At 65.7% G+C, this 52,424-nt stretch carries 67 protein-coding genes and 4 tRNA genes (1 of these 71 only partly in view); 33 read left to right on the forward strand and 38 right to left on the reverse strand.

All coding sequences use genetic code 11. The features are described 5' to 3' along the window. The 10 genes from J7024_RS11760 to J7024_RS11805 form a co-directional block, all read left to right on the forward strand. Window positions 1–30: the final stretch of a hypothetical protein gene (locus J7024_RS11760; RefSeq protein ID WP_234745056.1), read on the forward strand. The gene continues 474 nt to the left of window position 1, outside the view; 30 of the gene's 504 nt are visible here — the last part of the coding sequence; its start codon lies beyond the left edge, outside the window; it ends in the stop codon at window positions 28–30. Next, window positions 27–323, forward strand: a complete 297-nt coding sequence (locus J7024_RS11765) for a hypothetical protein (RefSeq protein ID WP_167046712.1) — start codon at window positions 27–29, stop codon at window positions 321–323. Before J7024_RS11760 ends, J7024_RS11765 begins: the two co-directional genes overlap by 4 nt. A 33-nt stretch (window positions 324–356) precedes the next feature. Then, window positions 357–923, forward strand: a complete 567-nt coding sequence (locus J7024_RS11770; protein ID WP_234745057.1) for a DUF6538 domain-containing protein — start codon at window positions 357–359, stop codon at window positions 921–923. A gap of 14 nt (window positions 924–937) precedes the next feature. Next, window positions 938–1,510, forward strand: a complete 573-nt coding sequence (locus J7024_RS11775) for a topoisomerase DNA-binding C4 zinc finger domain-containing protein (protein ID WP_234745058.1) — start codon at window positions 938–940, stop codon at window positions 1,508–1,510. Window positions 1,511–1,621: 111 nt separating this feature from the next. Continuing rightward, window positions 1,622–2,104, forward strand: a complete 483-nt coding sequence (locus tag J7024_RS11780) for a hypothetical protein (RefSeq protein WP_234745059.1) — start codon at window positions 1,622–1,624, stop codon at window positions 2,102–2,104. A gap of 248 nt (window positions 2,105–2,352) precedes the next feature. After that, complete coding sequence (locus J7024_RS11785; RefSeq protein ID WP_234745060.1) at window positions 2,353–2,604, forward strand: hypothetical protein; 252 nt, start codon at window positions 2,353–2,355, stop codon at window positions 2,602–2,604. A 1-nt stretch (window position 2,605) separates the two neighbouring features. Then, window positions 2,606–2,989 carry a hypothetical protein gene (locus J7024_RS11790; RefSeq protein ID WP_131753334.1) on the forward strand — a complete coding sequence of 128 codons (384 nt, stop codon included), beginning with the start codon at window positions 2,606–2,608 and terminating at the stop codon, window positions 2,987–2,989. Between the two features lie 30 nt (window positions 2,990–3,019). Next, window positions 3,020–3,265, forward strand: a complete 246-nt coding sequence (locus tag J7024_RS11795; RefSeq protein WP_234745061.1) for a hypothetical protein — start codon at window positions 3,020–3,022, stop codon at window positions 3,263–3,265. Then, the gene (locus J7024_RS11800) at window positions 3,262–3,582 is read left to right on the forward strand and encodes a hypothetical protein (RefSeq protein ID WP_234745062.1); all 321 of its coding nucleotides are present in this window, start codon (window positions 3,262–3,264) and stop codon (window positions 3,580–3,582) included. Before J7024_RS11795 ends, J7024_RS11800 begins: the two co-directional genes overlap by 4 nt. A gap of 127 nt (window positions 3,583–3,709) precedes the next feature. Continuing rightward, a complete protein-coding gene (locus tag J7024_RS11805; protein ID WP_234745063.1) occupies window positions 3,710–4,375 on the forward strand; it encodes a hypothetical protein in 666 nt (221 codons plus the stop codon). A 14-nt stretch (window positions 4,376–4,389) separates the two neighbouring features. On the opposite strand, the gene J7024_RS11810 is transcribed toward J7024_RS11805, so the two are convergent. Beyond that, window positions 4,390–4,758: a helix-turn-helix domain-containing protein gene (locus J7024_RS11810; RefSeq protein WP_234745064.1), complete on the reverse strand. Its 369-nt coding sequence runs from the start codon at window positions 4,756–4,758 to the stop codon at window positions 4,390–4,392. A gap of 93 nt (window positions 4,759–4,851) precedes the next feature. Between J7024_RS11810 and J7024_RS11815 the strand changes: the two genes are divergently transcribed. Together J7024_RS11815 and J7024_RS11820 are read left to right on the forward strand one after the other, a co-directional pair. Continuing rightward, the gene (locus J7024_RS11815; protein ID WP_234745065.1) at window positions 4,852–6,120 is read left to right on the forward strand and encodes a hypothetical protein; all 1,269 of its coding nucleotides are present in this window, start codon (window positions 4,852–4,854) and stop codon (window positions 6,118–6,120) included. A 75-nt stretch (window positions 6,121–6,195) separates the two neighbouring features. Next, window positions 6,196–6,498 (forward strand): hypothetical protein, encoded by a 303-nt coding sequence (locus tag J7024_RS11820; RefSeq protein WP_234745066.1) that lies wholly within the window; start codon window positions 6,196–6,198, stop codon window positions 6,496–6,498. 287 nt (window positions 6,499–6,785) lie between these two features. On the opposite strand, the gene J7024_RS11825 is transcribed toward J7024_RS11820, so the two are convergent. The 9 genes from J7024_RS11825 to J7024_RS11865 form a co-directional block, all read right to left on the reverse strand. Beyond that, window positions 6,786–8,096 carry an ankyrin repeat domain-containing protein gene (locus tag J7024_RS11825; RefSeq protein WP_234745067.1) on the reverse strand — a complete coding sequence of 437 codons (1,311 nt, stop codon included), beginning with the start codon at window positions 8,094–8,096 and terminating at the stop codon, window positions 6,786–6,788. A gap of 13 nt (window positions 8,097–8,109) precedes the next feature. Continuing rightward, window positions 8,110–8,547, reverse strand: coding sequence for a hypothetical protein (locus tag J7024_RS11830; RefSeq protein WP_234745068.1), 438 nt, complete (start codon window positions 8,545–8,547; stop codon window positions 8,110–8,112). A 17-nt stretch (window positions 8,548–8,564) separates the two neighbouring features. Next, on the reverse strand, window positions 8,565–9,188 hold the full coding sequence (locus J7024_RS11835; RefSeq protein ID WP_234745069.1) for a hypothetical protein: 624 nt from the start codon (window positions 9,186–9,188) through the stop codon (window positions 8,565–8,567). Between the two features lie 11 nt (window positions 9,189–9,199). Then, entirely contained in the window at window positions 9,200–9,535 is a 336-nt protein-coding gene (locus J7024_RS11840; RefSeq protein WP_234745070.1) for a hypothetical protein, read from the reverse strand. Between the two features lies 1 nt (window position 9,536). Beyond that, window positions 9,537–9,848, reverse strand: coding sequence for a hypothetical protein (locus J7024_RS11845; RefSeq protein WP_234745071.1), 312 nt, complete (start codon window positions 9,846–9,848; stop codon window positions 9,537–9,539). 8 nt (window positions 9,849–9,856) lie between these two features. Beyond that, window positions 9,857–10,117 carry a hypothetical protein gene (locus J7024_RS11850; RefSeq protein ID WP_234745072.1) on the reverse strand — a complete coding sequence of 87 codons (261 nt, stop codon included), beginning with the start codon at window positions 10,115–10,117 and terminating at the stop codon, window positions 9,857–9,859. Window positions 10,118–10,129: 12 nt separating this feature from the next. After that, a complete protein-coding gene (locus J7024_RS11855; RefSeq protein WP_234745073.1) occupies window positions 10,130–10,489 on the reverse strand; it encodes a hypothetical protein in 360 nt (119 codons plus the stop codon). 263 nt (window positions 10,490–10,752) lie between these two features. Continuing rightward, on the reverse strand, window positions 10,753–13,359 hold the full coding sequence (locus J7024_RS11860; RefSeq protein WP_234745074.1) for a DotA/TraY family protein: 2,607 nt from the start codon (window positions 13,357–13,359) through the stop codon (window positions 10,753–10,755). A 274-nt stretch (window positions 13,360–13,633) separates the two neighbouring features. After that, window positions 13,634–14,053 carry a hypothetical protein gene (locus J7024_RS11865; RefSeq protein WP_234745075.1) on the reverse strand — a complete coding sequence of 140 codons (420 nt, stop codon included), beginning with the start codon at window positions 14,051–14,053 and terminating at the stop codon, window positions 13,634–13,636. 214 nt (window positions 14,054–14,267) lie between these two features. On the opposite strand from J7024_RS11865, the gene J7024_RS37310 reads away from it, so the two are divergent. Beyond that, window positions 14,268–15,281 (forward strand): AAA family ATPase, encoded by a 1,014-nt coding sequence (locus J7024_RS37310; RefSeq protein WP_234745076.1) that lies wholly within the window; start codon window positions 14,268–14,270, stop codon window positions 15,279–15,281. Window positions 15,282–15,323: 42 nt separating this feature from the next. Beyond that, entirely contained in the window at window positions 15,324–15,677 is a 354-nt protein-coding gene (locus J7024_RS11875) for a hypothetical protein (RefSeq protein WP_234745077.1), read from the forward strand. A gap of 102 nt (window positions 15,678–15,779) precedes the next feature. Here the strand turns inward: J7024_RS11875 and J7024_RS11880 are convergent, their stop codons facing one another. From J7024_RS11880 to J7024_RS11925, 10 genes are all read right to left on the reverse strand, one after another. Beyond that, window positions 15,780–16,055: a type II toxin-antitoxin system RelE/ParE family toxin gene (locus J7024_RS11880; RefSeq protein WP_234745078.1), complete on the reverse strand. Its 276-nt coding sequence runs from the start codon at window positions 16,053–16,055 to the stop codon at window positions 15,780–15,782. Then, window positions 16,042–16,239 (reverse strand): type II toxin-antitoxin system RelB family antitoxin, encoded by a 198-nt coding sequence (gene relB / locus J7024_RS11885; RefSeq protein ID WP_234745079.1) that lies wholly within the window; start codon window positions 16,237–16,239, stop codon window positions 16,042–16,044. Before relB ends, J7024_RS11880 begins: the two co-directional genes overlap by 14 nt. 84 nt (window positions 16,240–16,323) lie before the next feature. Further along, the gene (locus J7024_RS11890; protein WP_234745080.1) at window positions 16,324–16,941 is read right to left on the reverse strand and encodes an LPD29 domain-containing protein; all 618 of its coding nucleotides are present in this window, start codon (window positions 16,939–16,941) and stop codon (window positions 16,324–16,326) included. A 43-nt stretch (window positions 16,942–16,984) separates the two neighbouring features. Beyond that, a complete protein-coding gene (locus J7024_RS11895; RefSeq protein WP_234745081.1) occupies window positions 16,985–17,281 on the reverse strand; it encodes a hypothetical protein in 297 nt (98 codons plus the stop codon). Window positions 17,282–17,808: 527 nt separating this feature from the next. Then, complete coding sequence (locus J7024_RS11900; RefSeq protein WP_234745082.1) at window positions 17,809–18,183, reverse strand: hypothetical protein; 375 nt, start codon at window positions 18,181–18,183, stop codon at window positions 17,809–17,811. Window positions 18,184–18,279: 96 nt separating this feature from the next. Further along, entirely contained in the window at window positions 18,280–18,777 is a 498-nt protein-coding gene (locus tag J7024_RS11905) for a hypothetical protein (RefSeq protein WP_234745083.1), read from the reverse strand. A gap of 144 nt (window positions 18,778–18,921) precedes the next feature. Next, window positions 18,922–19,266, reverse strand: a complete 345-nt coding sequence (locus tag J7024_RS11910; RefSeq protein ID WP_167046623.1) for a hypothetical protein — start codon at window positions 19,264–19,266, stop codon at window positions 18,922–18,924. Window positions 19,267–19,360: 94 nt separating this feature from the next. Continuing rightward, window positions 19,361–19,627 carry a hypothetical protein gene (locus J7024_RS11915; protein WP_234745084.1) on the reverse strand — a complete coding sequence of 89 codons (267 nt, stop codon included), beginning with the start codon at window positions 19,625–19,627 and terminating at the stop codon, window positions 19,361–19,363. Between the two features lie 169 nt (window positions 19,628–19,796). Next, on the reverse strand, window positions 19,797–21,572 hold the full coding sequence (locus J7024_RS11920; protein WP_234745085.1) for a DUF5906 domain-containing protein: 1,776 nt from the start codon (window positions 21,570–21,572) through the stop codon (window positions 19,797–19,799). A 118-nt stretch (window positions 21,573–21,690) separates the two neighbouring features. Further along, the gene (locus J7024_RS11925; protein ID WP_112170036.1) at window positions 21,691–21,912 is read right to left on the reverse strand and encodes a hypothetical protein; all 222 of its coding nucleotides are present in this window, start codon (window positions 21,910–21,912) and stop codon (window positions 21,691–21,693) included. A 336-nt stretch (window positions 21,913–22,248) separates the two neighbouring features. Between J7024_RS11925 and J7024_RS37155 the strand changes: the two genes are divergently transcribed. Then, entirely contained in the window at window positions 22,249–22,383 is a 135-nt protein-coding gene (locus J7024_RS37155; RefSeq protein ID WP_268838278.1) for a hypothetical protein, read from the forward strand. Window positions 22,384–22,930: 547 nt separating this feature from the next. On the opposite strand, the gene J7024_RS11930 is transcribed toward J7024_RS37155, so the two are convergent. The 7 genes from J7024_RS11930 to J7024_RS37315 all read right to left on the reverse strand — a co-directional run bounded on the left by J7024_RS11930 (window position 22,931) and on the right by J7024_RS37315 (window position 28,358). Continuing rightward, window positions 22,931–23,167 carry a hypothetical protein gene (locus J7024_RS11930; RefSeq protein ID WP_234745086.1) on the reverse strand — a complete coding sequence of 79 codons (237 nt, stop codon included), beginning with the start codon at window positions 23,165–23,167 and terminating at the stop codon, window positions 22,931–22,933. Between the two features lie 162 nt (window positions 23,168–23,329). Then, complete coding sequence (locus J7024_RS11935; protein WP_234745087.1) at window positions 23,330–23,866, reverse strand: hypothetical protein; 537 nt, start codon at window positions 23,864–23,866, stop codon at window positions 23,330–23,332. 150 nt (window positions 23,867–24,016) lie between these two features. Further along, on the reverse strand, window positions 24,017–24,883 hold the full coding sequence (locus J7024_RS11940; protein ID WP_234745088.1) for an ankyrin repeat domain-containing protein: 867 nt from the start codon (window positions 24,881–24,883) through the stop codon (window positions 24,017–24,019). Between the two features lie 39 nt (window positions 24,884–24,922). Further along, entirely contained in the window at window positions 24,923–25,333 is a 411-nt protein-coding gene (locus J7024_RS11945; RefSeq protein ID WP_234745089.1) for a hypothetical protein, read from the reverse strand. Between the two features lie 27 nt (window positions 25,334–25,360). Next, window positions 25,361–26,218 carry a hypothetical protein gene (locus tag J7024_RS11950; RefSeq protein WP_234745090.1) on the reverse strand — a complete coding sequence of 286 codons (858 nt, stop codon included), beginning with the start codon at window positions 26,216–26,218 and terminating at the stop codon, window positions 25,361–25,363. A 58-nt stretch (window positions 26,219–26,276) separates the two neighbouring features. Then, complete coding sequence (locus J7024_RS11955; protein WP_234745091.1) at window positions 26,277–26,900, reverse strand: ankyrin repeat domain-containing protein; 624 nt, start codon at window positions 26,898–26,900, stop codon at window positions 26,277–26,279. Window positions 26,901–27,176: 276 nt separating this feature from the next. After that, window positions 27,177–28,358 (reverse strand): site-specific integrase, encoded by a 1,182-nt coding sequence (locus tag J7024_RS37315; protein WP_234745092.1) that lies wholly within the window; start codon window positions 28,356–28,358, stop codon window positions 27,177–27,179. 366 nt (window positions 28,359–28,724) lie between these two features. Between J7024_RS37315 and J7024_RS11965 the strand changes: the two genes are divergently transcribed. The 4 genes from J7024_RS11965 to J7024_RS11980 all read left to right on the forward strand — a co-directional run bounded on the left by J7024_RS11965 (window position 28,725) and on the right by J7024_RS11980 (window position 32,168). Further along, window positions 28,725–29,534 carry a helix-turn-helix transcriptional regulator gene (locus tag J7024_RS11965; RefSeq protein ID WP_124827957.1) on the forward strand — a complete coding sequence of 270 codons (810 nt, stop codon included), beginning with the start codon at window positions 28,725–28,727 and terminating at the stop codon, window positions 29,532–29,534. Between the two features lie 174 nt (window positions 29,535–29,708). Continuing rightward, complete coding sequence (locus tag J7024_RS11970) at window positions 29,709–31,442, forward strand: FAD-dependent oxidoreductase (RefSeq protein WP_175751474.1); 1,734 nt, start codon at window positions 29,709–29,711, stop codon at window positions 31,440–31,442. Then, complete coding sequence (locus J7024_RS11975; RefSeq protein ID WP_124827959.1) at window positions 31,439–31,651, forward strand: hypothetical protein; 213 nt, start codon at window positions 31,439–31,441, stop codon at window positions 31,649–31,651. Before J7024_RS11970 ends, J7024_RS11975 begins: the two co-directional genes overlap by 4 nt. A 262-nt stretch (window positions 31,652–31,913) precedes the next feature. After that, on the forward strand, window positions 31,914–32,168 hold the full coding sequence (locus J7024_RS11980; protein WP_069256054.1) for a GlsB/YeaQ/YmgE family stress response membrane protein: 255 nt from the start codon (window positions 31,914–31,916) through the stop codon (window positions 32,166–32,168). Between the two features lie 76 nt (window positions 32,169–32,244). On the opposite strand, the gene J7024_RS11985 is transcribed toward J7024_RS11980, so the two are convergent. From J7024_RS11985 to J7024_RS12000, 4 genes are all read right to left on the reverse strand, one after another. Next, window positions 32,245–32,727, reverse strand: coding sequence for a TlpA family protein disulfide reductase (locus J7024_RS11985; RefSeq protein ID WP_124827960.1), 483 nt, complete (start codon window positions 32,725–32,727; stop codon window positions 32,245–32,247). Continuing rightward, a complete protein-coding gene (locus J7024_RS11990; RefSeq protein WP_124827961.1) occupies window positions 32,724–33,983 on the reverse strand; it encodes a sialidase family protein in 1,260 nt (419 codons plus the stop codon). Before J7024_RS11990 ends, J7024_RS11985 begins: the two co-directional genes overlap by 4 nt. Next, on the reverse strand, window positions 33,971–36,325 hold the full coding sequence (locus J7024_RS11995) for a TonB-dependent receptor (protein ID WP_124827962.1): 2,355 nt from the start codon (window positions 36,323–36,325) through the stop codon (window positions 33,971–33,973). Before J7024_RS11995 ends, J7024_RS11990 begins: the two co-directional genes overlap by 13 nt. Before the next feature lie 127 nt (window positions 36,326–36,452). Next, window positions 36,453–36,842, reverse strand: a complete 390-nt coding sequence (locus J7024_RS12000; protein ID WP_124827963.1) for a DUF2946 domain-containing protein — start codon at window positions 36,840–36,842, stop codon at window positions 36,453–36,455. A gap of 198 nt (window positions 36,843–37,040) precedes the next feature. Here J7024_RS12000 and J7024_RS12005 point away from each other — a divergent pair, with 198 nt between their 5' ends. Next, window positions 37,041–37,187 carry a hypothetical protein gene (locus J7024_RS12005; RefSeq protein WP_009690993.1) on the forward strand — a complete coding sequence of 49 codons (147 nt, stop codon included), beginning with the start codon at window positions 37,041–37,043 and terminating at the stop codon, window positions 37,185–37,187. 220 nt (window positions 37,188–37,407) lie between these two features. Then, window positions 37,408–38,001, forward strand: a complete 594-nt coding sequence (locus tag J7024_RS12010) for a chorismate mutase (protein ID WP_124827964.1) — start codon at window positions 37,408–37,410, stop codon at window positions 37,999–38,001. Between the two features lie 34 nt (window positions 38,002–38,035). On the opposite strand, the gene J7024_RS12015 is transcribed toward J7024_RS12010, so the two are convergent. Together J7024_RS12015 and J7024_RS12020 are read right to left on the reverse strand one after the other, a co-directional pair. Further along, a complete protein-coding gene (locus J7024_RS12015; RefSeq protein ID WP_124827965.1) occupies window positions 38,036–39,163 on the reverse strand; it encodes an exonuclease domain-containing protein in 1,128 nt (375 codons plus the stop codon). A 160-nt stretch (window positions 39,164–39,323) separates the two neighbouring features. Next, complete coding sequence (locus J7024_RS12020) at window positions 39,324–39,527, reverse strand: cold-shock protein (protein ID WP_059499959.1); 204 nt, start codon at window positions 39,525–39,527, stop codon at window positions 39,324–39,326. Window positions 39,528–39,921: 394 nt separating this feature from the next. On the opposite strand from J7024_RS12020, the gene J7024_RS12025 reads away from it, so the two are divergent. Continuing rightward, window positions 39,922–40,188 carry a hypothetical protein gene (locus J7024_RS12025; RefSeq protein ID WP_124827966.1) on the forward strand — a complete coding sequence of 89 codons (267 nt, stop codon included), beginning with the start codon at window positions 39,922–39,924 and terminating at the stop codon, window positions 40,186–40,188. 501 nt (window positions 40,189–40,689) lie between these two features. Next, window positions 40,690–41,832: a porin gene (locus J7024_RS12030; RefSeq protein WP_124827967.1), complete on the forward strand. Its 1,143-nt coding sequence runs from the start codon at window positions 40,690–40,692 to the stop codon at window positions 41,830–41,832. A gap of 110 nt (window positions 41,833–41,942) precedes the next feature. Here the strand turns inward: J7024_RS12030 and greB are convergent, their stop codons facing one another. After that, entirely contained in the window at window positions 41,943–42,506 is a 564-nt protein-coding gene (greB, locus tag J7024_RS12035; RefSeq protein WP_124827968.1) for a transcription elongation factor GreB, read from the reverse strand. 130 nt (window positions 42,507–42,636) lie between these two features. Here greB and J7024_RS12040 point away from each other — a divergent pair. From J7024_RS12040 to J7024_RS12050, 3 genes are all read left to right on the forward strand, one after another. Continuing rightward, window positions 42,637–42,713 (forward strand) — tRNA-Arg (locus tag J7024_RS12040). A gap of 68 nt (window positions 42,714–42,781) precedes the next feature. After that, window positions 42,782–42,858 (forward strand) — tRNA-Arg (locus J7024_RS12045). Window positions 42,859–42,919: 61 nt separating this feature from the next. Then, window positions 42,920–42,996: transfer RNA gene (locus J7024_RS12050), tRNA-Arg, on the forward strand. Between the two features lie 185 nt (window positions 42,997–43,181). On the opposite strand, the gene J7024_RS12055 is transcribed toward J7024_RS12050, so the two are convergent. The 4 genes from J7024_RS12055 to J7024_RS12070 all read right to left on the reverse strand — a co-directional run bounded on the left by J7024_RS12055 (window position 43,182) and on the right by J7024_RS12070 (window position 47,569). Then, window positions 43,182–45,548, reverse strand: a complete 2,367-nt coding sequence (locus tag J7024_RS12055; protein WP_124827969.1) for a RelA/SpoT family protein — start codon at window positions 45,546–45,548, stop codon at window positions 43,182–43,184. Between the two features lie 63 nt (window positions 45,549–45,611). Beyond that, on the reverse strand, window positions 45,612–45,815 hold the full coding sequence (gene rpoZ, locus J7024_RS12060; RefSeq protein ID WP_044848533.1) for a DNA-directed RNA polymerase subunit omega: 204 nt from the start codon (window positions 45,813–45,815) through the stop codon (window positions 45,612–45,614). A gap of 58 nt (window positions 45,816–45,873) precedes the next feature. After that, the gene (gene gmk, locus J7024_RS12065) at window positions 45,874–46,557 is read right to left on the reverse strand and encodes a guanylate kinase (RefSeq protein WP_124827970.1); all 684 of its coding nucleotides are present in this window, start codon (window positions 46,555–46,557) and stop codon (window positions 45,874–45,876) included. 88 nt (window positions 46,558–46,645) lie between these two features. Further along, window positions 46,646–47,569 carry a YicC/YloC family endoribonuclease gene (locus J7024_RS12070; protein WP_234745093.1) on the reverse strand — a complete coding sequence of 308 codons (924 nt, stop codon included), beginning with the start codon at window positions 47,567–47,569 and terminating at the stop codon, window positions 46,646–46,648. A gap of 173 nt (window positions 47,570–47,742) precedes the next feature. Here J7024_RS12070 and rph point away from each other — a divergent pair, with 173 nt between their 5' ends. The 7 genes from rph to J7024_RS12105 all read left to right on the forward strand — a co-directional run bounded on the left by rph (window position 47,743) and on the right by J7024_RS12105 (window position 52,176). Then, window positions 47,743–48,483 (forward strand): ribonuclease PH, encoded by a 741-nt coding sequence (rph, locus tag J7024_RS12075; protein WP_124827971.1) that lies wholly within the window; start codon window positions 47,743–47,745, stop codon window positions 48,481–48,483. After that, complete coding sequence (gene rdgB, locus J7024_RS12080) at window positions 48,476–49,105, forward strand: RdgB/HAM1 family non-canonical purine NTP pyrophosphatase (RefSeq protein WP_124827972.1); 630 nt, start codon at window positions 48,476–48,478, stop codon at window positions 49,103–49,105. The genes rph and rdgB overlap by 8 nt, the downstream gene beginning before the upstream one ends. Window positions 49,106–49,139: 34 nt before the next feature. Further along, entirely contained in the window at window positions 49,140–50,354 is a 1,215-nt protein-coding gene (gene hemW, locus J7024_RS12085; RefSeq protein ID WP_124827973.1) for a radical SAM family heme chaperone HemW, read from the forward strand. 43 nt (window positions 50,355–50,397) lie between these two features. Further along, window positions 50,398–50,485, forward strand: a tRNA-Ser gene (locus J7024_RS12090). A gap of 141 nt (window positions 50,486–50,626) precedes the next feature. Next, window positions 50,627–51,028, forward strand: coding sequence for a hypothetical protein (locus tag J7024_RS12095; RefSeq protein WP_124827974.1), 402 nt, complete (start codon window positions 50,627–50,629; stop codon window positions 51,026–51,028). Between the two features lie 158 nt (window positions 51,029–51,186). Then, on the forward strand, window positions 51,187–51,480 hold the full coding sequence (locus tag J7024_RS12100) for a hypothetical protein (RefSeq protein WP_175796312.1): 294 nt from the start codon (window positions 51,187–51,189) through the stop codon (window positions 51,478–51,480). A gap of 207 nt (window positions 51,481–51,687) precedes the next feature. Next, window positions 51,688–52,176, forward strand: coding sequence for an energy transducer TonB family protein (locus J7024_RS12105; protein ID WP_124827976.1), 489 nt, complete (start codon window positions 51,688–51,690; stop codon window positions 52,174–52,176). Window positions 52,177–52,424: the final 248 nt, after the last annotated feature.

Below are 52,424 nucleotides of genomic sequence, written 5' to 3' on the forward strand. Positions count from 1 at the left end.
CTGAACGAACCCGACGAGGTGTCGTCATGATCAGCCCCGGTACCGTGCGTTCCCGCGAGTCGCGCAAGCGGCGCGAGCCGACCCGTCAAGCCGTGGGAACGGCGATCGTTCGCAAGGTGTACGACGACGTGAAGCGGTGCCGTGTCGATCACGCGGTCTGGGTCGAGAAAAGCAACGGCTTGACCGGCCCAGAGCAAGCGACGGCCTCGGCCCGCATCGCGGATCACCTTGGCGCTGCTCTGCTCGCCTGGTTGTCCTTACCGGACCGTGAGCGCGTGCTGTACCTGAAGCGCTACATGCGGCTCGCCCGCGCCCCTGCTTGACCAACCTGTTGTCCAACCTTCTGGAGAACCTTCATGATCACCGTCCACACCAAACAACCCACGTACCTCACCAGCACGCCGTCCGGCATGTTCGCCTTCTGCATCGGCCTGCCGCGCGACCTCCGCGTGCCTGGAGCGCCCACGACCGTTCGCCGGTCGCTGCAAACCCGCGATGTTGCGCGAGCCCAAACTTTGGCTCAAGCGATCGCGGCCGACTGTTTTGGGCTGTTCAACCTGGCTCGTCGAAGTGGCGGGCCGAAGGATTTCGACCTGCCGGAGTTCATCCGTGATTTCGTCGATAGCGCTTTGCGGCTGTCTCCGGCCAAGGCTCCCGCTGTCACGCCGACCGTCGATCAGGCGCTCGACACGTTCCTGGCGCGCGTGGGCGCGTTGTGGAAAACGCCGTTGTTCCTCGACGCCGAACCCGAGCCGGAGCATCCGCACGTCCACGCCGTGCTGCTCAACCCGGTTCCGCCGGCTGCGTACCGCCGTCGGTTCGAGGCTTTCGAGCGCGGACCGGTTCAGCGGAGCCGCGTGCGGCGCTGGGGCTTGCTGCAGGAACCGGCCGCGCCGGTGGCCCGTGCCCGCAAACGCCTTTGATCCTGGAGATCGTCATGAAAGAAGCCCGAACCGTGTTCAAGGGAGTCCGTTTCTCCGCGAGCGAGGCGGCGATCGTTCAGCGAGCGGCGGACACCGCCGGCCAAACCCTGGCGGCGTACGTCCACGATGCGGCCTTGCGCGAGAGCAACGCTCACGCCGAGACCGAGCGCCTGATGGAGCAGCAGCGCGCCTTGTACGAGGAGGTTGTCGCGTCGATGGAGCGGCGGGTCGTCGGCGCATCTGCGAAAGTCTTGGACGATGCGCTGGCCGATGTGACGAAGCGAATGGCCGACGCGCAGGCGCGGGCCACGGCGGACATGCTCAACGACCTCGGCGCCCGCATCTCCTCGATACAAAACCACGTCTTCATCATCGCCGACCAGCAGCAAGGCTTGGTCGATGCGTTGACGGCTCCGGCGACGCCGGCTGCATCGACCGAGCCGACCGGGCCGATCTGCCCGGTGTGCGGTCACGGGCATATGGTCGAGAAAATCTCCACCAAGCCCGGGACCGCGGGCAAGCCGTTTTACGCTTGCTCGGCCTTCCCGGCCTGCAAGCACTCGTCCTGGTCGCCGGACGGCTTCTGATGCCCCGGCTGTAGCGGTGGCTTGCCCCCGTTCCGACCCAGTGCCCGCCTCACGGCGGGTCGGGCCGGTACAAGGGGGCCGTGTCGGCGCCCACACCTCGGAGAACGCACCATGTCCATCCCGCTCAACTTCAAGAAGCCCGCCGCCCAACCGGCGACCATCGCGCCGGTCGCTGAACCGTCGGCCCCGCAGGATCGCATCGAGTCCGTCGTGGCGTTGAGCGCCGTGCAGGCGTTCAACGCCGAAATCATCCCGGTGCTCGATCGCCTCATCGCGTCGATCGACCGGGCGCTCGAGTCCGCGCGTGAGCGCGAGGAGGCGTACGCGTCCAGCGTCGCCGGCTCGGTCAAGGCCGCGCCGAGCGATGACGACCAACTCGTTCAGGACATGCTCCGCGCGGGTCGAGCGGCTGGGACGCGGAGCATCGTGGAAACGGCCGCGCGGCTTCACCGTGACCTTGCGGCGAACAAACACGTGCGACTCGACGCCGATGGCTGGCGCACGTTGGTAGACCTGGCGGTGACGCTGAACCAGGCGGTCATGCTGAACCAGGCGCTCGCGCGGATGGGCGCCAGCGGGTCGGCCGGTGCGTGAGCGCCGGTGCCTTTTCGCGAAGCGCACGGAAAGACCTTGGGCCGCTCATGCGGCCCATGTCGTTGTTACTGGCACGCCTCGCGAAACCATCCGGGCCGGTGGCCCGATCCGCTTACGCCCATTGTCGCCTGGGAGCCCCAACTATTTTTGCGGTACGCCTCTGTACCGGCTTGCTTTAGTTCGTACTCGAGGTAGCCTGGGTCCATAGCGTTTGTGCCAACGCATCAACTTCCCGGAGTTCCGTTCCCATGCCCACACGTCCGCTTTCACCGTCCACGCTGCGCTGGCACGCCTGGCTGAACCGCCACGCGGCGGACCGCGTGCGTCTCGGGTCGATGTCGATGCTGCGAAGCGTCGTTGCGAACGCCGATCGCGAGCGCGAGCACATCGGGGTTTCGCGTACGGCCTACATCGCTGCGGGCTTGCTCGCCATGGAAAGCCTCACGCCCCGCGAACGCGAGGCGTTCGTTCGCCGTTACCTCGAACTGGTCGGAGCATGACATGGCCCTGCGTGTCCGGTTCAGCGTTCGACCGTGGGAGCGCCGCAAAGAGCGCGCCAAGCGGATGCGAGCTGAAGCCCGCGCCGCGCTACGCCGGAACGCGATCGCGTTTCGATGCAGCGTTTCCGCCTCGGCCGCCTCGCTGGTCGTGACCATCGGCGGCGTCGCAACGCTCGCCGTCACGGACCAAGCCTCCACCGCGCTGTTGACGTTTGCGGCCGTCGAGTCTTCCCTCGCGGTCGTGTCGATCGTGGCGGCGGTGTACCTGAATCAGCAGTCGCACGAGCGTGCTGCAGACCTCCGATCGGCCGAGGCGTATCTGGCCCGGATGCGCGCGACGCTCAAAGAGATGGAACGCAAGAGCCTGTACGAAACCGCCGATTAGTCCTTAACCCCTTCTCCGGGAGATTGCATCATGCACGACCTCAACCCTGTTCCGCCGTCGTCCTTGTCCGTCGCCGTGGGCTTCATCCTGCTGGGCGTTTTCGCCGGGGCCGCGTGCTTCGCCGGCCCGGCCGCGTGGACGCGCAACCCGGACGCCGTGGGCGCCGTCATCACCGGCCTGTTCGCGCTCGCGATGGCCTGGATGGTGTATTTGTGCTGGCCGTTTCTGCGCAAGCCCAAGCCCACGCAAACCCGAACCGAAGGGAGCACGTCATGATCCGCAACCTCATGAACCTGGCTCGCGCTCGCGGCGTGGACCTTCGCGGTGTCGCCGTCGCGGTGGTGCTCTCCGCGGCCGTCGCTCTGCTGGCCGTCGATGTCGTGCTGCTGGCCTGGCACGACCTGCTGCCCGGCCTGTTTGTGCTGGCTGGCCTTCCGCTCGTGCTGTGCGCTGCGTCGCTGCTGTCGTCCGACGTGTGGCAAACGAGCGAGGAACGGCTGGACCGGCACCTCGGCCTGTCGTTCCGTGGCGATCACCGTGCCGTGTGCGCGAAAGCGTACGCCGATCTGTGGTCGGACGAGGCCGACGTATGAGCACGCGCAAGCAAAAGCAAATGAGCGGTACGGAACGCAAGGCGCGGCAGGACCGCCGGATCAGCCGGGCGGAGCGTCATGCGCGGCAAGAGCGGCTGCGAAACGCGCAAGCGAGCGAGGTACGGTCATGAACGGCACAAAAGCCCACAACATGGTCCAGGAACTTCGCTTCGCCGCCGCGCTGAAAGCCGTGGAGGCGTCGGTGCGCCTCGGGTTCATCGACGGCTCGGACGACGGCTCGGCCGATGCGACCATGCTGGTCACGGTGTCCGGCGTCGATCACGAGGTACGGTACCAGCGGTCCAGCGATGGAACGCTGTCGATCGGGCTGGCCGACGACTGCGGCCTGCTGCCCTTGTACCGCGCGCTCGCCGCGATGTGCGACGAGCCGGCCCCGGACGATGCGGACCTACGTGCCTGGTACTACGGCGCACAACCGCGCCCGGCGCTGGTGATGTCCCCGGCGTACAACTTCGCCAACCTGTTGCGCAAGTTGATCGACTACACCGTGACGGCCGAACTGGCCGTGTGGGTCGAAGACCTCGAGGCGGCGTCGCACCACGTCGTCCTGTTGCACGTACCGGCCGGCCGCTTCGCCGAGTTCGACACGCTGGCCGCGGACCACGGCCTCGGCCGTGAGGGTGCGTTGCGCCGGTTGATCGACGCGGCGCTGCGCAACCCGTCGTTGCTCGACGAGCACGAGGAGCCGGGGCCGGTGGCGTTCGACGGTCTGGACGTGGGCGAGCCGGCGCCGCCGGTTGAGCCTCCGCCGAACGATCGGGACGGGTCATGAACGCGCCGGCCGGCTCAATGCTTGCGCTTGCGCAGCAGCGACGCCAGGTGTCGCGCGTTCTCGAGCACCAGGTTACGGTCGGCCGGCCGCAAGTCTTCCAGCGACCGGATCAGCGCCCGCGCTTCGTCGCTTGGGTTCTCCGAGACTTGCAGCAGCAGTTGGTCGATGGGCACGTCGAGCAGGTCGCAAAACTGGGCCAGCCGGGCCAGCGAAATCGTCGTTTTGTCGCCCTCCATCCGCGAGAGCGTTTCGACCGCGACGCCCAGTCGCTCGGCGAACTCGGCCTGCGTGAATCCCAGCGCGCGACGACGAGCGGCCAGGCGCTTGCCGATCCCCTTGACGGGAGACCTCTTCCGCGGTTCCTCGGTACCTTTTACCGCCATTTCTAAACCCACATAAGTCGTCAAACATGACATGAAGTGTCAAGGTCGCCTGTACCGTTTAGAATGAGCCAAAATGCCGTATTTGGATAAAACTTGACGTTTTATGACGGCCCGTTGACGGGCCACACTCTCGGGGGATTCATGCGCAACACCGTTCTGAAAACGCTGGCCGCCGCCGCGGCCGTTTCGATGACCTTCGGCCTGGCCGCCTGCGGCGGTGGCGGCGGTGGCGGTGGTGGTGGCTCGTCCGGCGGCGGCTCGTCGAGCACCGGAACGGGCACCGGTACGACGCCGACGGTGAGCAACGGCGCAACGTTGCTGGCGCAATACACCGTTCCGGCCGACATCGCCGCCGCGGTGGTCACGAACTATTCCGGCCCGGCGTTCAGCGTGGGCAACAGCCCGATGCAATCGAACTGCGCGAACGCCTCGGTCACGTCCACGACCGTCGTGGACGCGCCGGACGTGATCGTTTTCTCGGCCAACGGGGCCAGTCTTAAGGCGCAACAGGTCGCGGCCGACCTGTTCGAGCAGGCGGTGCCGCAAATCCGTGCGGCGCTGGGCCTGCCCGCGTCGGGCGTGGCGTTCGACGGAACGAACAAGGTGCAACTGTGCGTGGACACCGCCCTCGGCCAGAGCGCGGGCGAAACCGGCGGGAGCGTCACGGGCCAGACGGCCCAAGGTCCGGCCGGCGTGATCATGCAACTGATGTCACCCGATAGCGCCAACTTTTCGTCCAGGTACCCCAACGCCACGTCGTACACCGACGGAACCACCGGGCTGCGTTATTTCGACCTCTTCCGCCACGAAGGCACGCACGCGGCGCTGTACAGCCTGGCATCGCCGTTCGGCGGCATGGACACCTGGTTCCAGGAAGGCATGGCAACGACCGTCTCGCAACTGCCGATGGGTAGCAAGGCCAGCATTTTGGCCGCGGCGCAGGCGTCCGACCTGCTCACCGCGAACGGCTCGGGCAACGACATGAGCACGTCGTACCCGGTCTACGAAGCGACGATCGGCTACCTCACATCGTCGGCCCCGGGCGGCCTCGGCTACGGGCTCACGAACATTCCGGCGTTCGTCGGGGCCTACAAAACGAAGGCGATGGCCGCGTGCGCGCAGCCGATCCCGAACGGCCTCATCCCGCCGGCCGGCGCGACGTACGGGATGCCCTCGGGCGAGTACAACGTGTGCGCGCCGTCGGTGCCGGGCTTGATCGACACGCGCCTCGTCGCGGCGTTCGATCAGGCGTTCAACGCGACGTTCACGAGCAACGGCGCACCGCTGCTGCTGCACACGGCGGACGGGTCCGATAGCCTCGAGGCGACCTTGCCGCAACGGCTGTCGGCCTTCCTGCCCTGAACCGCATCACCTGATTTTTCAACGGCTCCTTCGGGGGCCGTTACTGCTTTCACGACACCACCACGAGAGGACACCATGTCGTTCAATCCCACGCACCGCCACTCGCAAGGCTTCGGCCGCTGCCGTCTCGAACTCGACCCGACGAGCCGCCGTTTGCTGGTCAAGACCGGCTGGTTCAGTGCCCCGCGGATCATCCCGTTCGATCAGGTGCGGACGGTCGAGGTGAGCACGTCGAACGGGATGGTCAAGCCGCACCTGTTGATCAACACGACGGACCTCGACCGGCCGCAGCATCGGGTCTACTTCCACACGGGACGCGGCGCGCAGGAGTGGTACAACCGGCTCGGCGCCGCAATGGACATGCAAGCCTACCGGTGAAGGTTTGTCCACGACCCTTGCCTGTGGGAAACGGGGCCAGCGGCGAACGCCGCACGCCAGAGCCCCGTTTTCCACAGGTCGCGCGCAGCGCGAGGCGGTGGTCAAGCCGTTGAATCGCCACGACGCAGAAAAAGGCCCTTTTTCAGGGCCTTTTTTCATGGTGCCCGTGGCGATGGGCGCCAGCATCGGATGGGCCTCCGGCCCCGGGTTTTTACGCGCCTCCGTGCAAGACAAAACGAGGCGCTTGCGCGCCCCGTCGATCCGCCTGCGGCCTCCGTCGCAAGCGATCAGGCCCGGCCCACGCCTCGCGCGGTGTCGAGCATGGCCCGCGTCGCGTCGGCGACCTCGGCGAGGCCCACGGACTCGCGCCCGTCGCGCAGCAAACGCATGGCGTCGTCGTCGGCTTGCAACCGGGCGTTGCGGCCTTTCATGAACGCTTCGTAAAGCACGGGCCGCTTCAGAATGAACGGCCAGGCGTTCGGGCCTTCGTCGTCATCGTCTTCGTCGTACCACCTGTTCTCACGGTGCGGGTCCGCGCCCCAGCGGGCCAGCAGTTCGATCCGCTCGGGCCATTCGTGGTCGTCGCCGTCGCCACCGCCTTCGTCGGCGTACTGCTCGACTTGCCGCATCAGCGTCGCGATGATCGTCCGGCCGTGGTACTGCGCGTTCGGGTCCGCGCCGAGCGCGAGAAGCCACGACACGTACTCGAGCCGCCCGCGCAACACCGCGATGCCCAAGGGCTTACCGCTACCGTCGTGCCCGTTCGGGTCCGCGCCTTCGTCGAGCAACTTGTGGAACTTTCCGGTCCAATGCTTGTTGATGGCCTGGGAGAGTTCGCGTTCAAGGCGCCGGCCTTCGGCGTCGGTGTGCCGCTTCAAAAGCGGGGCCGGCCGCGGCTTCTTGACGGGCTTCATGCCGGCCCAGCGCTGCACCCACGCCTGCACCGCGGGCACGTTGGGCACGGTGTCCGACTCCACGTCGTCGGTCGGGTCGTCCGGCCCGTCCAGCGCGTCGAAGAGGTCGCCGAACTCGGGGCCAATCTCGCGCCGCTGCTCGTAAGCCGCGATCGCTTCGCGATCGTCGGCGTCGATGTACAGCGGGGCCGGGCCGACGCTCCACGTCATTTCTTCGCGAAGTGCGTCGAGCCTCTCTTCTTCGATCCGCGCGAAGTGACGCCGCGTGTACGCTCGCTCCTCGCCTTCCCGTTTCTGCTGCACGTCACTGCGCCACACCATCGCGTCCTGCAGCACGCTCTCCATGCGCTCGCGATGCCGGTCCCATCGGATGTTGATCAGCCCGGCGAGCATGAACATAACAACGCTCGTCATCATCGCGGCCGGCACGATGAGCCAGAGCGAGCGTACTGATGTTACGACGTAGCAAACACCGACGAAAAAGCCGACCTCGGCCAGCGCGCCGATCAGCAGCCACGTCGCCGCGCGGCGGCCGTGGCACATCGCCCGGTCGGTGAAACGGTCGAGCGCGATGTCCGAGTCGATCGCGTGGTCCTCGTCGTCGTCCAGGTCGTCGTCCAGGTCGTCCTCGTCCTCGTCCTCGTCGTCGTGCTGGTCGTACAGTTCGTCGTTCAGCGTGCTCATCGCGGCCTCCGGTTCAGTTGAGCACCGAGCCGACGCACGCGGCGCTGGCCTGCCCGGTGTACGTCGCGCCGTCGATCTGCGCGAGCAGTTCGCGACCGCAGTTGGCGTGCACGCGCCAGACGCGGATCACGGCGCCGGACACCGAGCAACGCGCGGAGTCGGTCATCTGGCCCGCGGTGCAATACCCCATGCTCGCGAAATCGGACGTATCGTTGAATGAGCCACCGCAAGAGTCGGTGATCTTGACCCACACGCCCCATCCCCCGATCGCCTGGCCCGCGATGCCACCGTCGTACGTCTGGCGGTGCATGAAACGTGCGGTGCAGCCGTTGGCGGTCGCGTCCTGGTACGTGTAGTACGAACTAACGCTCGCTTGCGCGTGCGCGGGAGCGGTGGCGAGCGCGGTGCAGGCGAGCAGCGCCGCGGCGATGGTCTTGAAAAGCGTGTGCACGATGGTCTCCATGATGGTCAAGCCTTGAGGTTGAGGTGCGCGAAGAGGCGTTTTTGCGCCGCGCGGTTGCCCGCGCTCGCGGAACGGATGAGGTTGCGACGGGCGCGCTGCATCAGGCGGTCCACCTCGCCCGGCGCTTGCGCACGGTCGGCGGCTTCTTCGGCGGCCAGGCCGGCGAGGAAAAACGCTTGCACCGGGTGCCCGTCGAGCGCCAGCGTTTCAAACCGGTTGAGCGCCGCGATCGGGTCGTTTTGCAACGCGTCGATCGCCGCCCACAACCGGGGCTCGTAAGGCGTTGCGCGGGCTCGGTTCCATTGCTCGGCGTTCTCGTGGTCCGGCTCAACGTCCGGGTCGTTGTCCGACCAGAAGGCGGCGGTGCGGTACGCGAGCGCGAGGCGGGCCAGCGTGCGTGCGCCGCGTTCGTCGGAACGCGCGCTCGCGTCCGCGGAGAGTTCGTAGAGCACGGTGTCGAGCAGCAGCGCCGAACCGCCGTGCCCAAGGCTCGCGGCTTTGGCGAGCAGCGGAACCGCGATGGCATGGTCGCGCGGCGGTGCGCCGTCGGTCCCGAACCACGCCCCGAAACCGGCGGCGAACGGCTCAAACCAGGGCTGGCTTTCGTGGGTTTCGTGCGAGTTTTGCATGGCGGACTCCATCAAAGGTGCTGGGCCAGTTGCTCGACCGTACCGGCCGCGACGCCCAGCGTCGGGTTGTTCAGCAGCATCGCCGCCACGCGGGCGCGGATCGCCACGTCGAGCAAGCGTTGCTTGGCGTCGGTGCGCTGCACGGTTTCCAGCGACGCGCGGGCCGTACTGATTTGATCGAGGAGCCAGGCGCGCACGTCGGGTTGCTGGGCCGTGCGGGCCTCCAGCGTTTGCACGCTGTCGAGCGCGCGGCGGGCGGTCATCGTCTCGTCGAGCGTGAGCGTGCTGGCGTGGGCCAGGTTGCACGCGAGCACGGCGGCGACGGCGAAAAGGAAGCGGGCTTGCATGTCATACCTCCGTGGGCGCGAGGCCGTCGAGCGTGGCCTGCCAGGCGGGCGACGGGCTCGACGGTTCATCGTCGGCGGTGAGGCTCAACGTGCGGGCCGGGTCGCGGTACGCCCGTTGTTGGGCCTCAAGGTGCGCTTTCGCGTCGGCTTGCGCCGCGTCCCAAGCGGCGAGCATGTCGCGCAGGCCGGGCGTGAGGGTTCGGGCTTTGCGTTGCGCGATGATGTGCGCGCGGACCTGCTTGTTCCGCTCCGACACCCACGGCCGCGTCGGGCGCTTGCTTCCCGTTTTGACTTTGCGATGGCTGGTCTGCATGACGGGACTCACGGGGTGTTGCGGTTGCGGGCGGCCGTGCGCTCGATCGCGGCGGCGGCGAGGTTGAACTGCGAGCGTTTGGCGAGGTAGAACCGTGCCGCCACGCCGATGCTCACCGCGGCGACGATCAGGTGGCCCGGCGCCTGGTCGGCCGGACCGCGCAGCGCGTCGGCGACTTGCCACGCACCGATCGACGCCATGACGATGAAGAGGCCGAGTCGGACGTGCTTGATCAGGTCGGCGATGCTGGGAAGCGATGGGATACGCATGGCGGACCTCGCTTACTTGGTGCTGCTCGGGGGGAGCAGTTGCACGTCGGCGTTGCCGAGCACGGAGCGCGTGAAGCCGAACGGGTTCGGAAGCCAGTCGCTTGGGCGGCGCAGCAGTTCGAGCGGTCGGCCCTCGGTCGCACGTTGACGCATGAGATTCGCGCGGAACGAACCGCTGAACCACACCGCGCCGGTGAACGCTGCGACGCCCAGGCGGCCCAGCAAACCGGACCAGTGCCCGTCGAGGGTTTCGAGAACGCCAAGCGTGAGGTTGGCGATGAACGCGATGGCGCCGATGTGCGCGACGGCGGTCTGCATCAGGTAAGCGCGGTTCGCCGTGCGCTCGGTGAGGTGGTGGTCGAGGTCGTGCATCGCTGGTCTCCGGTAGTTGTTGAGCGTTGGCACCAACACCAGGCTAACTCGAGCACCGGCTTTAGCAAGGGCTTGGCGGCCCGAAAACGGCCGTTTTCCCCAGAAAAACCGTGTTTTTTTGAGGGTGGGCGGTAGCGGATCGCCAGCGCGGAACGCGCCCGGTTTTGAAGGTTTTGGCATGGGCGCTTTCGATGGTTGTACGCGCACCCATGCAAAAAGAATGGGGCGCTTGCGCGCCCCTTGGTCGATCCGCCTTCGGCCCGTTACCGCGGGGTCGTGTTGCTGCTGGCGCCCTTCTCGGCGGTCGGTGCACCGCCGGCCTCCGGCTTTTCAGCCTCGGCTTCGCGCGCCCCCGGATCGACCAGGCGATCACGCGCTTCGCTCATGCGTTGCCGCGCCGCGTCGAGCGATTGAGCCAGGCCCTTGCCTTGCGCCGTATCGCCCGTTTCGGGCTTCGCGCCGGTCGTACCATCCGTCCGGCTCGCGCCCGTGCCGGTCGAGCCCGTCGTGTCGGTCGTGTCGGTCGTTCCGCCCGTCTGGCCGGTACCGTTCGACTTACCGCCACCGGCCGCGGCTTTCGCGTCCTTCAGCGTCGTAGGCTCCGCGGGCAGGTCGCCGCGACCGCCACCCGCCGGCGTGCGCTTGCCAGGTTCCGTGACGGAAGCCCCGCCGCCCCGCTCACGGCCCTCGCCAACTTCGCGCTCGCGCGCCTTCTTCGCGCCAGCGCGTTTGTCGCGCAAGGCGCCCGCGCCCTTCGCCGCACCCGTGGCGGCCGATCCGAGCGCCGCGCCTGCCGCCGCGGCCCCGGCCGAACTGGCTGCGCCAGTACCGCGGTTCATGTCCTCGACGTGGCCGCCCAGCACGGCCCCATGCCCACCGCCCAGCCAGTCGAGAACGTTGTCCGGCACCGACGTGATCAACTTCAGGCAGTGCCGCACGCAATAGACCAGAAACGCCATGAACAGGATCGCGCCCGCGACCATGCGCATCAGTTCGAACAAGCCGCCGCCACCGCCGCTCGTCGCGCCCCAGGCCACGCTGAACATCGTGTTGGCGAACAACCCGATCGGCCCCATCAGGACGTAAGCCGCACACACACCGATGGTCATCAAGGCCGGGCGAAGGGACAGGCTCAAGATCATCATCAAGCCTTGCTTTTGCGAGCCGATGCCGTCGGAGCCGTGGTTCGGCGAGAGGAACGAGACCATCCACAAGGGCGCCGCGACCAGCGACTCGAACAGCATGACGAGCCAGCCGAAGGCCGCGAGGGCGACGGCGAAGAACGGCATCATAGGCAGCACGAAGCAGAGCACGAACGCGGGCGCGAGAAAGAGCGACGCGATGAGCGTGAACAGGCCCCCGACCAGCGAGGCCAAGGCGACCACAATCTGGCCGGCGGCCGGGACGGCGGCCAGCCCCATCAGCGTCGCAGCAGCGGTGCCAGCGTCTTGCACGGCGGTGAACAGCCCTTGCCCTACGTCGTACGCGCGCATCATCGGGTCTTCGTTTGGGTCCGTGGTGAGCGTGAATCCGTGTCCCGCGAACACGTTGACGATCTTCGAGAACTTATCGTCACCACCGCCACCGCCGGACTTGGCTGCGGCCTGCGTGTCCGCCGCGTCGAGAAGTGCCTTCGCGTGCTTCACGTCCGAGTCGGTCTGGTTGTCGAAAATGCCCAGCCAGCCCACCTTGCCGGCGGTCATCCCGTCCACCGCCGTCGGCACGTTCGAGACCGACGCGTTCACGTCCGACTTAGCGCGAGCCAGCGCCGTCCACTCGGCGCCCGAGACCACAAACCCGTCGGCGGACAAGTTAACGGCCAGGTTACCGCTGCCCATCGCCGCGGTGAACGCCGCGTTGGCCTTCGCGGACACCGTGGCCTCGTAGGCTTTTACAGCGGCGTCGATCGCCGCGTTGACCGTGGCCGGCGGGAGCGCGCCGTTGCCCGCGGTGCCCACCATCTGCTTAGCGAGGTTGTCTGCAGCGACCTGCATGGTTTTCAGCGCATCGACGTGCGCCGACTCGATCGCGCCCGTGGCAGGCGCCGCGTTGAGCCAAGCCGTAGCGGTCTGCAGCCCGGCCGCGTCGGTGCTGGCGTTCACCGCGTTGGCCGTGGTGCCCTTGAGCGTGGCGGTCACGGTGCCGCACGCGGCGTACGTCGAACCGTCGCCGGTCCGGCCGAAGTTGTAGCCGACCGTTCCCGCACCGTTGGCGTCGAGGTTGCTGAACCAGGTCGCGCCCACCGCCGACGAAATGTCCTGGCCGTTGTTCAATGCGGCGATCGTGGCTTGATCGTCCGCGGGTGCGCTGGCGTACGTGCCGCGCACGCTCTCGTAGCACACGTTGCTCAACACCAGCGACTCAAACAGCGATCGCGCCTTCACGTCGAGCACCGGGCTCGTGTAGGTCGCGGTCTGCTGCGTCCAGTTCGACAGGTACGTACTCCAGACCGTATCGGCGAGGCCGATGCCGTTTGTCGCGAGCCAAAGCACAATCAACTGGATTAGGCAAAACCCGCCCTTCACCGGCAAGATGCCCGCGAAGCCGATCGCTGTGCGGATCGGTACCCACATCGAACTCCACGCTTTTCCCAGCATTTCGCCGTCGTGGGCCGTGGCTGCAGTCCCGGTGATCGTCACGTACGCTGCGAGCAGGCCGCCGAGAAACATCAACGCGCCGTTCAACACGGCGAAAAGTGGGCTGAATGGGCTGGCCGACGCGTCCGAACCGGCGCCGAGCAGTGGCATGACGTGGACCATCACCCAATCCGTGCTAGGCGGGGTGAAAAGGTCCGCTGCGTGCGCGTTGCCGCTGAACAGCAACGCAAACAGGGCGAGCGGCCCGGCGAGGGTCTTGAAAAGTCGGCGCATGGAATGGCCTCGGGCGAGTTGTTAAAGAGCGGGTGGTGCCGGTTGAGCAGTTGGCACCAACACCAGGCTAACTCGAGCCACGCGCGGGTCAAGCGCAGAACGGGGTGTACGGAAAAAATAGTTTGGGTTCCCAGGCATGTACGGGGTACGAGGCCCGTGCAGGCCCGGGCGCTCGCGCGCCGGCCGGTCGCTGCCGCCGGTGAGCCTTCGGCGATGGACGCAAAAAAGGCGGCCGGAGCCGCCTTGGTGGGACGTTAGGACGTGGTGCCGTCGATCAGGTTTTCATCGGGTCAAACGCAACGCACAACCGGATTGCGTTGAGCGGACCCAAGGCCATCCAACCGATCACGGCGAGCGCTGCGCCGTAGAGGGCCGATCCGTGGTTCGTGATTTCGTGCCAGCAGAACAGGCCCGCGAGGACGTACAACATCAGCAGGAACAGCAGGCCGCCGATCGCGCCGTGGCGCACGCGCCCGTCTGGGCTGGCGACGGCGTACACCGTGGTGGAGCCCAAGATGCGCTGCACGCCCAGCGCAACGGGCTCGCCGACGTTCAAGTAGTTGCTCAACCGCGGCGACACGCGCAGGTTGTGGATTTCTTGATCGCCGATCTCTGCGACCGTGCGAATCGTCCAGCCGTATTGATCCACGCGACCCTCGCCGAGCATTTTCAAACGACCTTCGATGCGTGCCATCGTTCTCTCCGTTCAGTGTGCGGTGCCGTTGGCACCAACGCGGTACCTGTAGTACACCAGGTTCTGCGAAAAACTCAAGTAGTTGCTACGTGCTGCGCTTGGGTGGTGCCGTGGGGCGCGGGGAACGGCGCGACTTGCTTTGCTGCTGCGGGTTGCTGGAGCCTGGTCATCGCTTGCCCTCGTTCCTCGTTCGTTGTGCGCTTCGGAGCCTGCCGTGACGCATGACAACGCCATGCCGGCCGGCCCGGCCAGGGTTCGACGAAAGCCGCAGCGCGCGCAGCGTGACCGGGTGCACGGCGAAAGCAACGCGCGCCCTTGCCGCGGCTCGGACGGTCTGGCTTATGCGTCGGAAAACGGCGGCTTTGAGCGCACAACGGGCGGGACGATGCGACCAGGCATCTGCGCGGGAACCGGCAGCAGGGCCGCGCCGTGGTGCGGCCGTGGTGGTGCGTTTGTGTGTTTGTTTGCAGGACGTTCCGGTGCCGACCGGCACCGGCGCGCGGCTTTAGGTACGGTACTCGAACCGTACCCGTTGACACGTGTTCGGATGTACGAGAAGTTTGTTTGTATCAAACAAACACACCAACAAACGTATCTCCACCCACCACGATCTAGAGGAGTACAGACTATGATGTTTTCATGTTCCGTTTGGAGCCCCAAGGGCGGCGTCGGAAAATCGACGCTTTCGATCAACCTGGCGGCACGCCTGGCCCTCGAAACCTCGCGCCCTCGTGTGCTGCTGGTCGATCTGGACGCGCAGCAAAGCGGGCGTACGTGGGCCGCGCAAGCGAAGCAATGCGGCCATACGGTGCCGTTCGACGTGGCCGCCACCGATGCAAACGCGGACCGCTTCGACATCGTGATTTACGATCACGCGCCCGGCATGTTGGACGCCTCGGCGCTGAAAGGTCAAATCACGCTCATGCCGGTCCTTCCCTCGTTCTTCGATGCCGTGTCCGCCGTGAAGGGTGAGGCGGAACTGCGCGCCAAAGGCCGCAAGGTCATGCTTCTGCCCAATCGCGTGGAAACGAGCCACGCGAGCGATGTGGCGTTCCTCGCCGGCTTCGTGGGCAAGCCCTACGTCAAGCGTCGCAAGGCGGCCTACCAGGCCACCGTGGCACGGGGCCTGTCGATCTACGCCGACGGCAGCGGCATCCGTGGCTTGAAAGAAGCCCGGGCCGAACTCGATCGGGCGGTTGACTCACTGCTCGACCTGGCTGCGGCCTAACCCCCTTCCCCTTTGACGATGGAGACGATGATGGAAACTGGCATGAACTCGCTGGCCCGACTGGCGGCCAAAAAGCCCGAACAGAACCTCATGGCCGCCGCGGCCGGCGTCGCAGACGTGGCGTTTTCACCCGCCGCGGAACCGACGGAACGGCCGTACTTCAACCTGCGCACCGTCGAGCGCGCCAGCGGCGACAAGGTGGTGATGTGCAAGGCCACGATCGGCGGGCGCGATGCCGCGGCGACGCAAGTGCGAATCCCGCACGCGCTGCGCGACAAACTGGACAAGTACACCAGCGGGCCGGCGACGGTCGTGCTGGTGGCCCTGGCCGATGCTATGCTCGATCAGTTGCTGGCCGAGGGCAAAGCGCTGCACGTCGGGAACGCCGACAAGTGAGCGGAGCCGGTCGCACAACGCAAAAAAGCCCCTGTTTCAGGGGCTTTTCTGTTGGTGTGTTTGTTTGTTACATACAAACAAACACACAAATCACGCATCAAATCACGGGTATTGCTGCCGGGCGTGCACCACGTTCACGACTTCGATGAACGTGGGCTGAACCCGGTAGATGATGATGTAGTTCGGGTGCACCACGATTTCACGGGTTCCGGCGACGCGGCCCAAGCGGTACAGGTAAGGGTGCGCGGGCAGGTTCGAGGTCGCCTGCTCGATGTCGCTCGCAAGGTCATCGGCCGCGAACGGGTTCAGTTCGGCGATGTCTGTGAGGATTTTGAGTAACTTGAACCGTGCCCGGGGCCGCCACTCAACGGGCAGCATTCTTGCGACCGGCTTTTCGCTCGGCCAGCAGGGCGCGCACGTCGCCCATCACCTTGTCGTGCGGGACATTTGGGGCCGGATCGTCGAGCGACGCCTGGACTTCGGCGCGAAGCCAGCGGTCGTACGCTTCGGCTTCTTCAGCCGTGGTGAACTCGGACTCGATCGGGGAAAGAATGGCGTTCATGGGGCTAGTTTACTCCTGCGTTGGCCGCGCCTGCAAAGTTTTGCGCGGTGGTGGTAAAGGGGCGCGATGCGCCCCGATGGACGATCAATCGCGCGGCGCGACGCTGTGGCCGCTGCCGCACATGACGCTGTACCCGTCGTCGTGCGTCACGAAGTACCGGCCGGCGGTGGCGCTCTTGCGGACGGCCAGCACGAACGAATGCTTGTACAGCGCTTCGTTCACCTCGTCCTGGATGTTCCGGTTGTTCCAGCCGTGCAGGCCGGTGAGGCGAGACCGCCAGAGCGCGCCGGTGCGGTACTGCTCGACGGTCGGGCATTCGAGGCCGTCGGCGTCGAAGTTGCCGCGGAACCGGCGGTACACCGCCTCGCACGCCCGGGTGATGGCCTGGTCGGAATACTCGCGGCTGGTGTGCACGCTGTCGGCGCCCATGCTCACGCGCTGGAACCCGTCCGGCGTCGTGGTCATGTGGTGCACGCTGCCTTTGTAATCAATGCTGCCGTCGAAGTACGAACCCTCGAAAACGCTCACCACCGCGTCCACCTGCTTCGTGTTGGGGCCGTCGATCCACCGCACGCTGATGCTCGCGCCCATGCTGTACGTTGACGATCGAACGCCGAACTTCACGCCGGGGAACGCTTCTTTGAGCGCTGCGCGCACGAGTTTTGCCGTTTCAGCGCATGAGAGGTAGGTCGTGGTGGTCATGGTGTGTTCGTCCTGATGTGTGTTCGTTTGTTTGTTTGTTCGCTCACTGCGGGTAGATGTTTTCGACGTAATCGACGACGCGCAGGCCACCGGCCACGGCTCGCGCATGGCGCATCGCCGCCGCGTGGGTCGTGAAGTCCTCGAGGGCCTCGCTCGTGCCGTCCGCATCGCGCCGATAGACGGTGAAAAACTGCGGGTTGAGGTCATCGACGACGCATTCGCCGTCCGCTTCTCGCACGCCGTGGACGTGGACGTTTTGGACGTTCACAACTTGCTTTTCGGAGAGCCAGCCGTTGGTTTGGCCGTTGCCGTGCGCGAGGTGCTGGTGGGTCGTGCTCATGGTCCGTCGCTCCTTTTCCGTTGGGTCTTGCTTCCCGGTTTCGCCATGCGCGCATGAGAGGCCGGGCCGACCGCGCAAGCCAGGGACCGAGTGAAGCCGCAGCCCGTAGGGACCGGGTGATCGAGGGGTGAAACGAACCCTTGCTTGCATCAGCGATCGGCCTGGCTTATGCGTCGGCGGTTTGGCGGGACCGGGCAGCATTCAACGGAAACGACGGCGAGCACGAAACGCCGCGGGAGCACCGCGCGGCCGTTCAGGGTGTTGCGTTTCACCGTACGCGTGTTACGGTGGTCCATCGGCGGCTGTGGTGTCCGTCGATGCGCTGTACTCCCGGTCGCAAAGGGTCGGTCGATGTTGACCGGCCCTTTGTCGTTCGCTCTCCCAGGGAATCGGCCCGCCTCTAGGCCGAAGGCTGCGCGGGCGGAGTGGCCGCTTTTTGCCGGTGGGTTTCGCGTGAGCGCACGCGCAAAAACGGGCGGCTATCGCCGCCCTTGGTCACTCCGCTGGCGCCGGTGACGCCTGCGGCGTTAGAGCCGTTGCGCCGGGTTCTCCGGCGCGATGCGTTTCAGCACCGCGTTCAGCGGGTACAGGATGGCGAACAGCACGCACAAGGCGCCCGACGCCGCGAGGAGACCCACGAACTCGTCCGCCGTGACCACGAGCCACCAGGCCGATGCGTGGCTCGCGATGATCAAGATGTTCAAGAGCGAACCCGTCGCCTGCGGCGGGACACGCACGCCAAGCACGTGCTGCCACCAGTGCAGCACGGTGTCGGCGTCGAGCACGACGTGGAGCCGGGCCAGCACGTAAGCGCCGATGAGCGCAAACGCCGCAAACATGGCGACCGTGCGGGCCGAAGGCAAGGCTTTTTGAACGAGCGGGTGTTGCAAGAAGGCTTTCATGGTATTTCTCCGGTGAAGGGAACCGACGCGGCTCCCGGTACCGGCGCGACCCGCACGTGAGGCGGGCGCTGGGTCAACGTTGATCCCGTTCGGCGGCTACAGCCGTGCGCGTCGGCGTGCGGGTGCGGGCTCGACCTCGGCCGCGGTCATGGCGTCGTCGGCGACCGCGCGGAGCACGTGCTTTTCGTGACGAACGCGCGCGGCGATGGCTGCGTCGTCGGCGACCACCGTGATGTAGCCCGGACGGCCGGGCACCGCCAGGTTGCGGCCCAGCGCGACGCGCAACGTCGCCATGAACTCGGGCATGGACACGGCCTCGTCCTCGTGGGTGCACGGCGTGGTGCGGCGAAACTCGGCGAACAAGCCCTTGCCGCTCGTCATCGCGCCGGGCACGTAGCGCGGGCTGGCGTTGTCGATCCAGCGGGCGACCCGGGCCTTGCGCGCGGTGCGCTCGATGCGGTTGCGCCGCGCGTCGGACTCGACGGGTTGCGCGGGCCGGCGCTTGTCGTCGGGCAAGCGTGCGGGCTCGTCGAGTCGGAAAATGTCCTCGTGCTTGTCCGGCACGATCAGCGACGGCGGGGCCGGCGGGAGCACGACGGGCTCGTGCGGGTGGTGGGTTCCGATGTTGCGAGGTTGGAAAGCCATGATGGTGTTCTCCGCGGTGAGCGCCGGGGCGGCGCTGGTACCTCGATACCCGCCTTGCGGCGGGCACGAGGGCGGAGTTGACGCTTGGGACGATCAGAACGGCGCGTCGTGCGTGAACCCGTGGTACGTCTTTCCGAAACTATGGCCGTAGACCGCGAGCGTCGTGGTCTTCGCCTCAAAGGCGGCGCCGGTGAGGCTCGGTTCGTCGTTGGCGAGCCATTGGCCCGCGTGAACGCGCAGCGTGGCGAGGTCGGGCAGGACTTGGTATTGACGCACCACTTGGTCCAGGAAACGGATGTGCTGGCTGGGCCGGTTGTGGACGCGGAAAACGGACCGGTGCGCCACGGCGGCGACGCTGGGCGTCGTGGTGGCGTAGTCGTCCGTGTCGGAAAAGCCGATCGTCTGGTCGAGAGCGGTGTCGAAGGCGTCGAAGGTCATGGTGGTGTTCTCCGGTGGGCAGCGTCGGGATGGCGCTGGTACCCAAAAACCCGCACGTGAGGCGGGCGCTGGGAGAACGGTGGAGCGTGAGGCGTTAGGTGCGGCCGGGGCGGTACTCGTGATCGCCGCAGGCTTGGCGCACCGCCTCGACCTGCGCGTGCCAGGATTCCATCACCTTGATGTGCTGGCGAATGCGCTTGATCTCGTCCAAGGCTTTGCGTTTCTGCCAACGCAAAGCGACCGCAAGAGCCATCCGTTCATGAAGGTTGCGGGCGGCGAGTTCGGCGTCGCTCCTGGTGAAGGTTCCGAGTTCCTTCCAATCGGTGATGGTGTCGAGGTAGTCGTCGGTGAGGGCGGGCATGGTGGACTCCGTAAACGAAAAGAGCCCGTGGGGTCACGGGCTCGAACGAGGAAAGCGCGGTGTGCTGCGTTGCGCTGGTGTACCCATTCAAGCAGGTACCGGGGATATGTCAAGCACCTGTTAAACATTTTTTTGAGGCGTGGTGAGCACTGCAGAGCATTGCCCATCGTTACCCCTTGGCCTTTGCGATCACGTCGGCGAGCACGTCGCTGAACGTGTCGTACTCGCGCTGCTGCTCGGTCGTGGGCTGCACGAACTGCACCGGTGCGGACGGTTGACGCGGTGGCGGTGCGATCGGGGAACCCCGTTCCGGCTTCACGCCATCGACCACGACGGGCGCGCACAACGTGCGCAGGCCGTTCACGCGCAAGCGCTCGTCGGGACCGATCGGCACGCCGTGCTTGGCCTCGAACAACTTGCGGACTCGCGCCCAGAACGCTTGCTCCTTGGCCGGGTGCTTGTTGCCTGCGGCCGAACTGGCGCGCACGTATTCCTGATAGACGGCGTTCTTGCTCGTCAAGACGCCCTTCTCCGCCGCCACCATCTCCGCCTCGCAGAACCATTCGTACACCGGGTCGTTGGTCTTCTTGATGTTGTGCATCAGGGCCTTGACGGCCTCGGGCGCCTCGGCCGGCGTGAGCAGGCGACCGCGACGTACGACGCGCTGGGCACCGGCGAGCAACCAGGAAAACACGTGGAACCGCTCGGCCGGGTTGTTCAGGATCAGGCTCTCGAAATCGAGCACCACGTCCTTGTTGTCGAACCGGCCCGTGAACGGGATCGGGTAGCCCCGGCGCTCGAAGCCGTCGGTGTGGTCGGTACCTTGCAGCGGCCGGTTCAGGCTCACGACGATGGAGCAGGACGGCACGAAGCGCTTGGGCTTCCCGTACTTCAGGTCCACCAGTTGCGGGTCGCGCGACGCCCACTCTTTCAGCAAGTCCGGGTCGCACTCCGTGGCCTCGTTGATGGTCACGAGCGTGGCCCCAATCAGCGCGGCCGGCTTGAAGTTGTGCTTGAAGTCGGCGAACCGGAACGGCACGGCCTTGTGGTGGAACGACGCCAGCACCGCTTGGGCCGTGGATTTACCGTTCCCGCCGTCGCCGTACAGGTAGTAGATGCGCTGGAAGTTGCGGTTGGTGACGAGCGTGGCGCCCATCCCGTCCTGAAAGTACGCTTGCGTCTCGCGGTCGGGAATGGCCTTGTCGAGGAAACTTTGCCAGAGGCAATCGTCCGGCAAGGGCGGCGGCTCGAACGTACCGCCCGATTGCACCAGCGCCTTCGGCATCTTGATCTGCACCGCCGACCGGGTCTTGAACTCGGGGCTGGGCTTGTGCACTGTGATGTTGCCCGCGGCGTCCATCTGCAGCACGCTGTTGTCGGTCTGGATCATGACCGGGCCGGCCTTTTTCTCGGTGGCCGGCGCCTCGTCGGCGTCCGGGTCTTTGTCCAGGTAGTTCACGAAGTCGCCGGTGGCCTCGGTGAGCGAGTGGCCGTTCTGCGGCAACGCCATCGTGGCGCGCAGCGCGTTCACCATCTTCTCCGCCTTCTCGTTGCTGTAATGCTTCGGGTCGTTGTGGCGCAACCAGTCCTTGGCCCGCTCGACCATCACCGCGTCGGGCATCACGGCCCAGTACACCTTGTTGTAGCGGTAGAACACCTCGTCGTCCGTCCCGCCGACGCACAACCAGCGGTCCGGCATCTGGTCGTCCGTGAATCGCATCTCCGGCGTGGCGTCGTCGCCCTCGCGCGGCTCGGCCTTGGCGCGGCCCTTGCCTTTGGAGCGACCCTTGCCTTTGCTGCTGCCATCGTTGGCCGAGTCCGGGTTCGCCGCTGCGATCGCCGCGTCCTTGGCAACCTTGAAGGGCACCACGGTGGTGTCGCTGATGCGTGCGACCACGCTCTCGGGAAGTGCGGGGCGAGGACGGTTTTTCGGAACGGACGACATGATCGACTCCTATATTGACGGGGCCGTTCAGTCTCGTTACGCTGGGACTGAACGTGGTGCTTTAGCGGGTGCGGCGTTCTTCTCTTCAAACCGCGCTTGCCGGCGCGGTTTTCCTTTTTCAGGCGGCGATGCTTTCCTCGCCCACGTCCTCGAACATCCCGATGCGAAAACGCTTCGGGTTTGCCACGTAGGAGCGCATGAACGACCGCAAAACGTCTGGAGCATCCAGGCCGTTTGCGGCGACGGCCGCATTGAAGTTGTCGCGCAGCGCGCTGTTCATGCGGAGCCCCAGCATGATGTCCTTGGGAACTTTAGGGGCCTTGGTTTGCGGCGTGCTCATGGGTTGGTCCTCCGGCGGGTAAACGAAAAACGCCCCGGCTTTTGAGGCCGAGGCGTCGGTCAAGGCTTGCCGCAGCAAGCCACTGGGTCGAACGTTGGGCGCGATGAACTGCGCCGACTGCGTACCCCATTAAAGCAGGTACCGCCGGCTTGTCAAATGCCTGCTAAACACGACGGCGTGCCCGACGCAGAAGCCGCCGCAGCGGCCAAACCACGTCGCCAGCAACGGGCGCAAGCGGATCGGCCGGCGCGGAACGCGCCCAGGTTTGGGGTTCGCGGAGCGTCGAGGCACGTGTCCAGACCTGCGATCGGCCAGACCGTAGGTCTGGACAAAGGTATGGACAGGCCGAAAGCCTTGCTGGGCAAGGCTTTGAAGGGATTTCCGCAAAACTCTGGCTCAAGGTATGGACAAGGTATGGACAGGCTGAAAGCCTTACTGGGTAAGGATTTGCCGGATTTTGTCCATACCTGAAGGATGAATCGGGTGTGAAAGTCGTACGGTGCATGTTGTTCGGTGCTGGTACGGTGCTGCGCATGTTGTTCGTACAGAAGTTTTTGCCTTTTGGGCGCTCTAGGTATGGACAGCCCGCAAACCCTTACCCAGTAAGGCTTTGCGGTGTCCACCCCTGAAAATCGCCTCTTCAGGTATGGACAGCATTCGCCGTTTCCCGGAAAGCCTTGCCCAGCAAGGCTTTCCGCCCGCTCGCTTCCGTACTGCCTTGGGCCGTTTCTTCAGGTATGGACAGGCTGGAAGCCTTGCCCAGCATAGGTTTCCGGGGCGTTGTCCATACCTTGAGCCGGGTTCGGCCGGATCGAGCCGTTTTGAGCGTTTTTCGAGGTCTCCGCCGTGCGTTTTTCAGCGCATCGGGCACGTGCGACCGGCCCGCTCCGCGAACCCAAAAAACTGGGCGCGTTCCGCGCCGGCCGATCCGCTTGCGCCCGTTGCTGGCGACGTGGCGATGCCGGGCCGCAAAAAAAGCCGGGCATGGCCCGGCTACGCTGCGGCGCCCTGCTCCCGGTCAAGCCCGCTTGGCCTTGGTCGCGGGCAACGCGGCTAGGTGCTCGGCGTCTCGGCGGAAGTTGCGAACTGCTCGCCAGTCGCCGGGCGAAAATGGCACGGTCATCTTGCGGCCGTTCGGTGCTATGACCTTCGCGTGTTTGCTCTTGCCTGGCGTCTGATACGTCCAGCCGCGCTCCCGCACAAGATGGGCGATGGCCGCGTTGAAGTCTTTGTCGCTGCTGAAATGCTTGCTCACGTGCTTCTCCGGTTGTCGATGGTGGAACGCTCGTCCGGCTGGACGAACGGCCCCGACGAACCGGGCATTTGCCGGGCTTGCCTCCCGGCGTGTCGCGTGTGTGGTGTTGCGGGTACTTCTGCTGCGGGTCGAGTCGAGCGTCAAGTTTCGAGCGCTGAACGCTTAGTCGGCGGCCAGCGTCACGTAAAGCGCAAATCCCGCATCGAACGGCAGAAGGTTCAACACCATCGCCTCGGGATGTTGCTGCTGCACCCGTTGAGCCGTCGATGCCACGTCGCATCCGGCCGCGGGCTTCGTCGTGTAGAACGTGCTTTTACCGCCGTTGCGGAGGTCGCCGGGCACGCACCAGACGACCTTCTTGAGCATGGCCTTGCGCACACGGGCCTCGTGGTCCGAGCGCATTACGATCGACTCGATCGCCAGGCCGTCCTCGTAGTACGTGCCACCGTCCGGTACCACGGCGACGTACCACGCCTGCAGCGCCGCCTTTTCGGCAGCGTTGATCCAGTCCACGCGCATTTCCCCGCCGTCGCCGTAATCGGCGAACGTGGCGATCGTCGCGCCGTTGCGGTACAGCGTGCCGCTGTACGCCCAGCCCTCGCGGCCTGCCGTGCGGCGGCCGGTTTTCGCCGTGTAGTGGTCGCTGCTGCTGAACGTCGCTGCGGCTTGGCTGGTCTTGCTGGTTTTGCTCTTGCTCATCGTGCTTCTCCGGTTGGTTGGACTGCGTTTGCTGCGGTTAAGGAAGTGCCCCGACCAACTCGGGCCATGCCGGGCTTGCCTCCCGGCGGGTCGCGGAGAATGCGCCGTAGCGCGGTGTTGCTGGTGCGTCTGCTGCTGGTGCGTCAAGGTTCAGAACCGCGAACGCGAACGCATCGCGACGGGCGCCGCGCCATCGTTCAACGCGTCGTGCAGCGCACGGGCTTGCTGCTTGACATGCTTGGCGACCAGTTCCTCGAGCGCTTTGTTCGCGTCGGCGTGGCGGCCCGGCTCCACCGTCGTCGGATCGGCCCCGGCGCGCACGAGCGCGCGCATGGCGAGCGTGTGGTTGCTGGAGACCGCTTCGGCCAGTGCCGCTTGGGTCGGCTCGGCCCCAGCGTCGAGCAACGACCGCAAAATCTGCACGTCGGCGCGCATTCCGCCGTGGTCGCGGTAATCGCGCTCCCACCGCGTGTCGTTGTCGTCGGTGACAGCGAGGAACAACGGCGTTCCGCCGTCGGCGGTCACGTCCGCACCGGCTTCGATCAGGGCCTTGACCGCCTTCGGGGCCAAGCGACGTGCCGCGGTGTGCAGCGGCGTCTCGTTGCAATCCGTGCGCGCGTTGAGGTTGGCCCCGGCTTCGCAGAGCGCACGCACGGCGTCCGCGTTGTTCTTCCACGCCGCGCAGTGCAACGGCGTGTCGCCCCCGGCGTCGGGCTTGTCGATCAGCGCGCCGTGCTTGATCAGCGTGCAAACCAGCGCCGCGTTGCCGAACATCGCAGCGCTGTGCAGCAGCGTGCGCCTCGACTCGTCGTCCTCGGCGTTGACGGGGTAGCCGGCCTCGATCAGCGCCTCGACGGCCTCCGGGAAGCACGTGTGGATCGCGAGGTGCGGGAGCGACCACGTGCTCGTCCCGTCGCACAACGGGTCGGCCCCGTGGCGCAGCGCGGTGTGCAGCAGTTCGAGGTCGCCGCGACGGACGGCCGTTTGCAGGTCTTCGTTGTACTCGTTGGTGGTCATGCTCAATCTCCGGGTTGTGATGGCGATGGGGAACGTGGTTCAGTCGATCGCCATACCGGCCGCTTCGACGATCGACCAAAACATCTCGTTTCGCTCGCGCAGTTCTGCCCATCCGTCGTCGCCCCAACTGGCGAACATGTCGGCGTGCTTCAACTGCTCGACCGTGACGTGGAACTCGTCGGCGACGTTGCGCCGCTCGGCTTCGCACGCCACGTCGTACTCCGGCTGGTCCTCGGGCTCCGGCGTGTCGAACGCGTCGAGCCGGTCGGCGTTCTCGTCGCGCCAGTCGTCGCACCACTGGTCCATCGTCGCGGCGTACGTGTCGTGGGCTTCGATCAGCGTGTCGAGGTAGCCGAGCGGCAGGCCCGCGAGGACGGTGAGCGCGCGGTCCAATGCGGCCTGCTCGTCCGGGTCGCGGAGGTAATACGGGTTGATGTGGAAGTAGGACATGCGTTTTCTCCTGTGGGTAGAGGTGGATCAGTTCAGGGCGGCGGAACGTTTGGCGTTGCGCTCGCGCACCGCGTCGAGCCCGGCTTGTCCGGTCCACGCCACGATGATGCGGACGTGCAGCATCAGGGCCATGGTCACACCGTGAGCCTCGGCGACCTCCGGCTCCTTTGCGTCGCACCACGCTTGCTCCGCTTCGATCGTCCGGTCCAGCGTGCCCGTGTCGAGGGCGGCCAGCACGTCGAGGCTGTTGGCCGCCCTCTTGGCCGCGAACGCCCGTTGCCGCTCGATCGCTTCGCCCTCGCGACCGGCTGCGAGCACGAGGCGCGCGGTGTCGATGTCCTTGGCGTTGAGGTTGACGCGAAACTTCGCGCTCGCCGTCTTCTCGGCCCGCTGCTGGTCGTCGAGGCCGGCGAGCGCCCGGGCCGCGTCCAGCGCTTCGGTGAGCCAGTGGAGCGGGTACGTGGCGAGCCTTTCGACGGCCTGGTCGGTTTCATCGACGAGGCCGAGTTCGATGCGGCGTTGCTCGACGAGCGACCAGCCCCGGTAGTTGTCCATGAGCACCGCGGCATGGCGCAGAAGGTCCGTGCTCACACCGAAAGCCTCGGCGACCTCGTCCATCAAGCGGTCGCAAGCCGGCAGCCATTCGTCCGACTCTTGCGCGAGGTCCATGCCCTCATCGTGGGCTTCGTCCCATTCTTCTCCCTCGTCCTCGATGTCAAAGCGAGCGTCCGCGTAATCGGTGGCCCAGTCCTGCAGCCATTGGTCCGTAGCTTCGTCGTACGCTTTCTCGGCGTGGTACAGGCGCTGGCGCGTGTCATCGTCCAACACGGCGATGATGTCGAGGGCTTCTTGCTGGCCGGGGTAGGTTTTGGTGGTGTCGTTCATGTGTAGTACTCCTAATCGGTGTGATGGGTGATGGTTTGTTTGATACAAATCGTTTGTATCAGTGCATGGCCGTGCTGGCCGGCGCGACCTTGACCTTGCGATCGTCCGACATCAGGTCGTAGATGCGGCCCATGATGGCCGGCTCGTTCATGGCCCGGTCGCTGGCAAGGCGGGCACGGCCGTAATCGAGTACGTCGCCGGTGTAGCGGTTCACGATGGCAAGGATCACGGTGCCGTCCGGGCGACGCTCGACCGCGGCCTGCATCGACTCGGCGTCGATGCCTTGGCGGTCCGACTCGCGTTCGAGCAGGCGGATCACCTCGCGGTGCTCGTTGCCGCGTGCGAAATCCAGCGGGGTAAGTTTTGCGTCTTGCTCGCGATCGAACGTCACGGCGTTCAGGGGTGCGTCGGCTTCGAGCAGCAGACGGCAAAGATGGGCTTGCCCGCGTTGGGCAGCGATGTGAAGGGCGGAAAGGCCGGTGTACGGGCCGGAGTTGAAGGCTACGTGAACCAGCGGAACCGGCGAAGAAGCGCGCAAGAGGCTTTTGACGGTGGCGATCTCACGGTCAAAGATGGCGTTCAGCAACCGGCTGTGCGTGGTAAAGACGGCGGATCGCTCCTCGCTGGTGAGGCTGGCGAGGGTTTCGTTGATCGACTGGGTGTTGTTGTTGAAGTCTTGCATGGCACGCTCCTGTGATCACCGCGGGATTTGCGGTGAGGCGAATGTACCCGCGCCAGGTGGGCGGCGTACAGGGAGCGGTTGTGACGTGTTGTGATGTGTTGGATGCGCCCGGAAAGCCTTACCAGGCGGGCCTCTGCGGCCGATCAACATCGCCCGCGGTGACGGCGCGTGAGCGGGATCGAGCCGAAGGCTCCGGGTTGTTTGGCGCGAGGAAACGGGCCGGCTCAACGCCCGGCGATCGGGCGTGAGCGGGGCGGCGCCTGCAGGCTGGCCGGCCTACGCCTTGGCGGTCTTGCGCGCCGCGCGCTTCTTCGCGGGCGGCTTGTCGAACCCGAACATCGCCGCGAGGCCCGCCGGCTTCGGGTTCACGTAGCGTTTGAGCATCTTCGGGTCTTTGTGGCCGGAAATGGCCGAAAGCAGGATCGTGTCCTGCACCTGTTCGGCCAGGCGCGTGAGCGCGGTGTGCCGCAGGTCGTGAAGCCGCAGGCCCTGAATGCCCGGGTTGTCTTTCTCGACCCGATCGCGCCCACGTATCCACGCTTTGCTGATGGCGTCGGCCCGGATCGCCTGGGGCTTCGCGCGGGTGTTCAGCGGGCTTTTGAGCACGAACCCGTACCGCTCGTCGATCGGGATGGCTTCCAGCAGCGCGATGGACTCCAAGGTCAACGGTATTGTGCGGCTCGTGCCGTTCTTGCTGTCGGGAAACGTGATGTTGGGCCACCGCTTGCGCTTGCGGTCGAGCGTGAGGTCCACGTTGTCCCATTCGAGCGCGGCGATTTCGCTGCGCCGGGCGCCGGTTTCGATCAGCAGCCGCACGCCCAAGCGGGTCGGCGCGGAGCCGGCGACCGCGAGGATCGAGTCCACGTCGCCGTCGTCGGCGGTACGTTCCCGGGCGTCGCGCACCGGCAGGCGGTGGCCCTTCGCCCCGTTCACGAGCCATCGCTTGCTCTTGTCCGTGTCGTGAACCCAGTCCAACACCGCCGACCAAATCGACATGAACGAGTTGAGCGTGGAGTTTTCGTAGCCGCGCGTGGCGCGCGCTTCGTTGCGCCACGCCTCAAAATGGTCCGGGTTCAGGTTTTTCAGCGGCATGTCGAGCAAGCGGGCGCTGTTCGCCAGGCCGCCGCCCACCGTGTCGAGCAACTGGTCGATCCGGTTGCCCTCGGCGGTCTCGCCCTTCTTCGTGGGCGTGACCTCCTTCTTGTACCGCTCCATGTACGGCCGCAGCGTGCCCTTGTAGTCCTCGCCGTGGCTGGCCGGCCGACCGGCCACCAGGTTCGCGCTGCTCTTCTGCACGAACGCGACGGCGCGGGAAAACGCCTCGTCTTTGCTCGCTACGTCGTCCGCCACGTACGGGAACGACTCGTTGATCTTGTGCCCGTCGTGCATGAGTTTGACCTGGAACGACGCCCCGCGGTCGTACACGTTCTTGAACTTGTATGTCTTCGGCTTCGCCACCGCTACCCCCTTCGCTGGAACATGACAGTGGCATATATTTTCCCAGTTTTTTCCCAAATGACCAACGCATTTTTGTTTTTCCCGGCTGTAAAACCCGCCAGTAAAGGCTCTCGCGTTTCGGGCCATTGCCTTCGTAATGCGAAGGTCGTAGGTTCGACTCCTATCTCCGGCACCAAGATATAAAGGCCTGACAAGTGATGCTTGTCAGGCCTTTTCTCTTTCCGATCACGTTTCCGGCTGCGATTTCCGTCACCCGAAATCACGCGCCCGACCTCTCCCCGCCGACACCGCTTGCGGGCATCTCCCGACTCACGCGCCGCGCACCGCCGATTACAATCGCCGGATCACCCGCCCTTCCCGTACATCATGCGCATCTGGCGCCTCGAGCGACCGAACCTCAGCGGGCAACTGGATGTATCCCGCGCGACCGGTCTCGTCGCCGCGATCGGCGGCAGCGAGCCGAATGCGTTCGCCGGCGAAGTTCTGAAGCTGTTCGACGATGCGCTGTCCATCACGCAGTGCACGATCTTCGCGTACGAGTTCGGCAATCGGCCGCGCACGATGTCGGTCGCCGATCATCGCGGCGGCCGCTACCTGCGCGATGTCGCCGACACCTATGCACGACATTTCTACGCGCTCGACGGCAATCAGAAGATCGTATCGGCAGCACACCGCGGCACGCATCGCCGCGACGTACTGCTGCATCAGCAGGCCGGCGACGAAATCGGCCACGACGCATATCGCGCGGCCTGCTATCGCGGCCCCGACGTCTCCGATCGTCTCGCGCTGCTGATGCAGCCGAACGACTCCACCTGGCTGTCGATCAACCTGTATCGCGCGCATCGAAGCGGCGCATTCCAGCCGCGCGAGATCGCGGCCATCGAAACGCTCGCGCCGCTGATCGCGCAGGCCGCCCAGCATCACTACACGCTCGCCGGTTCAGCGCAGATCGGCATCCCGCAACTGATGCTCGCGCGATTGCGCGCCGCATGCCCGGCGCTGTCCAAGCGCGAACTCGACGTGCTGCGCGGCGTACTCGAAGGCCAGACCGCGCACGAGATCGGCGAGACGATCGGCGTGAAGGCATCGAGCGTCGTCACCTACCAGAAGCGAGCGTACCGGCGCCTCGGCATTTCGAGCCAGCGCCAGTTGTTTGCGCTGTGCCTGCAACCCTGAACGCGGGCCGCCGGTCCTGACCGTATCGGGGTAAATCCCGGCCTGCCGACTGCCGTTCGCTGTACCCGGAATGGGGACAGCCGAGCTGGGCGCGACTTCCATACTGCATCGACCTGCCGCACGCATCGCGTGATTGCGTGCGCGTTCGATATCACTGCAACCCGGAAGCCAACGATGGGCACCGAATTCAAGCCATACCCGTTCGTCGCCGAACGCTACCCTGCGCATCTGCCAGCCTGCAGCGACGGCGTCGATACACAACGACACCGCGTCGCGATCGTCGGCGGCGGCCCGGTCGGGCTCGCCGTCGCGCTCGGCCTCGCGAACCACGGCATTCGCAGCGTACTGCTCGAAGCCGACGATTCGGTCTGCCACGGCAGCCGCGCGATCTGCATTTCGCGACGCAGCCTCGAGATCATCGAGCGGCTCGGTGCGCTCGACGACTTCCTGCGCGTCGGGCTGCCGTGGACCGGCGGGCGCAGCTTCTACCGCCGCGACGAAGTGCTGCATTTCACGATGCCGCAGGACGAGAACCAGAAGCTGCCGCCGATGGTGAATCTCGCTCAATATCACATCGAGCAGTTCCTGCTCGATGCCGCGCTGCGCCACCCCGAGTTCATCGAGATCCGCTGGCAGACGAAGGTCGCGGGCGTGACGCAGTATCCGGACGGCGTGCGTCTGGACGTCGATACGCCGCTCGGCAGCTACGCGCTCGACGCCGACTGGATCGTCGCGAGCGACGGCGGACGCAGCACGATGCGCGATGCGCTTGGCCTGTCGTTTCGCGGCACGAGCTACGAAGGCCGCTACGTGATCGTCGACATCGCGCTCGACAGCGACCGGCCGACCGAACGGCTCGCGTACTTCGACCCGGCGTCGAACCCCGGCTCGACGGTGCTCGTCCACAAGCAGCCCGACAACGTATGGCGAATCGACTACCAGTTACGCGACGACGAGGATCCCGAAGCCGCGGTGAAACCCGAGAACGTGATCCCGCGCGTGCAGAACCTGCTCGATATGATGGGCGAGCGCGGCGACTGGTCGCCGATCTGGATCACGATCTACAAGGCGAACGCACTGACGCTCGAGCGCTACCGGCACGATCGCGTGCTGTTCTGCGGCGACGCCGCGCATCTGGTGCCGATCTTCGGCGTGCGCGGCGCGAATTCGGGCATCGACGACGCCGACAACGTCGCGTGGAAACTGGCCTTCGTGATCCGCGGCCTCGCGTCGGACGCGCTGCTCGACAGCTATTCGGACGAACGCGTGTTCGCGACGCACGAGAACCTGCGCTACGGCACGAAAAGCACCGAGTTCATGGCGCCGCCGTCGTTCGCGTTCGACCTGATGCGCAAGGCCGTGCTGACGCTCGCGGTCCGGCATCCCGCGTTGCGTTCGCTGATCAATCCGCGCCAGACGTCGGCAATCGCGTATGCCGCGTCGCCGCTCAATGCGCGCGAGCGCGATGCGTTTTCGGCCGGGCCGGCACCGGGCACGGCACTCGCGGAATGCCCGCTGATGCTGCGGGCATCGCAAAACGACGAAGTAACCCCCGGCCACCTGACCGATCTCGTCGGTCCGCGTTTCACCGCGCTCTGCTTTACGTCCGACGGCGCGCCCAGCACATCTCTCGTCGACCTCGAACGGCGCCTGCGGGACGCCGGACTACCGTTTGCGCTCGTCACGCTCGCGCGGCGCGCGGCACCACAACACCGCGCGTGCCTCGGCTACGACGCCGACGGCCGACTGTTCGACCTGTACGGCGCACGCGCGGGCACCGTCTATCTCGTCCGGCCGGACGGCCACGTACTCGGCCGCTGGCACGATGCACGCGCCGACGACCTGAGCGATGCACTCGTACGCGCGCTCCACCCCCACGCATCGCCCGACCATCAGGAAAACGCATGATGACCGATACGGAACGCGATACCCTCTATACCGATCTGTGCCGCGCGATGACGCGCATCGGCGAAACCGACGCGTCGCTCTTTCTTGCCCGCTTTGCACTGCTCGCGATCGAAACGATCGGCGACGCCGCGACCGTCGCCCGACTGATCGACGAGGCCGGCGACGGCCTGCCCGATGCCGGCGAACCGGCGCCGACGCCCGGACGATGACGCGCGGCGCAATCGCACCGCTTCCGCCGCTCGTTCATTACAAATTCATTTCACCGCGCACCGTCTGCGCACGTACCGCACCGTAGGCAGACGAATCCCCTGGAAAAACCGGTTAAGCGTGCATAACATTACTTAACGATTCCGACCCGTCTATCGCGTTACATTGCGTGGGCGGCGCGGCAGTCGCAATGCCGCCCTCGAGTAGCTTGCGGCGAAACAGCCGACGTCCGGTCATTTCGACTCAACAAAGGAGAGGATCACCATGACTCATGGCTTGATTATGTGGCTCATCATCGGCGCAATCGCCGGCTGGCTGGCTGGCGTGCTCGTCAAAGGCGGCGGGTTCGGCCTGATCGTCGACATCATCGTCGGTATCGTCGGCGCGGTGATCGGCGGCTGGCTGGCCGGGCTGCTCGGCATCAGCATCGGCAGCGGCTTCATCGGCTCGGTGATCGTCGCGGTCATCGGCGCCGTGATCCTGCTGTTCGTGATCCGGCTATTCAGGCGAGCGGCCTGACGATCTTCTCACGCGCCTTCGGGCGCGTTCCTGCATCGACGCGGCGCACGGCATCCCCCGCGCGCCGCGGTCCGTTTCAGCGGCGCTTGCCGCGCTGCAGCCAGCCGTCGAGCACTTCAGTCGTCAGCAAGCCGCTGCGCGCATCACGTGCGTCATCGCGTCCGATCCACACGGTACGCGGCATCTCCCCTCGCCATCCCGCATCGAGCGCCGCGCGCAAGCGCTCGGGCATCGGTTCCGCATTCGCATACTGCGCGACCTGCGGCGGCAGGTTCATTTGTGCCAGCGCCTGCGCGATCGCGACGCCGTTGTCGTCGTACGCGTCCATCGCCACCATCGCGAGTTGCACGTCCGGATGCCGGCGCTGCCATGCGACGAGGTGCACGGCGTTCTCGCGGCAGTAACCGCAATCGAGCGACCAGATTTCGACCGCGAGCGGCCGTTCGTGCGCGCTCGCATAAAGCTTCGCCACGTCGGCCGCATGCAGCGGCTGCAGTTCGCCGGCCCATGCCGGCACGCTGGCAAATACCGCGCAGAGCAATGCAATCAGCCGTTTCATTGCGCGTCCTCCACGGGAATCAGCCGATAGCCGTCGTTGCGGGTACGCCACGACAGGTAGATGCGCCCGGCATCATCGAGCAGTTGCGGATTGTCGCTCGCACCCGCCGTCGCGGCGATCACGCGCGGCGCCGACCAGTGCTCGCCGCGATCGTCCGAGCGGCGCAGCTTGATCTGCATCGTTTCGCCGTCGAATGCCTTCCACGCAAGCCAGACGACATCGCCGTGCGCGACGAGCGCCGCGTGCGACGCCTGCTCGGCCGGCACCGCGGGATTCTCGCCGAACGTCCACGGGGTGCCGAGCGGCCGGTCGTCGGCGCCGATGCGCGAATAGAATACGTCGGCGCGACCGTCGACGACGCCGAACCACGCAAGATGGCGCGTACCGTCCGGCGTGATCGCGAGTGCCGGCCCGTGCTCGGGGCACGCCTCGACATGCCAGTTCGAGAACGTCGCACGGACGGGCACGACGGGCGCCGATGCCGACACCGGCAACACCGCCAGCGCATGATCGCGAATCTGCCCCGGGAATACGTTGCGCCACGCGGCTTCGATATGTCCGGCCGGATCGATCGCCATCGCGATGCGGCAGCATTCGCAGGTATGGTCGGTCACCTTGCGCTCGGGCTCGAACGACGCACCGCCGTCGCGCGACACCGCGTAATACACGGCCGCGCCTTCGTAGGCCTGCCCCGCCGCCTTCGCCGCGACGAGATCGCGCTTGTCGATCCACGCGATCGCGATGTTGCCGGCCGGGTCGACCGTCATCATGTCGAAACGGTGCGTGATCGCCTGCCGGTCGTGATGGACGGTGACGGGCACGCTCCAGGTCGCGCCGCCGTCGAGCGAACGCGAGAAGCGCACCATGCCGGTGTATGGCGCATCGAGCGGCATCGACCACGATATGTATACCGCGCGACCATCCGGGCTCGTTGCGACCTTCGGCCGATTCTCCGCGCTCGTATAGATCGGCTCCGGCATCGCGTTGACGATCACCGGCGCGGACAACGTCCGGCCCGCATCGTCGGAATGCGCGACGACGACGTGCGCGCCTTCGACCCATGCGACCCACAGCCGATGCCGCGCGTCGAACGCGGCACCGGTCGCGAGCGGCTGCTTCTGTTGCGCCGGGGCTGCCTGCATGCTCATGTGCAAGGCATGCGGATCGGCTGTCTTCGGCGCATCGTGCGCGCCGGCGGGCGACAGCGCCGCGAACCACAGCGCCCAGCCCGCCGCGAAAGATTTCACAGCGCCCATTTCAATTCTCCATAGAAAGTGCGGCCCGGATACGGGTGGAACACGTAGTAGCGGCGGTCCGTCAGGTTGTCGATGCCGACCGACGCGGTCCAGTGGCGGTCGAACCGGTAGCGCGCCTTCAGGTCCACGATCGTGAAGACGCTCGTGCCGCCGTAGACGTCCGGATTCACGTCGCTGTTGTCGAGGGTGTTGAACTGGCGGCCCGAATAGCGGACGCCGACGCTCGCGAGCCAGTGCTCGTCGAAGCGGTACGACGCGAGCAGGTTCGCGCGCATGCGCGGGATGCGCGGAAAGCGCGAGCCGACATACGCCGGGTTCGCGGCGTCGGCAAGGATCTGCGCATTGGTCGCCGATACGTTCGCGTCGATATCGAGCCCGCGCAGCCCGACGTTCCGGCCGCTGAAGGCGAGTTCGACGCCGCGCGCGCGCACCCGGTCGACGTTCGAGATATTGGTGACGCTCGATGCGCCCGACACTGTCGTCTGGCTGTAGATCGAGTCGCGCAGATCGCTCTGGAACACGCTCGCGCGCACGACGCCCACGCCCACGTCGCGCTCGGCCGTGAAGTCCCAGTCGATCGCCTTCTCGGGCCGCAGGTTCGGATTGTTGTTGACGATCGCGTTGTTGGAGATCGTGCCCTGGAACAGTTCCCCGACCGTCGGGAAGCGCGTGCCGGTCGCGAACGACAGCCGAAAACGCCACACGTCCGTCGCATCCCATTGCACCGCGACCTTCGGCGACAGCGCGTTCGCGCCGCGATCCGCATAGCCGAGGGTGCCGCCCGCGTTGCCGAGCGCGCCGCCGTATGCATCCCAGCGCTCGTAGCGCAGGCCGAGCATCGCGAGCCAGCCGGGCGCGAATCGCCACGCATCCTGCGCGAACAGCGCCTGCGTGCGCGTGTCGCCCTGATACACGTTCGCGACCGACGTGGTCGGCCCGGCCAGCCAGTCGGCCGTGTTGTACGTGACGTTGCGCAGGAAATAGTTGTCGTAGTGATAGCCGAACGTGAAGGTATGGCCCTTCACTTCCGGCGCCTCGGCCTTCAGGTCGAGCGTGCGCCAGCCCGTGCCGTCGCCCTGGAACAGCGTACCCGCGCCGCCCTGCACGGTCGACGCCGCGCGCAGCACGTCGCGCGACACGTCGTATGCCGACACCATGCCCGACAGCCGCCACCCCGAGTCGAGCCGGCCGTTCAGACCGAGCGCGTACAGCCAGTTCTCCTGGTCGCCTTGCTGCGGCGCGAACGCGCTCGGCGCGACGGTCATGTTCTGACCGCCGATCGACACGTTGCCGCCGTAGACGGGATTGCCGGCCGCATCGCGCAGGAAGGTTTCACCGTGCTGCCGGTAATGGTTCTCCCAATGCCCGAGCGTCAGCGTCGCGTCGACGTGATCGGTGAACGCATAGCCCATCCGGACCGTCTCGTTGAGCTGCTCGGTCCGCTCGATGGTCTGCGCGCCGACGATCGTGCGCGGCTTGCCGTTCGGTCCGATGTCGGTCGCGGCGCCCGTCACGGGCACCGCGGCGCCGAGCTTCGGGTTGTATGCGGAATTGGGGCTCGCATACTGCATCGGCTGGCTGTCGTTCTCCAGCCTGTCGAGCGACAGCGAAAACCAGAATTTGCCGATACGGTTCGCGACCCGGGCAGTCTGGTGGTTGCCGCCGAAGCTGTCCGCGACCCCGTAGCCGTCGTGGTAGCGCTGCGTGAAGAACTGCGTCGACAGCGACGCCTCGAGTTTTTCGGGGCGACGCGTCGTCAGCAGCACGGTCGAGCCGATCGCGTTGCCGGGATACAGCGCGGAAAAGGGGCCGTAAAGCACGTCGACGCGCGCGATATCGTCGGGGGAAATCAGCGACCAGCGCGGCGGATACGCGTAGCTCGAGCCGAGCAGGTTCGACAGCAGCAGGCCATCGGCGTAGACGAGCCCGCGCGCGCTCTGCAATTCGTTGAAGTCGCGGCCAGCGAACACGCTGTTGCGGTCGCCGATGTAGCGCTTGCGGACCATCAGGTTCGGTACGTACTTCAGCGCGTCCTCAGTGGTGACGTTGGTATGCGCGTCGATCTGCTCGCGCGTGATCGACTCGACGACGGCCGGCGTATTCGGATCGACGGGTTGCCGCTGGGCGGTCACGCTGACCGCGGTCAGCGTGTCTCCCGTCGGTGCGGGTGCAGCCGTGGCGACGGTGTCGGCACTGCGGGCCTGCTTGCCGGCGCCACCCGGCGCCGGATCGGACGACGCGCCGTCGATCGAGGCCGCTTGTGCAGCCGGCCAGACAAAAGCGGCCGCGCATGCAAATACGAGCCGACCGCGCGACGGCCGCGCGGCGAAGGTATACGACATGGATGAATCCCTGAAAACGTGACCAGGCGACGCCGGACGCGAGTCGACGCCCCGCGCACGGACGGCGCGGCGCGCGGATCGGGCCGCGGGCCGCACGCACGCCACTAGAGCGCGCGGACGATATCAATCAGATCGGGACGTTTTCAGGCGGGCCGCGCGGCTGCGCGAGACAGATGCCCTTGCGCGGGAAGTCGGGGACGGCCGGCGCGGCCGCCCGATAGGCGAACGCGCGCACGAAGCCCGGCAGTGCGGGCAGGCTCGTACCGAGCGCGACGTTCGCCGCGAAGCCGGGGCAGTACACGCAGTGCGGCACGCCGGCATGATCGAACGGCGACGTGCCGTGATCGCTGCCGGACTGGGCCAGCACGACCTGGCGGGCGCCGGTCGCACTGCACAGGTCGAGCGTGAGCTCGCCGGAACCGCTCGACGCGAGACGCGCGTAGCCGACGACGGGCGACAGTACGTTCAGTACCAGCGCCAGCCATACGAGGCCGATCCATCGCGTCGTTCGTTTCATCGCGGTCCAGGAAAAAAGTGCGCGCAAGTATAACAAGCGACCGATTGTTGCCGATTCTGCCGAGTGCAATAGTCGGCATTGCACGGCGTGCAGCAGCGCATGTGCCGTTAATACAACAGAGACAAAATCTAACGATTCGCCACTGGCATAAATCCAAGGCCGAGGTTGATAATCATTGAACCTGCTGGAGAAATGACCATGGACGAAAGACCAACTCGCATGCCCCCGCCCGAGCAAGTGATGAGCCCGGATCCGGAACCCGTCGGCGTGGAATTCCTCGCCGAATTGCCCGAGCACGTCCGGGCATTCTTCGACGAGCAGCACAAGCTGTACTCGCCGAAGTGAACCTACGTTCCGTTCTGTAACCGCCACGTGTCGATCGATATCGTGCGGTTCATCGCTGCGTTTTCGGCGCAGATCACATCGCACCCGGGTTGCAACGACCTGACGGTGCCGGATCAGCTCGCCCGCTGATTCTTCTGTCGCGACGCTCCGCCGCGCGACTGTCTTCGTCTATCCTTCTCGTTTTACCCCTCGGGCCTTCCCGGCTCTCCCGACCGTACCGATGAAGCAAGCCATTCGTGCCAGCCTCGCTGTCGCCGCGCTCGGCGTCGCCCTCTTCTCGTCCCCGCACGTCGCCCATGCGGACGGCGACGACACCGCACTCACCAACCTCGTCGCACTCGCATCGCAGCGGCTCGCGCTTGCCGAGCCGGTCGCGCGATGGAAATGGGCAAATCATAAGGCAATCGAGGACCGGCCGCGCGAAGCGGCATTGCTGTCATCGGTGGAAAAGCGTGCAGGACAGAGCGGCGTGGATCCGGCGTTCGCACGGACGTTCTTCGAGGACCAGATCGCCGCGAGCAAGGAGGTGCAGGACGCGCTGTTCGCAACGTGGCGCGCGACACGACCGCCCGAAGGCACGCCGCCCGACCTCGCGACCAGCACGCGGCCGGCGCTCGACCAGCTGACGCAGAAGATGCTGGCGGGCCTCGCGCAGGTCGCGCCGCTGCGCGACGCACCCGATTGCCAGGCACGGCTCGCGCGCAGCATCGCGAACTGGAAAACGCTCACCCGCTACGACTCGACCAAGACGCAGGCGCTCGGCACCGCGCTGTCGCACGTGTGCGCCGGCGGCGGCGCCAGCGCGATCGGCTGACGACGCTCGACCACGGCACCGCAGTGCGCAGCGCTCAGTCGGCAGGCGTGAGCGTCGCGAGCGGAATCAGTTGCAGGCCGCGCGCGAGTTGGGTCTGCAGCAGACGATGAGTATGGGGCTCGAACGGGCCGTCCGCGCCCTCGGCCACCAGTTGCACGGCCGCATCGAGCGATTCGGCCACGCCAAGGTAGCGCCAGCCGTCTATCACATGAAAGAAACGACGCTCGCCGCTCGCTTCGAATGCAACCGGGCCGTCGAACGGCCAGGGCGCATTGCCCGCCCGGCCGGCGTCCGTCGCCGGCCGACGGTTGAACGACGGCCGCAGCCGTGCGATCCACTGCGCTTCGGCGAGCATCGCACCCAGCTCGTTGCCGGTCTCGCGCCACTCGACGCGGCGCACCTGCTGCGCCAGCCGCATTTCCTTCGACGACCGCCGCTCGCCCGTGAGCAGCGCACGCAGGCGCTGGCGCACGCGCACGCTGCGGCCGACGTAAAGCGCCGCGTCGCCCTCTCCGAACAACGCATACGCGCCGCATCCGGCCGGCGCGGTATCGAGCCACGCTTCGGTCAGGTCGCCGCCGAGGCGGAAGTGGCGTGTCGTGCGCGCGATCTGGTCGCGCAGACGCTCGAGCGGCACGATCTCGTGCAACTGCCGCCAGAACTGCCACAGGAGATCGGCGTCGGCGAGTGCCCGGTGCCGTGCGGCGGGAACGAGGCCGTGCCGTTCGATCAGCGCATCGAGCCCGTGCCGCGACTCGCGCGGAAACAGCGCGCGCGACAACCGCACCGTGCACAGCACGTCGGGATTGAACGCAATGCCCACGCGCTCGAATTCCGCGCGCAGGAAGCCGCGATCGAAGCTTGCGTTGTGCGCGACGAACAGCTTGCCGTCGAGCCGCTCGAACAGTGCGGGTGCGAGTGAGGCGAACGACGGGGCGTCGCGCACCATCTCGTCCGAAATACCCGTCAACTGCTGGATGAACGGCGGAATCGACTGCCCGGGATTGACGAGGGTTGTCCACGTCGATACGCCGAGCGGCCCGATTTCGACCACGCCGATTTCGGTAATGCGGTGCTCGGCGGACGAGCCACCGGTGGTTTCAAGATCGACGAAGACGAGCGGCTGTTCGCTGGCGGGATCGGACGGACGGAAATCGGACATGAAAAGACAGGAAAACGATGCTTCCATGAGTATGCACCGGCATGCGGGTTCGCGACCAGCACGAACCGGGCACCGGGCGGCCAGCCGGCCGGATTCCTCTCTGCAAAAGCAAAAAGCCCCCGCGATGCGGGGGCCGGATGTGTCGACAATGCGTGGCGCGTCAGACCGCCTGGATATTCGCTGCCTGCTTGCCTTTCGGCCCGACTTTCACATCGAAGGAAACACGCTGGTTTTCCTTCAGCGTTTTGAAACCTTCCATCCGGATTTCGGAGAAGTGCGCAAACAAATCTTCGCCGCCATTGTCGGACGTAATAAAACCGAAACCTTTAGCATCGTTAAACCATTTTACGATACCGGTATCCATACCTTCGTTCCCCACTCGTTTAGATCAAAAAAAGCTACCGTTTATAGCCGCTTCCCGCAATCCCGCATCATCGCGCCGATACCCCCACCAGCGCTCCGCACGGGGACGGAGTGCTGACTTTATAAATTGGACAATCCGGATGCGTCAAGAAAATTTTTGGCGACGGCTTTATCAAAAAAACATCAATTCGACCGGAATCGGTACACCGTCGTCTTTTATTAATTGATTCGCATCGAAAACCTGTCAATGTTACCGGGATCAGATCGTAGATAATCAGGGGCGTGAAAAACCTACCGGGGACAAATCGATTCGGTAAAATCCTCGGGTTTTTTCCGGGTTGCGGAAAACGTGGGACGTTGCGATGCTGATGCAATGCTGACAGAAGGAGACGGTCATGTGGCTGGACGCAATCAAGCGCTTCGCGAGCCGGCTTGGGCGCGTACGTCGCAAGTCCCGCGCGCTGGCCGAGTCCGCACGTGAAGCGCCGTGCGACACCGAGTTCGATCCGACCTGGCATGGCGACCACTGGCAGAACCTGCTCGCGTCGCCGCTGGATGCGCGCCACTACGTGATGGAAGACTGGACGTACACGCCGCTGCAGGCCGACTCCGACGATACGGAGCCGACCGCCAAGCGCAAGCGGCGCTCATACGCGCAGTAGGAACCGGAACGGCGGGGCAAAAAAAAAGCGCGACTGGGAAGTCGCGCCGACAAAGGTTTGGAGATCTTTTCCGTCAACGAAAAAGTCTGCTTCGGAAAGCAGAGATCGCAGTATAGCGAGAGAACATCCTTTCATTATCCATGGCTCGCACAAACCTCTATTGCCGATGTGTCAATAATCGGACCAGCGCTATTTGCGCCCGGTCGTGATCGCTTGTCGCGATCGCGCAACGTGCGCGACGCACGCCTGATTGCCATTTCCTCTTGCCGCATCACCGCAAAGCCTTGACCGGCAAGGCTTTCGGCGCTCCCACCGATTCTTGCGCGATTCAAAATACAGTATTGCCCGAAGCGATTTTCGTCTGCGTTCCGCGCGATCCGTACACTGCAAATGAATATCCGACAAGGGCAGCCGACCCCTGCGCATCCGGCTTCGCCAGGCTGCGCCGGCGCCAATGCCCGCAGCAGGCTCGATCGACATCATCCTGTTTGGAGACAGATCATGAAGAAGACCCTGATCGTCACCGCATTGGCGGGCGTGTGCGCCACCGCCGCGCATGCGCAAAGCAGCGTCACGCTGTACGGCCTGATCGACGCGGGCATCACCTATACGAACAACCAGGGTGGTCACAGTGCGTGGCAGGAGACGAGCGGCTCGATCAACGGCAGCCGATGGGGCCTGCGCGGCACCGAGGATCTCGGCGGCGGCCTGAAGGCGATCTTCACGCTGGAAAACGGCTTCGGCATCAACAACGGCACCCTCAAGCAGAACGGCCGCGAGTTCGGCCGCCAGGCGTTCGTCGGCCTTGCGCATGACAGCTACGGCTCGCTCACGCTCGGGCGCCAATACGACAGCGTCGTCGACTTCCTAGGCCCGCTGTCGCTGACCGGCACCCAGTACGGCGGCACGCAGTTCGCGCATCCGTTCGACAACGACAACCTGAACAACTCGTTCCGGATCAACAACGCAGTCAAGTACCAGAGCGCGAACTACGGCGGCCTGAAGTTCGGCGCGCTGTACGGCTTCTCGAACTCGAGCGACTTCTCGAACAACCGGGCGTACAGCGTTGGCGCATCGTACAGCTTCATGGGCTTCAACGTCGCGGCCGCGTACATGCAGTTGAACAACGACATCAACTCGCTGGCGCTCGCGACCAGCGATCCCGGCGCGGTGGCCGGCGACTGGACGTTCGCCGCGAGCCGTCAGCGCACGTGGGGCGCCGGCTTCAATTACGCGTTCGGGCCCGCGACGGCCGGATTCGTGTTCACGCAGACGCGGCTGTCCGATTCGTCCGGCATCAGCGCCGGACAATCCGGGGTGTCGAACGGCATCCCGCTCGTCGGCGGCACGCGCTTCAACAACTACGAAATCAACGGCCGCTACGCGCTGACGCCGGCGTTCTCGCTGGCAAGCTCGTACACGTACACCGACAGCCGCCTCGACGGCCAGACACCGAGCTGGCACCAGTTCAACCTGCAAGCCGACTACGCGCTGTCGAAGCGCACCGACCTGTACCTGCAGGGCGAATACCAGCGGGTGAATGCGGACGGCCTCGCGATCGGCGCGAACATCAACGGGCTCGGCACCGCATCGTCGACCAACAAGCAGATCGCCGTCACGGCCGGCATGCGCCACCGCTTCTGAACGATCGCCGCAACCGTTCGGCCTGGACCGCCATGGCGAAGCGCCCTGCCCGGGGCGCTTTTCGTTTCTATGACGCGATGCGCCCCGGCACCGTTATGCCGACCGTACGCTCAGGCGTCGCTTCGCGCGGGATAGCGAACGTCGAGCACGTCGATCGGCTGCGGCCCCGCCGGCGTCATCAGCGTGACGGTGTCGCCGATCTTCGCCTTGATGAGCGCGCGCGCAACCGGCGAAATCCAGCTGACGCAACCGCGATCGAGATCGACCTCGTCGATCCCGACGATCGTGATCGTGTGATCTTCACCATCGGGCGTCGCGTAATCGACGGTCGCGCCGAAGAACACCTGGTCGACGCTCTCCTGCCGGCTCGCGTCGACGACTTCGGCGAGATCGAGCCGCTTCGTCAGGAAGCGGATGCGGCGGTCAATCTCGCGAAGCCGCCGCTTGCCATAGATGTAGTCGCCGTTCTCCGACCGGTCGCCATTCGACGCAGCCCATGACACGAGCCGCACGACCTCGGGACGCTCGACGTCGATGAGGTTCAGCAGTTCGTCCCTGAGCCGCTTGTGACCAGCCGGCGTGATGTAGTTCTTCGCGCCCGCGGGAATCGCGGGCTGACTCGGGTCCAGATCGTCGTCGTCGCCGTCCGACTCTTTGACAAACGCCTTGTTCATGATGCAGATTCAATACATGGATGACTGATGCTTCAAGGGTACACGAAGGCAGCCCCGCAGGATCAGGTGACATATTTTGCGAATAAGGCTTCCTTTTTTATACAACCCTGCTATACTTCCGCTTCTGCGTGCGGCTGTAGCTCAGTTGGATAGAGTACTTGGCTACGAACCAAGGGGTCGTGGGTTCGAATCCTGCCAGCCGCGCCACTTTTTTCGAGGGCCTTCCGAACCGAAGGCCCTTTCAGTTCAAAGCAGTAGAAGTTTTGTTGTTGCGTGCGGCTGTAGCTCAGTTGGATAGAGTACTTGGCTACGAACCAAGGGGTCGTGGGTTCGAATCCTGCCAGCCGCGCCACTTTTTTGGGGACCTTCCCATCGCAGAAGGTTCCGACAGTTGAAGTAGTACCGCTTTGCGTGCGGCTGTAGCTCAGTTGGATAGAGTACTTGGCTACGAACCAAGGGGTCGTGGGTTCGAATCCTGCCAGCCGCGCCACCTCAGAAGGGCCTTCCTCCGGGAAGGCCCTTTTTTCTTTTCTCCCCCCTTTTCCTGCCCGCTCACTGCCGCCTCCCGCTCGACGCAACGGACTGCCGCGGCACGAATCCACTTCATCGCATATCACAGACGAAAACGGCGACCCGTGGCCGCCGTTGTCTTCCGCTGCAACGCTTCGCGTCGCGTCAGTAATCCTGCCGCTCCCGCTCGATGCGCATGCCGCCGTCGTGACGCGCATGCACGCTGTCGTCGGTCGACCGCTCGCGCATGATCCGCATCACGTCCGGATTGGTCCGTACGCGCCGCATCACGTTCGCCAGATGCACGCGATCGCTGACCTGGATCACGAAGCGCAGCACCGTCGATTCGTGCGTCAGGTCTTCGTCCATCGCGATATGCACGATGTTCGCGTCGGCCGACGTGATGTCCGCCGCGACACGCGCGAAGATGCCCTTCGTGTTCTTCACCAGCGCCTTCACGGTGACGTCGAACAAACGGCCCGGCTGCGGCGCCCACTCGACGTCGATCCAACGCCCCGGATCGCGGCGATGGATACGCTGCGCGACACGGCAATCGGTCGTATGAATCGCCATCCCGAGGCCGATGCCGATATAGCCCATGATCGCGTCGCCCGGAATCGGCCGGCAGCATGCCGACAGCTGCACGGACATCCCTTCCGTGCCGGTAATGACGACCGGCGGCGCATTGTGCGCAGGATGGCGCTCGGACTTCGGCAGGTCGTCGTCCGCATCGCGACCGCTCATCAGCACCTCGATGCGCTTGGCCATCACTGCGGCGACGCGACGGCCGAGGCCGATGTCCGCGAAGATTTCCTGGCGGCTCTTGTTGCCCGTCCACTGCACGAGCTTTTCCCACACTTCCGGCGCGACATCGGCCAGCGCGAGCCCGTAACCCTTCAGGCTCTGGTCGACGAGCCGCTCGCCGAGCTGCACGGACTCGTTCAGGCGCATCGTCTTCAGGTAGTGACGAATCGCCGAGCGCGCCTTGCCGGTACGCACGAACCCGAGCCATGCCGGGTTCGGCTTCGAATACGGCGCGGTAATCACCTCGACGATATCGCCGCTCTTCAACTCGGTACGAAGCGGCAGCAACTCGTTGTTGATCTTCACCGCGACGCACTGGTTGCCGAGATCGCTGTGGATCGAATACGCGAAATCGAGTGCCGTCGCACCGCGCGGCAGCGCCATGATCTTCGACTTCGGCGTGAACACGTAGACCGCATCCGGAAACAGGTCGATCTTCACGTGCTCGAGGAATTCGCTCGAATCGCCGGCTTCGCTCTGGATATCGAGCAGCGACTTCAGCCACTGGTGTGCGCGCTTCTGCACGTCGTTCAGATCCGCACCACCGTTCTTGTACAGCCAGTGCGCGGCCACGCCAGCCTCGGCGATCTCGTGCATCTTGCGCGTGCGCACCTGGAATTCGATCGGCGCGCCGAACGGGCCGACGAGCGTAGTGTGCAGCGACTGATAGCCGTTGATCTTCGGGATCGCGATGTAGTCCTTGAACTTGCCCGGCACGGGCTTGTACAGCGCGTGCAGCGCGCCGATGCACGTATAGCAGTCGAGCGGGCTCTCGACGACGACGCGAAAGCCATACACGTCGAGCACCTGCGAGAACGACAACTGCTTGTCGCGCATCTTGCGATAGATGCTGTAGATCGTCTTTTCGCGACCGGTGATCTCGGCGCCGATCTTCGCGTCGGTCATCGCGCGCTGCGCGGCCTCGAGGATCTTGCTGATCACTTCGCGGCGGTTGCCGCGTGCGGCCTTCACGGCCTTCTCGAGCGTCGCGTAACGATGCGGGTTGAAATTCGCGAAGCTCATGTCCTGCAACTCGCGATACGTGTTGTTCAACCCGAGGCGGTGCGCGATCGGCGCATAGATGTCGAGCGTCTCGCGCGCGACGCGGCGGCGCTTCTCCATCGGCACCGCACCGAGCGTGCGCATGTTGTGCAGGCGGTCGGCGAGCTTGACGAGGATGACGCGCACGTCGCGTGCCATCGCAAGCAGCATCTTGCGGAAGTTCTCCGCCTGCGCTTCCTCGCGACTGCGGAACTCCATCTTGTCGAGCTTCGACAGGCCGTCGACCAGTTCGGCGACCTTCGGGCCGAACCGTTCGGCCAGCTCGCTCTTGGTCACCCCCTGGTCTTCCATCACGTCGTGCAGCAGCGCGGCCATCACGGCTTGCGCGTCGAGCTTCCAGCCGGCGCAGATTTCCGCGACGGCGACGGGATGGGTGATGTAGGGTTCGCCGCTCTGGCGATATTGACCGAGGTGGGCTTCGTCGCTGAAGTGGAACGCCGCCTTGACCTCTTTGATTTCTTCCGGAGGGAGATACTCGGCAAGCGCGGTCGTCAGTTTCGCGATCGAAACGACGCCGTGCTTGCGCGGCTGCTCCGGCGTGGCGGTCGGCCCGAACAGATGCCGGAAGGACTGTTCGAGGACCGCGTCGATGTACTGGCGCGCAGGCGACTGGGCCGTGGCTTCGGTGGTCGAATCCGCGGAGGCGGACGATGGGGTGGTGCTCATATTCGCCTCCAGGTCGAGTCGTTGCGCGCGTGGATTACATGGCTGGAACGGGCCGGATGCGCGTTACACCGGCACCTTCTTCAGCATTTCCACACCGACCTGGCCGGACGCGATCTCGCGCAGCGCGACGACGGTCGGCTTGTCGCGGCTTTCGATCTTCGGCGTATGGCCTTGCGCGAGCTGCCGCGCGCGGTAGGTGGCGGCAAGCGCCAGTTCGAAGCGATTGGGGATTTGCTTCAGGCAGTCTTCGACGGTAATGCGAGCCATGTTGGTAATTCCTTCTGAATATAGTCCTTATTCTACCTTATGTCCCTCTGCCCCCGCGTCATTCCGCGTGGGGCAGATGGATACCGAGCTCGATGAACAGCTCCGTGTGTCGCGCGTACTGCGAAGCAAAGCGCAGGCGCGTCGCCGCAACGATGCACTCGAGCTCGGACAGCGCGCGATCGAAATTCTCGTTGATCACGACGTATTCCGCTTCGGATGCGTGCGCTATCTCGCTGCCTGCGGCGAGCAGGCGTCGCGTGATCACGTTCGGTTCGTCCTGGCCGCGCTTCTTCAGACGCTCCTCGAGCGCATCGAGCGACGGCGGCAGAATGAAGATGCCGACCGCGTTGCGGAACTGCTTCTTCACCTGCTGCGCGCCCTGCCAGTCGATCTCGAGCAGCACGTCGTGGCCGTTCATCATCTGCTCTTCGATCCAGACGCGCGACGTGCCGTAGTAGTTGCCATGCACTTCCGCGCTTTCCAGGAATTCGTGCGCGGCGTGACGGGCGCGGAAATCCTCGACGGTCGTGAAATGATAGTGCTGGCCGTCCTGCTCGCCCGGGCGCGGCTTGCGCGTCGTGTACGAAATCGACAGGCAGATGTCGCTGTCCTTCGACAACAGCGCGTTCACGAGCGTCGACTTGCCGGCGCCCGACGGTGCGATGACCATGAACAGGTTGCCGGGATAGACGCCGCTGTGCAGCGAATGCGACGCGTACGCGTCGCGAGTGGATTCGGTCATGTCAGCCTCCGCCGGGCCGTCCCAAGGAGGCCGACCGCCCCCTCGGAGGGCAGCGAACGTAGTGAGCGTGGGGGTTGTTGCATCTCTTTTACTCCAGGTTTTGCACTTGCTCACGCATCTGCTCGATCAACAGCTTGAGCGCCATCGATGCGTCGGCCAGTTCCTTCGCCGCCGCCTTCGAGCCGAGCGTGTTTGCTTCGCGATTCAGTTCCTGCATCATGAAGTCGAGACGCTTGCCGACGCGGCCGCCCTTCTCGATCACGTGACGCGTTTCGTTCAGGTGCGCGGTGAGTCGCGACAGCTCTTCCGCGATGTCGATCCGGATGCCGTACATCGTCACTTCCTGACGAATGCGTTCCGCGGCTTCCTCACGCGTGACGATCGGCGCGCTGCCTTCGGGTGCCGCGATGCCGAGCGCTTCCTGCAGCCGCTCGACGATCTTCTGCTGATGCTTCGCGATCAGTTCCGGCACGAGCGGCGTGATGCGCGCGACGATCGCTTCCATTTCGGTGACGTTCGACAGCAGCATCGTCGCCAGTTGCGCGCCTTCGCGCGAACGCACGACGACGAGCTCGCCGATCGCTTCCTTGCCGCACGCGAGCACCGCGTCGCGGATCGCTTCCGCCGACACGCCGCTCTCGGCGAGCACGCCCGGCCAGCGCAGGATCTCGCCTGCGCGCAGGCGGCCGACGCCCGGGAACAAATCGAGCACCGAGCGCTCGAGCTCGGCGAGCTGGCCGAGCGCCGACTGGTTCAGCGCACCCGCGCCGATGCTCTGCTCGCCGCGCTGCAGGTTGATGCGCACGTCGACCTTGCCGCGCGACAGCTTGTTCATCAGCATTTCGCGCAGCGCGGGCTCGCACGCGCGCACGTCGTCCGGCATGCGGAAATTCAGGTCGAGGAAGCGCGAGTTCACGGTACGCAGTTCGACCGACACGCTGGTGCCGCCGTTGCCGGTAGCCGTCACGAGTTCGCGCGTCGCGCTCGCATAGCCCGTCATGCTGTAGATCATGGTTCGTCTCGCCGTCTGGATGCCCTTGCGGGCGGAATATGTCGAGGCGCCCGGCGCGTCGCAAGGCGCGGGGCGGGAAGCGCGCATTATCCCATTTTTGCGCTCCACCCCGCCGGGCACGGATGCCGTTCGGCGCTAGAATCGGGGTTTCCTCCTCCGTCCACCATTTCCCCATGACGTCTTCCCTTTCCCGCCCGAGCGGCCGTCGCGCCGACGAACTGCGCAAGGTCGCCCTCACGCGCCATTACACGAAACACGCCGAAGGCTCCGTGCTGGTCGAATTCGGCGACACCAAGGTGATCTGCACCGCGAGCGTCGCCGAGCGCGTGCCCGAATTCCTGCGCGATCGCGGGCAAGGCTGGCTGACGGCGGAATACGGGATGCTGCCGCGCGCGACGCACACGCGCAGCGACCGCGAAGCCGCGCGCGGCAAGCAGACGGGCCGTACGCAGGAAATTCAGCGCCTGATCGGCCGCGCGCTGCGCGCGGTGTTCGATCTGGAAGCGCTCGGCCCGCGCACGATCCACATCGACTGCGACGTGATCCAGGCCGACGGCGGCACGCGCACGGCGAGCATCACCGGCGCGTTCGTCGCCGCGCACGACGCCGTGTCGAAGCTGATCGCCGCCGGCAAGCTCGCGCGCTCGCCAATCACCGACCACGTCGCCGCGATTTCGGTCGGCGTGTACGAAGGCGCCCCCGTGCTCGATCTCGATTACGCGGAAGATTCGCGCTGCGACACCGACATGAACGTCGTGATGACGGGCGCCGGCGGCTTCGTCGAAGTCCAGGGCACCGCCGAAGGCGTGCCATTCTCGCGCGCCGAGATGAACGCGCTGCTCGACCTCGCGCAAGGCGGAATCGGCCAGCTCGTGCAGCTGCAGAAAGACGTGCTGGGCGCCGCCCATGTCTGACGATCGCACCGTCGCGCCGTTGTCGCGCATCGTGCTCGCGTCGAACAACGCCGGCAAGCTGCGCGAATTCACAGCGCTGTTCTCGACGGTCGGCATCGAGATCGTGCCGCAGGGCGACCTGGCCGTGCCCGAGGCGGAAGAGCCGTTCGGCACGTTCATCGAGAATGCGCTGACGAAAGCGCGCCATGCGTCGCGCCTCACCGGCCTGCCGGCGATCGCCGACGATTCGGGCCTGTGCGTGCGCGCGCTGCGCGGCGCACCGGGCGTCTATTCGGCACGCTACGCGCAGCGCGCGGGCCGCGACAAGGGCGACGCGGCGAACAATGCGTACCTCGTCGAGCAGTTGCGCGGCGTCGAGGATCGACGCGCATACTATTGCTGCGTGCTCGCGCTCGTGCGCCACGTGGACGATCCCGAGCCGCTGTTCGCCGAAGGGCGCTGGACGGGCGAGATCGTCGACACGCCGCACGGCGAACACGGATTCGGCTACGACCCGTATTTCTACCTGCCGGCGCTCGGCGCGACGGCGGCCGAACTCGAGCCTGCCGTCAAGAACACGCACAGCCACCGCGCGCTCGCGCTGAAGGCGCTGCTCGCGCGGCTCGCAGAGGAACCAGCATGACCGTCTTCGTCACGCATTCGCTGCCGGAGGCCGCATGAGCCAGGCCGCAGAAACCGGCGCGCGCGTCGTCGCGACATTCACGTCGCCCGGGCAGGTGCGGCTCACGTCGCTACCGCCGCTCGCGCTGTACGTGCATTTCCCGTGGTGCGTGCGCAAGTGCCCATACTGCGACTTCAACTCGCACGAATGGAAAGGCGAGCGGTTTCCGGAAACCGAGTATCTCGACGCGCTGCGCGCCGACCTCGAGCAGGCGCTGCCGCTCGTCTGGGGGCGGCAGGTGCACACGGTGTTCATCGGCGGCGGGACCCCGAGCCTGCTGTCGGCCGCCGGCCTCGACCGACTGCTGTCGGACGTGCGCGCGCTGCTGCCGCTCGATGCCGACGCCGAGATCACGCTCGAGGCGAACCCGGGCACGTTCGAAGCCGCGAAGTTCGCGCAGTTCCGCGCGAGCGGCGTGAACCGCCTGTCGGTCGGCATCCAGAGCTTCAACGAGGCCCATCTGAAGGCGCTCGGCCGCATTCACGACACCGCGCAGGCGCGCGCGGCCGTCGAGATCGCCGCGAAGACGTTCGACAACTTCAACCTCGACCTGATGTTCGCGCTGCCGGACCAGACGCTCGACGAGTGCCGGACCGACATCGAGACCGCGCTGTCGTTCGCGCCGTCGCATCTGTCGCTGTATCACCTGACGCTCGAACCGAACACGCTGTTCGCGAAGTTTCCGCCGACCGTGCCCGACGACGACGCATCGGCCGACATGCAGGAGTGGATCCATGCGCGCACGGCGGAGGCCGGCTATGAACGCTACGAGGTGTCCGCTTACGCGAAGCCGAATCATCAGTGCAAGCACAACCTGAACTACTGGCGCTTCGGCGACTATCTCGGGATCGGCGCGGGCGCGCACACGAAGCTGTCGTTCCCGAACCGGATCCTGCGGCAGGCACGCTACAAGCATCCGGCGACTTTCATCGAACAGGCGATGGCCGGCACGCCGGTGCAGGAAGAGCGTGAGGTGGGCGCACGCGACCTGCCGTTCGAGTTCATGCTGAACACGCTGCGGCTCGTCGAGGGCTTCCCCGTCCACAGCTTCGTCGAGCGCACCGGGTTGCCGGTCGGCACGATCGAGCCGGCGCTGCAGGAAGCGGAACGACGCGGGCTGATCACGCGCGATTTCGCGCAGATCGCACCGACCCCGCTCGGCCAGCGTTTCCTCAACGACCTGCAGGAATTGTTCCTGCGCGACGATTGAAGAAAAAACGAGGCGGCATTTCGGTTACAATGCCGCCTCGTGTGGAAGCGTGGCCGAGCGGTTTAAGGCACCGGTCTTGAAAACCGGCGACGGGAAACTGTCCGTGAGTTCGAATCTCACCGCTTCCGCCAAGCAGTTCGCCAAACCCCGTCCATTCATCGAATGACGGGGTTTTTGTTTGCCCGCGCGCATCCCTCCCCCTGCGTTCCGACGCGCCCCGCCGGATGCCGTTACAATTCGGCGCTCCGATTCGCGAAACGGGAAACCCCGCCATGAAGTCCTACATCGCCTCGTCGCTCGTCGCCCTGCTGGCTGCCGCGAGCATGCATGCGACCGCGGCCGATACTGCGGCCGCCAGCGACGCGCAAACGCCGTCGTGCGCGATCGCGTACGTGAAGGGCGTCGGCGGCTCGCCGCGCAGCCTGCGCGAATACCTCGCGAGCTCGGCGCCGTACAACTACCTGAAAGACAACGAGATCCAGTGCAAGGTGTCGGATGACGGGCGCGCGTCGAACTGCACCGGCGTGACCTATATCCGCAATGAACAGGTCAGCGTGTACGACGATTCCGATCCGACGACGCTCACCGTCGTCGCACCGGTGGAGCTCGATCACGGCGAGAAGTATCCCGTGATCCTTGTCGTGCAGCGCAAGGACGCACGCTGCACGCGGTAAGGCACGACACAGCACGCTCGGCGTTGCCGCAGGCGATGCGCGCAAGCCTCACGGGCCGCGCCGCCATCGCCTAGAATTCGATCAGCACGGCGACACGACCGCCGCCGCGTACTCGATGCCGCTCGCGCCATCCGTGCATGCGGCACACGGAGATCGCCATGACCGAACTGTCGACCCCGACGGAACACGTCGATTACGAAGGTTTCGAGATTCATGTCATGCCGGGCACAGCCCCCGGCAGCGACACGCGCTACACCTACACCGGCTACGTATGCCATCCGGGCGCGAATCCCGCGCTGCCCGGGCATGCGGTGCCGTTCCACGCGGACGGCGAGGAAAGCTTCGCGAGCATCGACGAAGCTGTCCACGAAGCCGTGCACCTCGGCAAGAGCATCATCGACGGCACGCATCCCGACCTGTCGGTGCTCGCACTCGTGACGCACGGCTACTGACGGGGCCGACCGCATGTATGCATCGACGGTGCGCGTCGGCCCGCATCGTCATATGTCGCATCACATTCCCGCGCACGCCGGCTGCGCCGGGCAGCGTCGTCATCAGCGATCGCGACGTTACCCGTCGGGCGTTATGCGTTTCTCCCGATATCGCGCAGCGTCCGCGCGCCTATCATTTTTTTATAGTCACCCGCCGGCGATCGTCCCATGCGCCCACTTCCCCGTCCGAACATCGACCGGCCGCGTGTCGCCGTCCTGGTCGCCGCAGCCATGCTTGCCGCTTGCACGATTACACCGCCATCGCTGCACTCGATCCTGACGATCCCGTCGGTTACCCGCAGCGCGAGCATCGACCAGTATCGCGTGGAAGTCGCGCAGCGCGTCGCCGAGCGCAATCCGTCCGGCATGTCGCACGGGACGCCACAGGCAATGCTGCGCTCGCTCGTCGTCGTCTCGTTCACCGTCGACCGAAGCGGCCGCCTCGTCAACGCGTCCGTCTATCGCAGCAATGGCGACAGCGAAGCCGAAGCGCTCGCGCTCGCATCGCTGCGACGCTCGGCACCGCTGCCGCCACCGCCGTCGAAACTGCTCGACGGCAACGGCCGGATCGAGATGATGGAAGGCTGGCTCTTCAACGACGACGGCCGGTTCCAGTTGCAGAGTACGGCGTCGGCGCAGGCGCAGTCGCTCGACTGACCCCTCGCCCGCCCACGATTGCCGCTATGCAGCGGCGCTGGCTATAATTTTGCGCAATCGCGCGGCCATCCTGCCGCGCGCGCGTTCGCACGCCGCACCCGGCAAGCGAACCGACCACGCCGGCACCGGGCGGGGCGACCTATCCGTCTCCATCGTCAACCGGCGGGTGACGTCCGCGCCACGGCGCGCGTCCACGCCGCCACCGCTTCATCCGTTCGGCTGCTCCCGGCGGGCGCTCCGCCTGCTCG

This window comes from Burkholderia sp. WTPI3 (genome assembly GCF_021483755.1).
Classification (GTDB): Bacteria; Pseudomonadota; Gammaproteobacteria; order Burkholderiales; family Burkholderiaceae; genus Burkholderia.

What these genes read in the sequence shown, in the direction of transcription:
- J7024_RS11980 (WP_069256054.1), top strand. Translation starts at nt 31,914, where the DNA reads ATGACTCATGGCTTGATTATGTGGCTCATCATCGGCGCAATCGCCGGC.
- J7024_RS11820 (WP_234745066.1), top strand. Translation starts at nt 6,196, where the DNA reads ATGTCGTTCAATCCCACGCACCGCCACTCGCAAGGCTTCGGCCGCTGC.
- J7024_RS11825 (WP_234745067.1), bottom strand. Translation starts at nt 8,096, where the DNA reads ATGAGCACGCTGAACGACGAACTGTACGACCAGCACGACGACGAGGAC.
- J7024_RS11920 (WP_234745085.1), bottom strand. Translation starts at nt 21,572, where the DNA reads ATGTCGTCCGTTCCGAAAAACCGTCCTCGCCCCGCACTTCCCGAGAGC.
- J7024_RS12000 (WP_124827963.1), bottom strand. Translation starts at nt 36,842, where the DNA reads ATGAAACGAACGACGCGATGGATCGGCCTCGTATGGCTGGCGCTGGTA.
- rph (WP_124827971.1), top strand. Translation starts at nt 47,743, where the DNA reads ATGACGTCTTCCCTTTCCCGCCCGAGCGGCCGTCGCGCCGACGAACTG.
- J7024_RS11950 (WP_234745090.1), bottom strand. Translation starts at nt 26,218, where the DNA reads ATGAACGACACCACCAAAACCTACCCCGGCCAGCAAGAAGCCCTCGAC.
- J7024_RS37155 (WP_268838278.1), top strand. Translation starts at nt 22,249, where the DNA reads ATGGACAGGCCGAAAGCCTTGCTGGGCAAGGCTTTGAAGGGATTTCCG.
- J7024_RS11965 (WP_124827957.1), top strand. Translation starts at nt 28,725, where the DNA reads ATGCGCATCTGGCGCCTCGAGCGACCGAACCTCAGCGGGCAACTGGAT.
- J7024_RS11790 (WP_131753334.1), top strand. Translation starts at nt 2,606, where the DNA reads ATGGCCCTGCGTGTCCGGTTCAGCGTTCGACCGTGGGAGCGCCGCAAA.
- J7024_RS11900 (WP_234745082.1), bottom strand. Translation starts at nt 18,183, where the DNA reads ATGAAAGCCTTCTTGCAACACCCGCTCGTTCAAAAAGCCTTGCCTTCG.
- J7024_RS11880 (WP_234745078.1), bottom strand. Translation starts at nt 16,055, where the DNA reads ATGCTGCCCGTTGAGTGGCGGCCCCGGGCACGGTTCAAGTTACTCAAA.
- J7024_RS12100 (WP_175796312.1), top strand. Translation starts at nt 51,187, where the DNA reads ATGACCGAACTGTCGACCCCGACGGAACACGTCGATTACGAAGGTTTC.
- J7024_RS12055 (WP_124827969.1), bottom strand. Translation starts at nt 45,548, where the DNA reads ATGAGCACCACCCCATCGTCCGCCTCCGCGGATTCGACCACCGAAGCC.
- J7024_RS11835 (WP_234745069.1), bottom strand. Translation starts at nt 9,188, where the DNA reads ATGCAAAACTCGCACGAAACCCACGAAAGCCAGCCCTGGTTTGAGCCG.
- J7024_RS11925 (WP_112170036.1), bottom strand. Translation starts at nt 21,912, where the DNA reads ATGAGCACGCCGCAAACCAAGGCCCCTAAAGTTCCCAAGGACATCATG.
- J7024_RS11850 (WP_234745072.1), bottom strand. Translation starts at nt 10,117, where the DNA reads ATGCGTATCCCATCGCTTCCCAGCATCGCCGACCTGATCAAGCACGTC.
- J7024_RS11865 (WP_234745075.1), bottom strand. Translation starts at nt 14,053, where the DNA reads ATGGCACGCATCGAAGGTCGTTTGAAAATGCTCGGCGAGGGTCGCGTG.
- J7024_RS12105 (WP_124827976.1), top strand. Translation starts at nt 51,688, where the DNA reads ATGCGCCCACTTCCCCGTCCGAACATCGACCGGCCGCGTGTCGCCGTC.
- rdgB (WP_124827972.1), top strand. Translation starts at nt 48,476, where the DNA reads ATGTCTGACGATCGCACCGTCGCGCCGTTGTCGCGCATCGTGCTCGCG.
- hemW (WP_124827973.1), top strand. Translation starts at nt 49,140, where the DNA reads ATGAGCCAGGCCGCAGAAACCGGCGCGCGCGTCGTCGCGACATTCACG.
- J7024_RS11805 (WP_234745063.1), top strand. Translation starts at nt 3,710, where the DNA reads ATGAACGGCACAAAAGCCCACAACATGGTCCAGGAACTTCGCTTCGCC.
- J7024_RS11940 (WP_234745088.1), bottom strand. Translation starts at nt 24,883, where the DNA reads ATGACCACCAACGAGTACAACGAAGACCTGCAAACGGCCGTCCGTCGC.
- J7024_RS12070 (WP_234745093.1), bottom strand. Translation starts at nt 47,569, where the DNA reads ATGATCTACAGCATGACGGGCTATGCGAGCGCGACGCGCGAACTCGTG.
- J7024_RS11875 (WP_234745077.1), top strand. Translation starts at nt 15,324, where the DNA reads ATGAACTCGCTGGCCCGACTGGCGGCCAAAAAGCCCGAACAGAACCTC.
- J7024_RS11970 (WP_175751474.1), top strand. Translation starts at nt 29,709, where the DNA reads ATGGGCACCGAATTCAAGCCATACCCGTTCGTCGCCGAACGCTACCCT.
- J7024_RS11945 (WP_234745089.1), bottom strand. Translation starts at nt 25,333, where the DNA reads ATGTCCTACTTCCACATCAACCCGTATTACCTCCGCGACCCGGACGAG.
- J7024_RS11785 (WP_234745060.1), top strand. Translation starts at nt 2,353, where the DNA reads ATGCCCACACGTCCGCTTTCACCGTCCACGCTGCGCTGGCACGCCTGG.
- gmk (WP_124827970.1), bottom strand. Translation starts at nt 46,557, where the DNA reads ATGACCGAATCCACTCGCGACGCGTACGCGTCGCATTCGCTGCACAGC.
- J7024_RS11990 (WP_124827961.1), bottom strand. Translation starts at nt 33,983, where the DNA reads ATGGGCGCTGTGAAATCTTTCGCGGCGGGCTGGGCGCTGTGGTTCGCG.
- J7024_RS11845 (WP_234745071.1), bottom strand. Translation starts at nt 9,848, where the DNA reads ATGCAGACCAGCCATCGCAAAGTCAAAACGGGAAGCAAGCGCCCGACG.
- J7024_RS12010 (WP_124827964.1), top strand. Translation starts at nt 37,408, where the DNA reads ATGAAGCAAGCCATTCGTGCCAGCCTCGCTGTCGCCGCGCTCGGCGTC.
- relB (WP_234745079.1), bottom strand. Translation starts at nt 16,239, where the DNA reads ATGAACGCCATTCTTTCCCCGATCGAGTCCGAGTTCACCACGGCTGAA.
- J7024_RS11955 (WP_234745091.1), bottom strand. Translation starts at nt 26,900, where the DNA reads ATGCAAGACTTCAACAACAACACCCAGTCGATCAACGAAACCCTCGCC.
- greB (WP_124827968.1), bottom strand. Translation starts at nt 42,506, where the DNA reads ATGAACAAGGCGTTTGTCAAAGAGTCGGACGGCGACGACGACGATCTG.
- J7024_RS11795 (WP_234745061.1), top strand. Translation starts at nt 3,020, where the DNA reads ATGCACGACCTCAACCCTGTTCCGCCGTCGTCCTTGTCCGTCGCCGTG.
- J7024_RS11890 (WP_234745080.1), bottom strand. Translation starts at nt 16,941, where the DNA reads ATGACCACCACGACCTACCTCTCATGCGCTGAAACGGCAAAACTCGTG.
- J7024_RS11840 (WP_234745070.1), bottom strand. Translation starts at nt 9,535, where the DNA reads ATGCAAGCCCGCTTCCTTTTCGCCGTCGCCGCCGTGCTCGCGTGCAAC.
- J7024_RS11860 (WP_234745074.1), bottom strand. Translation starts at nt 13,359, where the DNA reads ATGCGCCGACTTTTCAAGACCCTCGCCGGGCCGCTCGCCCTGTTTGCG.
- J7024_RS11765 (WP_167046712.1), top strand. Translation starts at nt 27, where the DNA reads ATGATCAGCCCCGGTACCGTGCGTTCCCGCGAGTCGCGCAAGCGGCGC.
- J7024_RS11910 (WP_167046623.1), bottom strand. Translation starts at nt 19,266, where the DNA reads ATGACCTTCGACGCCTTCGACACCGCTCTCGACCAGACGATCGGCTTT.
- J7024_RS11995 (WP_124827962.1), bottom strand. Translation starts at nt 36,325, where the DNA reads ATGTCGTATACCTTCGCCGCGCGGCCGTCGCGCGGTCGGCTCGTATTT.
- J7024_RS11915 (WP_234745084.1), bottom strand. Translation starts at nt 19,627, where the DNA reads ATGCCCGCCCTCACCGACGACTACCTCGACACCATCACCGATTGGAAG.
- J7024_RS11775 (WP_234745058.1), top strand. Translation starts at nt 938, where the DNA reads ATGAAAGAAGCCCGAACCGTGTTCAAGGGAGTCCGTTTCTCCGCGAGC.
- J7024_RS11975 (WP_124827959.1), top strand. Translation starts at nt 31,439, where the DNA reads ATGATGACCGATACGGAACGCGATACCCTCTATACCGATCTGTGCCGC.
- rpoZ (WP_044848533.1), bottom strand. Translation starts at nt 45,815, where the DNA reads ATGGCTCGCATTACCGTCGAAGACTGCCTGAAGCAAATCCCCAATCGC.
- J7024_RS12020 (WP_059499959.1), bottom strand. Translation starts at nt 39,527, where the DNA reads ATGGATACCGGTATCGTAAAATGGTTTAACGATGCTAAAGGTTTCGGT.
- J7024_RS11780 (WP_234745059.1), top strand. Translation starts at nt 1,622, where the DNA reads ATGTCCATCCCGCTCAACTTCAAGAAGCCCGCCGCCCAACCGGCGACC.
- J7024_RS12030 (WP_124827967.1), top strand. Translation starts at nt 40,690, where the DNA reads ATGAAGAAGACCCTGATCGTCACCGCATTGGCGGGCGTGTGCGCCACC.
- J7024_RS12095 (WP_124827974.1), top strand. Translation starts at nt 50,627, where the DNA reads ATGAAGTCCTACATCGCCTCGTCGCTCGTCGCCCTGCTGGCTGCCGCG.
- J7024_RS12005 (WP_009690993.1), top strand. Translation starts at nt 37,041, where the DNA reads ATGGACGAAAGACCAACTCGCATGCCCCCGCCCGAGCAAGTGATGAGC.
- J7024_RS11985 (WP_124827960.1), bottom strand. Translation starts at nt 32,727, where the DNA reads ATGAAACGGCTGATTGCATTGCTCTGCGCGGTATTTGCCAGCGTGCCG.
- J7024_RS11810 (WP_234745064.1), bottom strand. Translation starts at nt 4,758, where the DNA reads ATGGCGGTAAAAGGTACCGAGGAACCGCGGAAGAGGTCTCCCGTCAAG.
- J7024_RS11800 (WP_234745062.1), top strand. Translation starts at nt 3,262, where the DNA reads ATGATCCGCAACCTCATGAACCTGGCTCGCGCTCGCGGCGTGGACCTT.
- J7024_RS11895 (WP_234745081.1), bottom strand. Translation starts at nt 17,281, where the DNA reads ATGAGCACGACCCACCAGCACCTCGCGCACGGCAACGGCCAAACCAAC.
- J7024_RS12025 (WP_124827966.1), top strand. Translation starts at nt 39,922, where the DNA reads ATGTGGCTGGACGCAATCAAGCGCTTCGCGAGCCGGCTTGGGCGCGTA.
- J7024_RS11770 (WP_234745057.1), top strand. Translation starts at nt 357, where the DNA reads ATGATCACCGTCCACACCAAACAACCCACGTACCTCACCAGCACGCCG.
- J7024_RS12015 (WP_124827965.1), bottom strand. Translation starts at nt 39,163, where the DNA reads ATGTCCGATTTCCGTCCGTCCGATCCCGCCAGCGAACAGCCGCTCGTC.
- J7024_RS11855 (WP_234745073.1), bottom strand. Translation starts at nt 10,489, where the DNA reads ATGCACGACCTCGACCACCACCTCACCGAGCGCACGGCGAACCGCGCT.
- J7024_RS11935 (WP_234745087.1), bottom strand. Translation starts at nt 23,866, where the DNA reads ATGAGCAAGAGCAAAACCAGCAAGACCAGCCAAGCCGCAGCGACGTTC.